The sequence below is a fragment of the Lentzea nigeriaca genome (genome assembly GCF_016907955.1).
In the GTDB taxonomy this organism is placed as follows: Bacteria; Actinomycetota; Actinomycetes; order Mycobacteriales; family Pseudonocardiaceae; genus Lentzea; species Lentzea nigeriaca.
Map to the genome: position 1 here is coordinate 57672 of NZ_JAFBCX010000021.1, position 56989 is coordinate 114660.

At 69.6% G+C, this 56989-nt stretch carries 54 protein-coding genes (2 of these 54 only partly in view); 36 read left to right on the forward strand and 18 right to left on the reverse strand.

Features of this window, described 5'->3' with window-relative positions:
* On the forward strand, window positions 1-2176 hold the 3' portion of the coding sequence (locus JOD27_RS39720) for an AAA domain-containing protein (RefSeq protein ID WP_204767527.1). It extends 584 nt beyond the left edge of the window; only the last 2176 of its 2760 coding nucleotides appear in the window; its start codon lies beyond the left edge, outside the window; the stop codon is at window positions 2174-2176.
* A 6-nt stretch (window positions 2177-2182) separates the two neighbouring features.
* Here the strand turns inward: JOD27_RS39720 and JOD27_RS39725 are convergent, their stop codons facing one another.
* From JOD27_RS39725 to JOD27_RS39735, 3 genes are read right to left on the reverse strand one after another with little or no spacing between them, the layout of a single operon-like run.
* On the reverse strand, window positions 2183-3667 hold the full coding sequence (locus tag JOD27_RS39725; protein WP_204767528.1) for an alpha/beta hydrolase: 1485 nt from the start codon (window positions 3665-3667) through the stop codon (window positions 2183-2185).
* Between the two features lie 36 nt (window positions 3668-3703).
* Window positions 3704-3856, reverse strand: coding sequence for a hypothetical protein (locus JOD27_RS39730; protein ID WP_204767529.1), 153 nt, complete (start codon window positions 3854-3856; stop codon window positions 3704-3706).
* A complete protein-coding gene (locus JOD27_RS39735; protein WP_204767530.1) occupies window positions 3853-3966 on the reverse strand; it encodes an alpha/beta hydrolase in 114 nt (37 codons plus the stop codon). Before JOD27_RS39735 ends, JOD27_RS39730 begins: the two co-directional genes overlap by 4 nt.
* 618 nt (window positions 3967-4584) lie before the next feature.
* Between JOD27_RS39735 and JOD27_RS39740 the strand changes: the two genes are divergently transcribed.
* From JOD27_RS39740 to JOD27_RS39770, 7 genes are all read left to right on the forward strand, one after another.
* A complete protein-coding gene (locus JOD27_RS39740; protein WP_204767589.1) occupies window positions 4585-5568 on the forward strand; it encodes a ribose-phosphate diphosphokinase in 984 nt (327 codons plus the stop codon).
* 42 nt (window positions 5569-5610) lie between these two features.
* The gene (locus JOD27_RS39745; RefSeq protein ID WP_204767531.1) at window positions 5611-6363 is read left to right on the forward strand and encodes a DUF427 domain-containing protein; all 753 of its coding nucleotides are present in this window, start codon (window positions 5611-5613) and stop codon (window positions 6361-6363) included.
* Between the two features lie 62 nt (window positions 6364-6425).
* The gene (locus tag JOD27_RS39750; protein WP_204767532.1) at window positions 6426-7052 is read left to right on the forward strand and encodes a TetR/AcrR family transcriptional regulator; all 627 of its coding nucleotides are present in this window, start codon (window positions 6426-6428) and stop codon (window positions 7050-7052) included.
* Entirely contained in the window at window positions 7049-8599 is a 1551-nt protein-coding gene (locus JOD27_RS39755) for an MDR family MFS transporter (RefSeq protein ID WP_204767533.1), read from the forward strand. The genes JOD27_RS39750 and JOD27_RS39755 overlap by 4 nt, the downstream gene beginning before the upstream one ends.
* Before the next feature lie 96 nt (window positions 8600-8695).
* Window positions 8696-9910 carry a serine hydrolase domain-containing protein gene (locus tag JOD27_RS39760; protein ID WP_204767534.1) on the forward strand — a complete coding sequence of 405 codons (1215 nt, stop codon included), beginning with the start codon at window positions 8696-8698 and terminating at the stop codon, window positions 9908-9910.
* Window positions 9907-10770, forward strand: a complete 864-nt coding sequence (locus JOD27_RS39765; protein ID WP_204767535.1) for a sensor histidine kinase — start codon at window positions 9907-9909, stop codon at window positions 10768-10770. Before JOD27_RS39760 ends, JOD27_RS39765 begins: the two co-directional genes overlap by 4 nt.
* Entirely contained in the window at window positions 10767-11405 is a 639-nt protein-coding gene (locus tag JOD27_RS39770) for a response regulator (protein ID WP_204767536.1), read from the forward strand. The genes JOD27_RS39765 and JOD27_RS39770 overlap by 4 nt, the downstream gene beginning before the upstream one ends.
* Here the strand turns inward: JOD27_RS39770 and JOD27_RS39775 are convergent.
* Both JOD27_RS39775 and JOD27_RS39780 read right to left on the reverse strand, forming a co-directional pair.
* Window positions 11402-12847, reverse strand: coding sequence for an aldehyde dehydrogenase family protein (locus JOD27_RS39775; protein ID WP_204767537.1), 1446 nt, complete (start codon window positions 12845-12847; stop codon window positions 11402-11404). The two genes, JOD27_RS39770 and JOD27_RS39775, sit on opposite strands and share 4 nt — an antisense overlap.
* Before the next feature lie 18 nt (window positions 12848-12865).
* Window positions 12866-13639, reverse strand: a complete 774-nt coding sequence (locus JOD27_RS39780; RefSeq protein WP_204767538.1) for an IclR family transcriptional regulator — start codon at window positions 13637-13639, stop codon at window positions 12866-12868.
* Window positions 13640-13727: 88 nt separating this feature from the next.
* Between JOD27_RS39780 and JOD27_RS39785 the strand changes: the two genes are divergently transcribed.
* The 5 genes from JOD27_RS39785 to JOD27_RS39805 are packed head-to-tail and all read left to right on the forward strand — an operon-like array spanning window position 13728 to window position 16293.
* The gene (locus tag JOD27_RS39785; RefSeq protein ID WP_307830597.1) at window positions 13728-14465 is read left to right on the forward strand and encodes an aminoglycoside phosphotransferase family protein; all 738 of its coding nucleotides are present in this window, start codon (window positions 13728-13730) and stop codon (window positions 14463-14465) included.
* 22 nt (window positions 14466-14487) lie between these two features.
* Window positions 14488-14640 carry a hypothetical protein gene (locus JOD27_RS39790; protein ID WP_204767540.1) on the forward strand — a complete coding sequence of 51 codons (153 nt, stop codon included), beginning with the start codon at window positions 14488-14490 and terminating at the stop codon, window positions 14638-14640.
* A 16-nt stretch (window positions 14641-14656) separates the two neighbouring features.
* Window positions 14657-14833, forward strand: a complete 177-nt coding sequence (locus JOD27_RS39795; protein WP_204767541.1) for a hypothetical protein — start codon at window positions 14657-14659, stop codon at window positions 14831-14833.
* 22 nt (window positions 14834-14855) lie between these two features.
* Window positions 14856-15851, forward strand: coding sequence for a YdcF family protein (locus tag JOD27_RS39800; RefSeq protein WP_307830598.1), 996 nt, complete (start codon window positions 14856-14858; stop codon window positions 15849-15851).
* A gap of 7 nt (window positions 15852-15858) precedes the next feature.
* On the forward strand, window positions 15859-16293 hold the full coding sequence (locus JOD27_RS39805; protein ID WP_307830604.1) for an HIT family protein: 435 nt from the start codon (window positions 15859-15861) through the stop codon (window positions 16291-16293).
* Between the two features lie 3 nt (window positions 16294-16296).
* Here JOD27_RS39805 and JOD27_RS39810 read toward each other — a convergent pair whose 3' ends face one another.
* The 3 genes from JOD27_RS39810 to JOD27_RS39820 all read right to left on the reverse strand — a co-directional run bounded on the left by JOD27_RS39810 (window position 16297) and on the right by JOD27_RS39820 (window position 18242).
* Window positions 16297-16974 carry a glycosyltransferase family 2 protein gene (locus JOD27_RS39810; protein WP_204767542.1) on the reverse strand — a complete coding sequence of 226 codons (678 nt, stop codon included), beginning with the start codon at window positions 16972-16974 and terminating at the stop codon, window positions 16297-16299.
* Between the two features lie 8 nt (window positions 16975-16982).
* A complete protein-coding gene (locus JOD27_RS39815) occupies window positions 16983-17432 on the reverse strand; it encodes a hypothetical protein (RefSeq protein WP_204767543.1) in 450 nt (149 codons plus the stop codon).
* A 111-nt stretch (window positions 17433-17543) separates the two neighbouring features.
* Window positions 17544-18242, reverse strand: a complete 699-nt coding sequence (locus JOD27_RS39820; RefSeq protein ID WP_204767544.1) for an NPP1 family protein — start codon at window positions 18240-18242, stop codon at window positions 17544-17546.
* Between the two features lie 256 nt (window positions 18243-18498).
* Here JOD27_RS39820 and JOD27_RS39825 point away from each other — a divergent pair, with 256 nt between their 5' ends.
* Both JOD27_RS39825 and JOD27_RS39830 read left to right on the forward strand, forming a co-directional pair.
* Window positions 18499-18933 carry a helix-turn-helix transcriptional regulator gene (locus tag JOD27_RS39825; RefSeq protein ID WP_307830599.1) on the forward strand — a complete coding sequence of 145 codons (435 nt, stop codon included), beginning with the start codon at window positions 18499-18501 and terminating at the stop codon, window positions 18931-18933.
* Window positions 18934-18943: 10 nt separating this feature from the next.
* Window positions 18944-19366 carry a VOC family protein gene (locus JOD27_RS39830; protein ID WP_204767545.1) on the forward strand — a complete coding sequence of 141 codons (423 nt, stop codon included), beginning with the start codon at window positions 18944-18946 and terminating at the stop codon, window positions 19364-19366.
* On the opposite strand, the gene JOD27_RS39835 is transcribed toward JOD27_RS39830, so the two are convergent.
* On the reverse strand, window positions 19353-20012 hold the full coding sequence (locus tag JOD27_RS39835) for a DUF998 domain-containing protein (RefSeq protein WP_204767546.1): 660 nt from the start codon (window positions 20010-20012) through the stop codon (window positions 19353-19355). The two genes, JOD27_RS39830 and JOD27_RS39835, sit on opposite strands and share 14 nt — an antisense overlap.
* On the opposite strand from JOD27_RS39835, the gene JOD27_RS39840 reads away from it, so the two are divergent.
* On the forward strand, window positions 20004-20774 hold the full coding sequence (locus JOD27_RS39840) for an alpha/beta fold hydrolase (protein WP_204767547.1): 771 nt from the start codon (window positions 20004-20006) through the stop codon (window positions 20772-20774). The genes JOD27_RS39835 and JOD27_RS39840 overlap by 9 nt on opposite strands.
* Here the strand turns inward: JOD27_RS39840 and JOD27_RS39845 are convergent.
* The 3 genes from JOD27_RS39845 to JOD27_RS39855 form a co-directional block, all read right to left on the reverse strand.
* On the reverse strand, window positions 20758-21306 hold the full coding sequence (locus tag JOD27_RS39845; protein WP_204767548.1) for a DUF2076 domain-containing protein: 549 nt from the start codon (window positions 21304-21306) through the stop codon (window positions 20758-20760). The genes JOD27_RS39840 and JOD27_RS39845 overlap by 17 nt on opposite strands.
* A gap of 167 nt (window positions 21307-21473) precedes the next feature.
* Window positions 21474-22913: an endo-1,4-beta-xylanase gene (locus JOD27_RS39850; RefSeq protein WP_204767549.1), complete on the reverse strand. Its 1440-nt coding sequence runs from the start codon at window positions 22911-22913 to the stop codon at window positions 21474-21476.
* A gap of 215 nt (window positions 22914-23128) precedes the next feature.
* A complete protein-coding gene (locus JOD27_RS39855) occupies window positions 23129-23869 on the reverse strand; it encodes a FadR/GntR family transcriptional regulator (protein WP_204767550.1) in 741 nt (246 codons plus the stop codon).
* 264 nt (window positions 23870-24133) lie between these two features.
* Here JOD27_RS39855 and JOD27_RS39860 point away from each other — a divergent pair, with 264 nt between their 5' ends.
* Both JOD27_RS39860 and JOD27_RS39865 read left to right on the forward strand, forming a co-directional pair.
* The gene (locus JOD27_RS39860; protein ID WP_239571136.1) at window positions 24134-25510 is read left to right on the forward strand and encodes an RICIN domain-containing protein; all 1377 of its coding nucleotides are present in this window, start codon (window positions 24134-24136) and stop codon (window positions 25508-25510) included.
* Window positions 25511-25544: 34 nt separating this feature from the next.
* Complete coding sequence (locus tag JOD27_RS39865; protein WP_204767552.1) at window positions 25545-26570, forward strand: LacI family DNA-binding transcriptional regulator; 1026 nt, start codon at window positions 25545-25547, stop codon at window positions 26568-26570.
* A gap of 3 nt (window positions 26571-26573) precedes the next feature.
* Here the strand turns inward: JOD27_RS39865 and JOD27_RS39870 are convergent, their stop codons facing one another.
* Complete coding sequence (locus JOD27_RS39870) at window positions 26574-27575, reverse strand: LacI family DNA-binding transcriptional regulator (protein WP_204767553.1); 1002 nt, start codon at window positions 27573-27575, stop codon at window positions 26574-26576.
* A 203-nt stretch (window positions 27576-27778) separates the two neighbouring features.
* Here JOD27_RS39870 and JOD27_RS39875 point away from each other — a divergent pair, with 203 nt between their 5' ends.
* Entirely contained in the window at window positions 27779-28441 is a 663-nt protein-coding gene (locus tag JOD27_RS39875; protein WP_204767554.1) for a lytic polysaccharide monooxygenase auxiliary activity family 9 protein, read from the forward strand.
* Window positions 28442-28501: 60 nt separating this feature from the next.
* On the opposite strand, the gene JOD27_RS39880 is transcribed toward JOD27_RS39875, so the two are convergent.
* Complete coding sequence (locus JOD27_RS39880; RefSeq protein ID WP_204767555.1) at window positions 28502-29422, reverse strand: extracellular catalytic domain type 1 short-chain-length polyhydroxyalkanoate depolymerase; 921 nt, start codon at window positions 29420-29422, stop codon at window positions 28502-28504.
* 133 nt (window positions 29423-29555) lie between these two features.
* On the opposite strand from JOD27_RS39880, the gene JOD27_RS39885 reads away from it, so the two are divergent.
* From JOD27_RS39885 to JOD27_RS39905, 5 genes are all read left to right on the forward strand, one after another.
* On the forward strand, window positions 29556-30392 hold the full coding sequence (locus JOD27_RS39885) for a PaaX family transcriptional regulator (protein WP_204767556.1): 837 nt from the start codon (window positions 29556-29558) through the stop codon (window positions 30390-30392).
* Window positions 30393-30457: 65 nt separating this feature from the next.
* A complete protein-coding gene (locus JOD27_RS39890) occupies window positions 30458-31819 on the forward strand; it encodes an alpha/beta hydrolase (protein ID WP_204767557.1) in 1362 nt (453 codons plus the stop codon).
* A gap of 153 nt (window positions 31820-31972) precedes the next feature.
* A complete protein-coding gene (locus JOD27_RS39895) occupies window positions 31973-32665 on the forward strand; it encodes a GH12 family glycosyl hydrolase domain-containing protein (protein WP_204767558.1) in 693 nt (230 codons plus the stop codon).
* A gap of 412 nt (window positions 32666-33077) precedes the next feature.
* Complete coding sequence (trpC, locus tag JOD27_RS39900; RefSeq protein ID WP_204767559.1) at window positions 33078-33866, forward strand: indole-3-glycerol phosphate synthase TrpC; 789 nt, start codon at window positions 33078-33080, stop codon at window positions 33864-33866.
* Window positions 33867-33896: 30 nt separating this feature from the next.
* The gene (locus tag JOD27_RS39905) at window positions 33897-34130 is read left to right on the forward strand and encodes a hypothetical protein (RefSeq protein WP_204767560.1); all 234 of its coding nucleotides are present in this window, start codon (window positions 33897-33899) and stop codon (window positions 34128-34130) included.
* Here JOD27_RS39905 and JOD27_RS39910 read toward each other — a convergent pair.
* Window positions 34123-35085, reverse strand: a complete 963-nt coding sequence (locus JOD27_RS39910) for an acetylxylan esterase (protein WP_204767561.1) — start codon at window positions 35083-35085, stop codon at window positions 34123-34125. The genes JOD27_RS39905 and JOD27_RS39910 overlap by 8 nt on opposite strands.
* A 109-nt stretch (window positions 35086-35194) precedes the next feature.
* Window positions 35195-38014 (reverse strand): glycoside hydrolase family 3 protein, encoded by a 2820-nt coding sequence (locus JOD27_RS39915; protein WP_204767562.1) that lies wholly within the window; start codon window positions 38012-38014, stop codon window positions 35195-35197.
* A 160-nt stretch (window positions 38015-38174) separates the two neighbouring features.
* On the opposite strand from JOD27_RS39915, the gene JOD27_RS39920 reads away from it, so the two are divergent.
* The 9 genes from JOD27_RS39920 to JOD27_RS39960 are packed head-to-tail and all read left to right on the forward strand — an operon-like array spanning window position 38175 to window position 52404.
* Window positions 38175-39857: an ABC transporter substrate-binding protein gene (locus JOD27_RS39920; RefSeq protein WP_204767563.1), complete on the forward strand. Its 1683-nt coding sequence runs from the start codon at window positions 38175-38177 to the stop codon at window positions 39855-39857.
* Window positions 39854-40801 carry an ABC transporter permease gene (locus tag JOD27_RS39925; protein ID WP_307830600.1) on the forward strand — a complete coding sequence of 316 codons (948 nt, stop codon included), beginning with the start codon at window positions 39854-39856 and terminating at the stop codon, window positions 40799-40801. The genes JOD27_RS39920 and JOD27_RS39925 overlap by 4 nt, the downstream gene beginning before the upstream one ends.
* Window positions 40798-41775 carry a carbohydrate ABC transporter permease gene (locus tag JOD27_RS39930; protein ID WP_204767564.1) on the forward strand — a complete coding sequence of 326 codons (978 nt, stop codon included), beginning with the start codon at window positions 40798-40800 and terminating at the stop codon, window positions 41773-41775. Before JOD27_RS39925 ends, JOD27_RS39930 begins: the two co-directional genes overlap by 4 nt.
* Before the next feature lie 6 nt (window positions 41776-41781).
* Window positions 41782-42807, forward strand: a complete 1026-nt coding sequence (locus JOD27_RS39935; RefSeq protein ID WP_204767565.1) for a LacI family DNA-binding transcriptional regulator — start codon at window positions 41782-41784, stop codon at window positions 42805-42807.
* A 50-nt stretch (window positions 42808-42857) separates the two neighbouring features.
* Window positions 42858-44894, forward strand: a complete 2037-nt coding sequence (locus tag JOD27_RS39940) for a glycoside hydrolase family 31 protein (protein ID WP_204767566.1) — start codon at window positions 42858-42860, stop codon at window positions 44892-44894.
* Complete coding sequence (locus JOD27_RS39945; protein ID WP_307830602.1) at window positions 44891-46876, forward strand: beta-galactosidase; 1986 nt, start codon at window positions 44891-44893, stop codon at window positions 46874-46876. Before JOD27_RS39940 ends, JOD27_RS39945 begins: the two co-directional genes overlap by 4 nt.
* The gene (locus tag JOD27_RS39950) at window positions 46873-48918 is read left to right on the forward strand and encodes a glycoside hydrolase family 36 protein (protein ID WP_204767567.1); all 2046 of its coding nucleotides are present in this window, start codon (window positions 46873-46875) and stop codon (window positions 48916-48918) included. The genes JOD27_RS39945 and JOD27_RS39950 overlap by 4 nt, the downstream gene beginning before the upstream one ends.
* Complete coding sequence (locus JOD27_RS47015; protein ID WP_204767568.1) at window positions 48915-50387, forward strand: glycoside hydrolase family 43 protein; 1473 nt, start codon at window positions 48915-48917, stop codon at window positions 50385-50387. Before JOD27_RS39950 ends, JOD27_RS47015 begins: the two co-directional genes overlap by 4 nt.
* A gap of 16 nt (window positions 50388-50403) precedes the next feature.
* Window positions 50404-52404, forward strand: a complete 2001-nt coding sequence (locus JOD27_RS39960; RefSeq protein WP_204767569.1) for a cellulase family glycosylhydrolase — start codon at window positions 50404-50406, stop codon at window positions 52402-52404.
* Here the strand turns inward: JOD27_RS39960 and JOD27_RS47020 are convergent.
* The gene (locus JOD27_RS47020; protein ID WP_204767570.1) at window positions 52394-53071 is read right to left on the reverse strand and encodes a winged helix-turn-helix transcriptional regulator; all 678 of its coding nucleotides are present in this window, start codon (window positions 53069-53071) and stop codon (window positions 52394-52396) included. The genes JOD27_RS39960 and JOD27_RS47020 overlap by 11 nt on opposite strands.
* Before the next feature lie 4 nt (window positions 53072-53075).
* On the reverse strand, window positions 53076-53765 hold the full coding sequence (locus JOD27_RS39970; protein ID WP_204767571.1) for an alpha/beta fold hydrolase: 690 nt from the start codon (window positions 53763-53765) through the stop codon (window positions 53076-53078).
* A gap of 98 nt (window positions 53766-53863) precedes the next feature.
* On the opposite strand from JOD27_RS39970, the gene JOD27_RS39975 reads away from it, so the two are divergent.
* The 3 genes from JOD27_RS39975 to JOD27_RS39985 all read left to right on the forward strand — a co-directional run.
* On the forward strand, window positions 53864-54295 hold the full coding sequence (locus JOD27_RS39975; RefSeq protein WP_204767572.1) for an organic hydroperoxide resistance protein: 432 nt from the start codon (window positions 53864-53866) through the stop codon (window positions 54293-54295).
* A 120-nt stretch (window positions 54296-54415) separates the two neighbouring features.
* On the forward strand, window positions 54416-55291 hold the full coding sequence (locus tag JOD27_RS39980; RefSeq protein WP_204767573.1) for an SDR family NAD(P)-dependent oxidoreductase: 876 nt from the start codon (window positions 54416-54418) through the stop codon (window positions 55289-55291).
* A gap of 56 nt (window positions 55292-55347) precedes the next feature.
* On the forward strand, window positions 55348-56989 hold the 5' portion of the coding sequence (locus JOD27_RS39985) for a bifunctional cytochrome P450/NADPH--P450 reductase (protein ID WP_204767574.1). 1508 nt of this gene lie beyond the right edge of the window; only the first 1642 of its 3150 coding nucleotides appear in the window; the start codon lies at window positions 55348-55350; its stop codon lies off the right edge, out of view.

Consider the following 56989-nt stretch of genomic DNA (forward strand, 5'->3'; position numbering starts at 1 on the left):
CGCCGGCGAGCCCGTCGTGACCACCGAGCAGGGCTCGGCGCTCTTCGAGTGGTCGACCGCGACGGGGCTCGAGGACACCGCGCTGGCCGCGCTCTACGGGTGGGGCGAGCGCGTGGACGGCCGGGACGTCCCGATCAGTTCGGTGCTGCCGCTCAGCCACAGCCAGGAGCGCGCGGTCGAGAACGCCCGCCGCGAGCGGATCACCGTGGTCGGCGGGCCGCCGGGTGCGGGCAAGACGCACACCCTCGCCGCGCTGGCGCTGGACGCCGTGGCGGCTGGCAGGTCGGTGTTGCTCGCCAGTCGCACGCGCAACGCCGCCGACGTGCTCGGTGCGGCACTGCGGCGCGCGGGTGGGCCGGTGCCCGCGTTGTTCGGCGACTCCGAGCTGCGGCAGGAGATGGCGCGCGAGCTGAGTGACGGGCTGTCGGCCAGGAGTTACCCGGAGCATCTCGACGAGCTCGACCGGGCCCGGCGCACCGCGGCCGCGGCGGTCGGGCGGATCGAGCGCGCGGTCGCGTCGACGCTCGACGACGAGCGGCTGGCCGCCGAGGCCCGGCTGCATCAGGCGTTGATGCCCACGTACCGGTCGCTCGCCCCCGAGGCGTTCCAGGCCGGTGTCGATTTCGCGCGGCTGCAAGGACTTCTGCGACCCCGCACCGGATTCCTCAGTGGACTGCGGACGGGCTGGGCGGTGCGGAAGGCGCGCAGGCTGGCCGGCGCGGGTGCGGGGTCGGTGGAGGATCTCGGCGCCGCGATCGCCGCGGCGGAGCAGACCGCGGCCGCGGTGCGGATCGGTGCGAGCGGCGGGTCGACGTTCCGCGAGCTGCGGCCGTTGCTGGTGGCCGAGGACGCGACGAGCCGCGCGGCCACCGCCGCCTGGCTCAAGGAGTTCGCGGTCAGTCGGCGCGGATCACCGGAGCGCAGGGCCGTGGCGGCGCTCGCGAAGGCGCTGCGGTCCGGCCGGGCGGCGCGGCGCAGGGGGCTGGCCGAGATCGACAGCGCGGATCTCGTCGAGGCGCTGCCGTTGTGGGTCGGGACGCTGTCCGATGTGGAGGACATCCTGCCGCCGGTGCCTGGCATGTTCGACCTGGTGATCATCGACGAGGCGAGCCACGTCGACCAGCCGCTGGCGGCACCGGCGTTGCTGCGCGGGCGATCCGCGGTGATCGGCGGCGATCCCCGGCAGCTGCGGCACGTGTCGTTCGTCAGCGACCAGGCGGTGCAGGCCGCGGTCGACGCGGAGGGCACGCAGGACCTGCGCGACCGGCTCGACGTACCGAAGATGAGTCTCTTCGACGCGGCCGCCGCGACCGCGGGCGTGCACTGGCTCGACGAGCACCACCGCTGCGCACCGCACCTGATCGGCTTCGCCGCGACGAAGTTCTACGACGGCAAGATCGCGTTGCTCACCACGCACCCGGCGATCGCGGACGTCGACTGCATCGACACCGAGCTCGTCACGGGTGAGCGCACCGCGAAGGGCGTCAACCAGGCCGAGGTCGACGCTGTGCTGGCACACGTCCGCAAACGGGTTGCCGCGGGCGTCCGGTCGATCGGCGTCGTGAGCCCGTTTCGCGCGCAGGCCGACGCGTTGGAGGCGGCACTGCTGGGCGAGCTGACGCTGGACGAGATCACGAGCGGTGGCGTCCGCGTCGGCACCGTGCACGGCGTGCAGGGCAGCGAGTTCGACGAGGTGGTGATCAGCCTCGCGGCCGACGGGAAACCGGGCGGGTGGCGGTTCGTGAACGACCGCAACCTGCTCGCGGTGCTGACCACGCGCGCCCGGCGGAAGGTCCATGTGATCACGTCGGCCGCCGCGCCGCCTGGGTTGATCGGGGAGTACCTGAGGCACGCGGACGTGCCGCCGACCGAGACCGCCGGTGTCTCACCGACGGACGAGTGGACGGCCGCCCTCGCGCGCGAGCTGACGACCGCCGGACTGACCGTGCGGACGGGATATCCGGTGGGGCAGTGGCGGGTGGATCTCGTTGTGGGGGAGAAGGACGACGCGGTGGCGGTGGAGACGCGCCCGCACCCCGAAGGGCCACGGGCGCATCTCGCTCGCTGGCGTGCGCTCACCCACGCGGGGTGGCGGGTGCACGACGCGTTCGGCAGCCGGTTCGACCACGACCCCGCACGGGCGGCGGTGGAGTTGGCTCAGGAACTTCGCCGCTGACGTGCGCTACCGGCGGACCGGCTGGTACAGCGGTTCGGCCGCCGCCTCCGCCGTGGGCAGGAACGGGTTCGGGTTGGCCGGGCACACGGTTCCGACCGGCGGCAGCGTGCCGTTGAGCAGGTACGCGTTGGTGTAGTCGGACGCACACTTGCTCAGCCCGTACGCCGTGTGGCCCCACCCGGCGTAGGCCAGCAGGCGGCTGCCCGCGATCTGCCGGTTCACGGCCTGGGCGCCGCGGAAGTCCGTGACACCGTCGAAGTGGTTGCCCACCACCAGAACCGGCGCGTTGGTGCGGGTGCGCCACGGGCCGGTGAAGCGGTCGTGGTTGACGGGCCAGTTCGCGCACGCCGCGTTGCCCCACCACCAGGCGGGGCCGAACTCCGAACCCGCTGCGGCGTAACGGGCCGTCGCCCGGTAGGCCTCGAAGGCGCGCGGGAACTCGATGTCCGCGCACACGTTGCCGTTGTAGGCGTCGAAGCTGTTGTCGTAGTCCGGTTCCGCCGCAACGGAAAGCGACGACGACGCGTCGGACAGCTGGTCGAACAGCCCGGCGGTCGCGGGCCAGTCGCGCGGGTTGTACATCGCGCCGATCGCGGCGTTGATCACCGCGTCGTAGGTGTACACCTGGTCGCCCAGTTGGATCGGCTTGGCGCGCACCGAGGTCAGCAGCGCGTTCCAGCGCTTCTCGGAGTTCGGGCCGAAGACGCACTTCGCCTCGTCGCAGGTGCGGAGGAACTCGCGGAACTCCTCCTTCGTCGCGATCCGGTCCGACTCGACCTGACGACCGCTCGACCACAGCTCCGGGTTCAGCACGCCGTCGACCACCAGCGCGCGGATGTTGTTCGGGAACAGGTTCGCGTAGGTCGCGCCGAGGAACGAGCCGTACGAGAAGCCCATGTACGAGATCTTGCGGTCACCGACGGCGCGGCGCAGCAGGTCCATGTCCCGCGCCACGTCCGCGGTGCTCATGTGCCGCGCGATCGTCTGGTCGTCGCGGCACTCCGGGCCGAGCGAGCGGTACCTGTCGAAGTACGGCCGCTCCTGCGCCTCCTGGTACGGGAAACCCGGCACGCCGTCGAAGAACTTGGCGAGGTCCTCCTCGCTGGCGAAGCAGTGCAGGGGATCGGAACGGCTGATGCCGCGCGGGTCGAAGCCGACGACGTCGAACCGGCCCTGCAGGTTGGCGGAGATCGTCTCGCCCCTCCGCAGCGCGAAGTCCACGCCGGAGCCGCCAGGTCCGCCGGGGTTGAGGAACAGCGACCCGATCCGGTGCGCCTGGTCGGTCGCGGGTTTGCGGGCCAGCGCGACGGACGTGGTCGCGCCGCGCGGGTTGTCGTAGTCCAGCGGCACCTTCACCGAGGCGCACTCGAAACCGGGGTGTTCCGGTCCGCACGCCTTCCAGTCGATCCGCGGCACCCCGGCGTCGGCCAGCGCGACGGGCGTGCCGGTGAGCACGAGCGCGGCGGCCGCGGCGAGCACGGTGATACGCATCGGCAAGCTCCCCTCTTGTCCGCAGAGGGGCCATTCCTACCGGCTCGTCGCGGCACCCGTCGACCGACGAAAGTCGTGATCGCCCAACTGATACGCGCGGTCGGGAAATGGGTTCGGGTTCGCCGGGAACACCGTGCCGGCTGTGGGCAACGTGCCGTCGAGCAGGTAGGCGTGGAGGTGGTCGATCACGCATTGGCTGCGCCGAGCAGGTGCGTGTTCGGCAGCTGCCGGGCCACGGCTTGCGCACCGCGCAAGTTCGTGGAGCCGTCGAAGTGGTTGCCCACCACCAGAACCGGCACGAAGGTGACGGCACGCCGCGGCCCCGACCCGAGGCGCCGTGCCTTGTCGGTGGCGGGTTTGCGCGACGGACGCGGTCGGGCCGCGCGGGTGGTCGTGGTCGAGCGGGACGTGACCGTCGCGCACTCGAAGCCGGGGTGTTACGGCCCGCACGGGCCCCACTCGACCTGCGGCACCGAGGCTTGGGCGACCGGTGCGGGAATGACCACGAGTGCCACGACGGCTCCGAGCACGGTGAGACGCAGGGGCCATCCATGTCGGCGGTCAATCCGGTCGTCGATGTATTTGACGAACACCCAGCCGGTCGGCGATCTGGTCGTGGATGGGGGTGCTCATCACGATCGGGCTCGGTGGTGGCGCCGGCGTTGTCGGGCCGGGAGCGTCCTGGTCTTCAGGCATGCGACGAGGGTAGGCATCGTCCTTGACCCATCAGGCACGGCGATCAAGAAATCACACTCGACATACCCCATGAGGTGAATCCACGTCATCCGATCCATACCGAGCGTGTGCGCGGAGTTGCCCTGCCACGTGGAATCTCACCCGCCGGACGTGCCGTTTGCGTGATCTCGTCGTGATGCTGAACCATCGGGTTCATCGCCGGACGGACGTGGAGCGTGACGATGGTCAGCGGCAAGCCGGGCATCGCCAAGCGGCAGCTCATCCTGCTGAGCGGCAGGGCTCACCCCGAGCTCGCGCAGGCCGTGGCCGGGCACCTCGGCGTCGCGATCACCCCGCAGGCCGCCTACGACTTCGCGAACGGGGAGATCTTCGTCCGGTTCGAGGAGTCGGTGCGCGGCGCCGACGCGTTCGTCATGCAGAGCCACAGCGCGCCCATCAACGACTGGCTGGTGGAGCAGCTGCTCATGGTCGACGCCCTCAAGCGCGCGTCGGCCAAGCGGATCACGGCGGTCGTGCCCTCGTACCCGTACGCGCGTCAGGACCGCAAGTACGCCGGACGTGAGCCGGTTTCGGCTCGGCTGGTCGCGGACATGTTCAGGACCGCGGGTGCGGAGCGGATCGTCACCGTCGACCTGCACACCGCGCAGGCGCAGGGCTTCTTCGACGGACCCGTCGACCACCTGCACGCCATGTGGCTGCTGACCGACCACGTTCGCGCGAAGTACCAGGGCGAGGACCTGGCGATCGTCTCGCCGGACGCCGGTCGCACCAGGCTCGCCGAGAAGTGGGCAGACCTGCTCGGCGGGTGCCCGATCGCGTTCATCCACAAGACGCGTGATCCGTTGCGCCCCAACGAGGTCATGGCCAACCGTGTCGTCGGTGACGTCGAGGGACGCACGTGCGTCGTGGTCGACGACATGATCGACACGGCGATGACGAGCACGGGCGCGGCCCGGCAGCTGCTGGAGCAGGGCGCGAAGGACGTCGTCCTCGTGGCCACCCACGGTGTGCTGTCCGGCGACGCGTACGAACGTCTCGTCGCCAGCAAGGCACGCGAGGTGATCCTCACGGACACCCTGCCGATCCCGCACGAGAAGCGGTTCCCCGGCCTGACCGTGCTGAGCATCGCGCCGTTGCTGGCTCGCGCGATCCAGGAGGTCTTCGAGGACGGCTCGGTGACGAGTCTGTTCGACGGAAACGCGTGATCTCCAGGAAGCCTGCGCGGCCGTCCCGTGTTGGTATGGGACATGGGCAACGAACAGCGTGGACGGGTGCGGGTAGAGCACTCGGCGAAGCGGGTCCGTGCGTACTTCGGTGGCGAGCTGGTCGTGGACACGGTCTCGCCGCGCCTGGTCTGGGAGATCCCGTACTACCCGGCCTACTACCTGCCGCTTTCCTCCGTCCGCGTCGAGCTGAAGCCGACGGGGGAGACCAAGCACTCGCCGAGCAGGGGTGACGGTGTCGTCCACGACGTCGTGACCAGCGGCGGAACGGCTGAGGGTGCGGCGCTGACGTACCCGGACTCGCCGATCGAGGAGCTGCGGGACCTCGTCCGGTTCGAGTTCGCGGCGATGGACGAGTGGCTCGAGGAGGACGAGCCGATCTACGTCCACCCGCGCGACCCGTACACGCGCGTCGACGTGCTGGGCAGCTCGCGGCACGTCCGGGTGGCGCTGGACGGGGTGACGCTGGCGGCGTCGTCGCAGCCGCGGATCCTGTTCGAGACCGGGCTGCCGCCGCGCTACTACCTGCCGCTGAGCGACGTCCGGCTCGACCTGCTCAGGCCGTCGGACACGCAGACGCACTGCCCGTACAAGGGGACCGCGGGCTACTGGTCGGTCGAGGTCGGCGGGAAGGTCCACGAGGACCTGGTGTGGATCTACCGGACGCCGCTGCCGGAGAGCCAGAAGGTCGCGGGGCTCGCCTGCTTCTACAGCGAGCGAGTCGATCTCTTCATTGACGGTGAGTTGCAGGACAAGCCGAAAACGCCCTGGTCGTAGGAGTCGCGCTTCGCACTCTGCAAAGTTGCACTCACTGCAAAACTATCCTGTACTCTTGCCTGGTGAGCCAACCGGGGGAGAGCCTTCGCGACCGCAAGAAGCGCCGCACGCGTGCGGCGCTGGAGCGGGCGACCGTGCGTCTCGCCGCCGAGCGGGGCTACGACCACGTCACCGTTGAGGAGATCGCCGCCGAGGCCGACGTCTCGGTGCGCACGTTCTTCAACTACTTCGCGAGCAAGGACGAGGCGCTGATCGGCGCGGACCCCGAGGCGGGTCCGCGCATGGCCGAGCGCATCCTCGCCGCGCCGGACGACGTCACGCCGTTCCAGGCGTACCGCGACTCCATCCTCGCGGAGATCACCGACGAGCTGAACAACGCGCGGGACCTGTGGCTGCTGCGCAAGGACGTCCTGATGCAGCGGCCTGATCTGCTGGTGCGCGCGTTCGCCAACAGCGCGGAGTACGAGCAGCTGCTCGCGAGCGCGGTGGGGCAGCGGGCGGGACTGCCTGAGTCCCACCTGTACCCGCGCCTGCTGGTCGCCGCCGGAAGCGCCGCGTTCCGTTGTGCGGTGACGCGCTGGGCGCTCGACGACAGCGTGGCGCTGGGTGACGTGGTCGGTGATGCGCTCGACCTGTTCGGCACCGGGCTGGCTCACGTGCCGCATCACCACGAAGGGGGAACCTCATGAGCACCGAAACCGATGCTCCGGCACCGGTCCACAGCAGACGTGACGTCGTCCAGGCCATGTCGGGCCTGATGCTGGGCATGTTCGTCGCGATCCTGGCGGGCACCGTCGTGTCGAACGCGTTGCCACGCATCGTCGCCGAGCTCAAGGGCTCGCAGTCGATCTTCGCGTGGATCGTCACCACCGAGCTGCTCGCGATGACGGCGACGGTGCCGCTGTGGGGCAAGCTCGCCGACCTCTACAGCCGCAAGCTGCTGATCCAGGCCTCGCTCGGTCTGTACGTGGCGGGGTCGCTGATCGCGGGCTTCTCCCAGAACGTCGAGATGCTGATCGTCAGCCGCGTGGTGCAGGGCCTGGGCGCCGGTGGTGTCACGGCGCTCGCGACGATCGTGATGGCCGCGATGATCCCGCCGCGTGAGCTCGGGCGGTACTCCGGCCTGTTCGGTGCCGTGTTCGGCGTCGGCACCGTCGCCGGCCCGCTGATCGGCGGCGTGCTGGTCGACACGTCGTGGCTCGGCTGGCGCTGGTGCTTCTTCGTCGGCGTGCCGTTCGCGCTCGCCGCGATCTGGCTGCTGCAGCGCACCCTGCACCTGCCGGTCGTGCGCAAGGAGGACACGAAGATCGACTACCTGGGCGCGTTCCTGATCGTGTCCGGTGTGTCCACGCTGCTGATCTGGTCGTCGCTCGCCGGTCAGAAGTTCGACTGGTGGTCGGGCTGGACCGCGGGCCTGGTGGCGCTGGGCGTCCTGCTGCTGGTCGCGGCCGTCCGGGTCGAGGCCACCGCGCACGACCCCGTCGTGCCGCTGTCGATCTTCCGCAACCGCACGGTGTCGCTGACGACCGTCGCGAGCGCCCTGGTCGGTGTCGCGATGTTCGGCGGCACGGTGTTCCTCTCGCAGTACTTCCAGCTGTCGCTCGGCAAGACGCCTACCCAGGCCGGTCTGCTGGGCCTGCCGCTGATCCTCGGCCTGCTGATCTCGTCGACCGTCGCGGGTCAGCTGATCACGAAGTACGGCAGGTGGAAGGCGTTCCTGGTCGCCGGTGGCGCGACCATGGTCGCCGGCATGCTGCTGCTGTCCACGATCACCGCTGCGACCACCGTGGTCATGGTGTCCGTGCACATGTTCGTGCTCGGTGTCGGCGTGGGTCTGATGATGCAGAACCTGGTGCTGGCGGCGCAGAACGACGTGCCGGCCCGCGACCTCGGCGCCACGACGTCGACGCTGACGTTCTTCCGCTCGCTGGGCGGTGCGATCGGTGTGTCGGCGCTGGGCGCGGTGCTCGCGAACAAGGTCTCGTCGCTCGCGGCCGAGAAGTTCGGGCCCATGGGCGGTTCCGATGGTGCGCAGGTGCCGGACATCTCGGTGCTGCCGCCCGAGATCAAGGCCGTGATCGCGGACATCTACGCCACCGCGACCGCGGAGATCTTCCTGGTGGGTGCGCCGTTCGCGGTGCTGGCGCTGCTCGCGGTGCTGTTCATCAGGGAGAAGCCGCTCAAGGAGCAGAGCGGTGACGACCGGCTGGCGGCGGAGCTGGCCGCGGGTCACTGATCGCCGGTTCGCTCGGGCGGACCCCTGACTTTCGTCGGGGGTCCGCTCTGTCTTTCGGGTCGGGTTTTCGTCGTCCGCGCTTCCTACCTTTCGTTCATGAACATCATCGTGGGGGCGGCGCTCGCGCTGTTCGTTTCCTCTTTCACCGCGGAGGCTTCGCATCCGGGAGTGGCGGTGGCGATCACCAAGGGGGACCAGGTGGTCGCGGTCCAGGGCTACGGGCACGACTCGGCGGGCGCGCCGATCACCGAGAACTCGAAGATGGCGATCGCCTCGGTCAGCAAGTCGTTCACGGCGCTGGCTGTGCGGCAGCTCGCCGACCCCGGGAAGATCGACCTGGACGCTCCGGTGTTCGGGTCGAAGATCACGCCGCGGCAGTTGCTCGACCACACGTCGGGCATCAGCGACCGCACGTTGCCGGAGAAGAGCCTGCCGCAGCCGAACACGCCGGAGGAGGCGGTGGAGCGGGCTCGCGAGGTCCTGAGCACCGCCGAGCCCGGCGGTGAACGCCGGTACACCAACACGAACTACCACCTGGCCGCGCGGCTGGTCGAGCTCGCGTCCGGCGAGAAGTTCAACGACTACCTGCGAGCGCACATCTTCGAGCCGTTGGGCATGCGGGACACCGTCGCGATCAACGTGACACCGCGCGATCTGCCGCCGGACTACCGGCGCGGCTATGGCTACGCCTACGGGTTCTCGGTTCCTTTGAACGAGCCGGATCGGTTCGTGGGCGGTTCGGACGGTGTGATCACGACGGCCGCGGACATGGCGAAGTGGTTGGCGGCACAGCAGAAGCCGGCACCGAAGGACGGCATGGGCTGGGAGACCGACTCGCAGGGACGGTTGCGGCACAGCGGGATCTGGTTCACCAGCACGGCCGGGCAGCTGCTGACGCAGTCCGGGTACGGCATCGCGGTGATGTCCAACAGCGGTGTCGGGCTCGGCAACGAGGGCACCTACGCGCTGGAGAACGGCATCGCGGACGTGCTGGAGGGCAGGACGCCCGCCGAGCCCTCGTCGCCGCGGTTGATCATCGACCTCGTGCTCGCGGCGCTGACGCTGCTGTCGCTGGGGCTCGGGGTCCGGGCGTTGCGGCGGCCGCGGAAGCTGCACAAGGCGTGGCAGGTGCTCAGGTTCGTGCCGCTGGGTGTGCTGCTGTCGCTGCCGGCGCTGACCGGGTTGATCTACGGCGGTGGGCGCGACATCACGTTCCACCAACTGGCGGTCTATTCGCTGCCGCTTGTGGTGTGGTTGGGCGTGTCCAGCGTGATGAACATCAGTGTGGCGGTGGTGAGGTGGCGGCGATGAGGATCGTGGCGCTGGCGGCGTGCGTCGCCGCCGCCGTCACGGTGTCGTTCTTCATGCGCGAGAACGTTCCACCGTGGACTGTCGCGGTGTGTGTCGTGCTGTTCGTGGCGGCCTTCCTGCTCGGCCGCCGGATGGGGCCCGGCTGGCCCGTGATCCTCTTCGCCGCCGGGGGACTGCTGGACCTCGTCACGTTCGTCGTGGTGGGACTGGCGGTGGCGCTGCCGTGGGTGCTCGGCCGGGTCGCGCACCAGCAGGCAGCGCTGGCCGCGGCCTCCGTCGAGGCCGCTCACCTGCGGGAACGCACGCGGATCGCGCACGAGGTCCACGACACGCTGGGCCACGAGCTCAGCCTGCTGGCCCTGCAGGCGGGTGCGTTGGAGATGACGCTGCCCGCCGAACACCAGGCGGCCGCCGCCCAGCTCCGGGTGACGGCCGCCGGAGCCACGGAACGGCTGGCGGATCTGGTGTTCCTGCTGCGCGACGGTGATCCGCCGTCGGTGGTGGAGCTGCAGGACCTCGTGGACCGTGCCGTTTCGGCCGGGTTGCGGGTCGAGTTCACAGTGGACGGCCCTGTTCCGTCCACTGTGGAGCCGACCGTGCGTCGGGTGGTGCAGGAGGCGTTGACGAACGCCGCCAAGCACGCGCCGAAGTCCGTGGTGGTCCTGAAGGTGACGACGGACGAGGCGACCACGGTGGTGGAGGCGACCAACGAGGCGGGACTGCGGCGCGGGCCCGGCAGCCGGCTGGGGTTGATCGCGCTGCGGGAACGGGTGCGGCTCGCGGGAGGTACGCTGCGGGTCAGCCGTGGTGACGGCAGGTTCGAGCTGGTAGCGGTGGTGCCGCACGCGGGGGAGTCGTGATTCGGGTTCTGCTCGCCGATGACGAGGCGATGGTGCGCGCGGGTGTGCGCGCCATCCTCGGTTCGGATCAGGGCATCGAGGTGGTGGCCGAGGCGTCGGACGGCCGCGAGGCGATCGACCTGGCGCTGAAGCACCGTCCCGACGTCGTGCTGATGGACATCCGGATGCCTCGGCTCGACGGCCTGGAGGCTCTGAACGAGCTGGTGCGCCTCGGGTTCGGCGTGGCGATGCTGACGACGTTCAACGACGACGGCTACCTCGAACGGGCCCTGGACGGCGGCGCGCGCGGATTCCTGCTGAAGTCGGGAGATCCGCGTGAGCTGATCGCGGGCGTGCACGCGCTGGCGTCCGGAGGTGCTTACCTGGCACCGAAAGTGGCGGCCCGGATGATCACGCGGTTTCGCGGCGGCCGGGTCGGCGAGGCCCGTTCCCGCGTGGAGTCGCTGACCGCGCGGGAACGCGACGTGCTGGCGTTGCTCGGCGAAGGCCTGTCGAACGCGCAGATCGCGCGGCGGCTCGACCTCGTCGAGGGCACGGTGAAGGGGCACGTGAGCGCCATCCTGACCCGGCTCGGGGCGGAGAACCGGGTGCAGGCGGCGATCGTGGCGCACGAAGCGGGGTTGAAGTTGTCCTAGATCGGGAAGTGGCCGTGCTCGCTGGAGACGGTGACCCATCGGGTCGAGGAGAAGGCCTCGATGCCCCACCGCCCACCGAACCTGCCGTAGCCGCTGGCCTTCACGCCACCGAACGGTGCCTGCGGCTCGTCGTCCACGGTCTGGTTGCCGACGTGCACGATGCCGGTGCGGATCCGGCGTGCCAGAGCGAAGCCACGCCGCGAGTCCTCGGTGAGGATGCCCGCGGTCAGGCCGTGCTCGGTGCCGTTGGCGATGGCGACGGCCTCGTCGTCGTCCGCGACGGTGGTCACCACCACGGCCGGCCCGAAGATCTCCTCGTTGAAGATCCGCATGGCCGGGGTCACGCCGTCCAGCACCGTCGCGCTCCCGTCCCCGCCCGCTCGGACGCGGGCGCCCTCGCCGACCGCCTCGGCGACCAGCGCGGCGACGCGTTCGGCGGCGCGCGGCGTGATCACCGGGCCGATCACGGTGCCGGGGTCGGTCGGGTCGCCGTGGGGGAGCGAGGCGACCTTGGCGGCGAACTTCGCGGTGAACTCCTCCGCCACCGACTGGTGCACCAGGATCCGGTCGGCCGACATGCAGATCTGACCGGCGTTGAAGAAGGAGCTGAACGTCGCCGCCTCGACCGCGTGATCCAGGTCGGCGTCGTCGAGCACCAGCAACGAGTTCTTGCCGCCGAGCTCCAGGACGGCGGGCTTGAGGTGTTGCGCCGCCAGGGTTCCGACGATCCGCCCGACCTCGGTCGACCCGGTGAAGTTCACCGCCTGCACGCGCGGGTCGGTGATCAGCGCCTCCGCCACCACGGCGGCGTCGGACGGCGCGTTCGTCACGACGTTGAGCACGCCCGCCGGCAGTCCGGCCTCGTGCAGCACCTCGGCGATGAACAGCCCGGCCGCGATCGGGGCTTCCTCGCTGGGCTTGAGCACCACGGTGTTGCCCGCGGCGATCGGCGCCGCGACCGCCCGTGTGCTGAGGATGATCGGCGCGTTCCACGGCGCGAACGCCGCCACCACCCCGAGCGGCTCCCTGACCGCGAGCGACAGCTGTCCCGGCGTCTCCGTGGTCAGCACCTCGCCCACGGGCTGGGTGACCGCCGCGGCGGCCTCCCGCAGGATGTTGGCGGCCAGCATGACGTTGAACCCGGCCCAGCCCGCGACGCCTCCGACCTCCTGGCCCATCAGGGCGATGGCCTCCGGCGTGCGGCTCTCCAGTTCGTCGGCGGCTCGCAGCAGAATCCGCCGCCGTACCGACGGCGACGTAGCGGACCACTCCGCGAACGCTTCCTGCGCTGCGTCGACGGCACGCTCGACGTCCGCGGACCCACCCGCGGCGACGACGGCGTACACCTCACCCGTGTAGGGGTTGAGGTCATCAGTGGTGCGGCCGTCCAGCGCGGGAACGCTGTCGCCGCCGATGAGTAACTGACGCTTCTCGCTTGCCACGGTTGAAGATTCAATCGCTCAGCCGAGGTCACCGCCAGGTTCCATTTCCGGAGGATGGAAACCCGGTTCCAACGTCCGCCCGATCCCGCGCGCCGCCACCTGCAACGCCGCCACGAGCCGCGCCCGCACGTTGCGCAGGTCGGGCACCACGATCCCGAGCGCCGCCACGACGTGCCCGTCCACCTCCACCGGCACCGCCACGCTGCACGCGCCGAGCGTCATCTCCTCGAACGTCTGCGCGTACCCGTCCCGCCTGATCCGGTGCAGCTGCGCCCGCATCCGTCCCGGCTCCGTCACCGTGTAGGCCGTGATCCGCGTCAGGTGGTGTTGCAGGACCTCCTCCTGCACCTCCGCGGGGGCGTGCGCGAGCAGCACCTTGCCGACACCGGTGGAGTGCAACGGCAACCTGCTGCCCGTCGAGCTGACGATCGGCACCGACGCGTGCCCCGACACCCGGTCCAGGTAGAGGACCTCGGTGCCCTCGCGCACGGCCAGGTGCACCACCGCGCGGGTGGCGGCGTGCAGGTCGTGCAGGAACGGTTCCGCCACCCGGCTGAGGTCGACCTCGCCCGCCGCCAGCAGCCCGAGGCGCCAGATCCTGCTGCCGATGACGTACTCGCCGGATTCCAGCCTGCGGACCGCGCCCCAGGCGACCAGCTCGGCCAGGAGGCGGTGGACGGTGCTGACCGGGAGGCCGCTTCGGCGTGCGATGCCGCTCAGGGTCTGGCGGCGGTGGCGGGCGTCGAACGTGCCGAGCAGGGAGAGCAGCTTGGAGGAGACGGTGGCGGCCATTCGCGAATTCTGCACTGGTGGGGACGGGTGCGCGTGCGCAGGCGAAAGTCGTTTCGGGCGCGCGCGAACCGCTGGTGACACTGGCCGGGTGACGTACCTGGGTGAGGGTTGGGACAGCCGGGCCGAGCTGGTCGACGGCCACTGGGTCGACCGGCGGCCACGCCGTCCGGAGGTCGGGCCGCAGCTGGTGCGCGAGTCAGTGGTGATGCCGTGGCTCGCGCCGCGGTTGCCGTTGCCCGTCCCGGTGCCGGTCGTGGTCTCGGACGAGCCTCTGGTCGTGCGGCACGAGCTGGTGCCCGGCGAGGAACTGGCGTCGCTCAACGCCGCCCAGGGCCGCCAGCTGGGTGAGTTCCTGCTCGCCCTGCACGCGACACCGGTGGCGGAGGCGGAGGAACGCGGTGTCGGCCGGATGACGTTGCCGGTCGAGCGGTTCCGTGCCGAGGTGGAGGTTCCGGGTGGCGAGGAGTTCCTGGCCAAGCTCGACGGGTTGCCGGCGGACACGCTCGTGCACGGCGACCTCGGGCCGGACCACGTGCTCGGCCGCGACGGCGTGCTGACCGGCGTGATCGACTTCGGTGACCTGCACATCGGGGACGCGGCACTGGACCTGGCGTGGGCGTTGAACTCCACGCCGCCGGAGTTCGCGGACGCGGTCGCGCTCGCCTACGGCGTCACCGAGGAGCTGCGGGCGCGGGCGTTGCTCTGGCACCAGCTCGGACCGTGGCACGAAGTGCTGTACGGCAACGACATCGGCGACCCGGTGGTGGCGGCCGAGGGGCTCGCGGGAGTGCGTGACCGGCTGCGGATCGGGGTATCCGCAGGCTGAGAGCTACCGTGAGGAGGAGCAGATGCCCTGGGTTCGTCGGCACCGCCGCAACGCCCCGTACAGCTGGTTCCGCACCACCACGGTCCGCAGCCACTACCGCAGGCCGCCCGGTGGGGTGTGGATCCCCGTTCTCGTCGCGATCGCGGTGATCGTGCTGCTCATCGCCCTGTTCTGAGGGTAGGGTCGGGGTCATGGGGCAGTTGGGTGAGTTGTTCCCGGGACGCAAACTCCGCAGCGAGGCGACGGACTCCGGTACCGGTGAGGACTACGAGGAGACCGGTCCGCTCGACCTCACCACGGGAGCCGTGCGGCTGAGGCCGCGCCCGAAACCCGCTGCTCCGCAACCCGATTCCGGCAACACCGAGTGATCATCGGTACTACTCTTGGCCGGTGCTCGCCGGCCTGCTGTTCCTCATCCCCGCCGCGTTCTTCGTCTACGGGATGGTGCGCGACCGCCGCAGGCTGAGCAACGCGATCTGGCTCGGCATCACGCTCGTGATGCTGCTGCTCCTGCTCGCCGAGGCAGGCCGGGACAACCCGGTGATCAGCCTGCCGCTGCTGCTCGCGTTCATGCTCGCGGTGGTGGGGCTTCTGCTGCTGCCGCTGGCGTTGCTCGCGAACGGCCTCGTCATGGTCCGCCGCGAGGGCCGGTCGCTCGGCAACCTGCTGTCATTGCTGGCGGGACTCGCCCTGATCGGTGAGATGATCTACTTCGCGTGGGGCATCAGCCAGGCCGACGACTGGATCCGCGGCAGCGCGATCGGGTTGTTCCTGGTGTCGGCCTACATCGCGTTCCTGTTCGTGAGCCTGTTGCTGTACTCGGTGATCTACGGTCGCACCGGGCAGCGCAGCGGCTTCGACGGCATCGTGGTGCTCGGCGCGGGCCTGATCGGCTCGCGGGTGCCGCCGCTGCTCGCCTCGCGCCTCGACCGCGCGCTGCGGCTGTACCGGCGCGACCGGGAGGCCGGGCGGTCGCCGGTGATCGTCGTGTCGGGTGGGCAGGGTGCCGATGAGGACGTCTCCGAGGCGTTCGCGATGCGCCAGTACCTGCTCGAGCGCGGGGTGCCCGACGACGACGTGGTCTTGGAGGACCAGGCGACCACGACCGAGGAGAACCTCCGCTACAGCAAGGAGTTGCTGGCCGACCGGGGCCTGCGCGGCAGGGTGGTCGCGGTCACGAACAACTACCACGTGTTCCGCACCGCCGTGCTGTCGCGCAACCAGGGACTGCGGCTGCAGGTCATCGGCGCGCCGACGGCCTGGTACTTCGTGCCGAGCGCGTTCCTGCGGGAGTTCGTGGCGCTGCTGGTCCACAACCCCGTCGTGCACGGGCTGGCGTGCGCGGTGCTGATGGCGGGCGGGCTGGCGCTGACTCAGATCAGCTGACTTGGGGGTGCATGTGCAGGAGGACTCCGTTTTCTGCGCCATCGTCGCGGGAGAGGCCGAGGCGAGTGTCGTCTTCGAGGACGACGTGGTGGTGGCGTTCATGGACCTCGGTGCCGTGACGCCCGGCCATGTTCTGGTCGTGCCACGCGTGCACGCCGTGGGCCTGGAAGATCTGGACGAGGACACGGGCGCGCACGTCTGGCGGATGGGCCATCGCATCGGTCGTGCTCTGCGGCGCTCCGGCCTGCGGTGCGAGGGGGTCAACGTGTTCCTCGCCGACGGTGAGGCCGCGTTCCAGGAGATCTTCCACTTCCACCTGCACGTGTTCCCGCGCTTCCAGGGCGACAGCTTCCGCATCGACGCGGACTGGGCCACCCGCGCCCGCCATCTGCTGGACTCCGAAGCCGGACGCGTGCGCATGGGCCTGGCCGAGATCAGCTGACGCTCAGGTCGTCTCGCCCGGCTTGCGTTCCCACGCGGACCGGCCCCACTTCGCGATGAACGACTTCTTGTCCACTCCGGACTGTTCGCGCAGCACCGGGTTCTCGGCCGTGGAAGCGTTGGGGTGCAGGTGTTCCACGGTGACGCCGCCGACGAGGACCGTGCCGCCGATGGCCTGCGCCTGCCACTCCAGGTCGTCGTCGCCGTACCACCAGCGGAACCGCTCGTCGGCGCGCAGTCCAGCCTGACCGCTCAGCACGAACGCGTAACCGGTCAGCCGGTTGTTCCTCGGCTCGATCGGGCCCTGCACCGTGTTGTGCCAGTCCGAGCCGCGGCCGAACTGGTCGGGGTAGGCGATCACGGCGCCGGTGCGGTCCATCGCCTCGACCATCGTGTCCAGGAAACCCGGTGGCAGCACCAGGTCGTCGTTCAGCACCGCGACCGCGTACTTCTCGCCGGCGGCCTGCTCGTGGGCCCAGTCGAGGCCGATGTTCCACAGCCTGCTGAGGTTCGGCGGTTGTTCGGAGTCCCGAACCACGGTCGCGTCGACGTCCGCGACCGGTGGGGTGCTGGCGTTGTCGACCACCAGCACCCGCTCGGGCGGCAGACCGAGGGTGGCGATGGTCTGCCGCAGCTCGGCCGGGCGGTTGTGGGTGGGGATGACCGCGAACGTCAGCGTCATGATCGTCATCATGGCACGCGGGTGAACCTCATGATCCAGTTCGTCTCCCAGGTCTCGCCGCCGTCGTAGGAGAACTGTTGCTGCCACACGGGTTCGTCGCCCGCCGTCCAGTCGAACCGCAGCTTCACCTCGTGGCCGCCGACCACGTCGTCGCCGAAGAACACGCCGTGCCCGTCGGTGAACCGGCCCTCGAGCGGCGGGTCGAGGTGGCCGGGGGCGCGGGTGGAGGCCCACCAGATGCGCCACACCTGCCGCAGCGGGTCGTACTGCCGCAGCGTCATGCCCTCCCAGTCGCCGGCGTGCAGGCTGTCGACGTTCCCCATGCCGCCCAGGATCGGCCGGCACTCGGCGTCCGCGTCGAACTCTGCCCACTCGGTGCCGCGGCCGGGGATGTCGGCGATCTTGCGGTTGGCCACGCGCCAGCGGCCGTGGAAGAAGTCGAAGTCGTTTGCACTCATGGGAGGGACGCTAGAACGGCGTCACTGACAACCGATGTCAGTGATCGCGGTGTGCCCTGAGGTCGTGAGTGGTTTCCGCTGTCCGCACAACGGAAACCAGTCACGACGGTCTCAGGGCTGGAACGCGATACCGGACGGCTTGGCCCTCGACAGCTCAGTCGGCCACCTGCTGTCCTGCAGCGGGAAGTTGGCGTTGCCCCACGAGGAGCCGTTCAGCTTGTCCCGCAGGGCCGGGGCGAGGTTCTCCCAGCTGAGCAGCGCGGGCTCGTCCCAGCCGCCGTCTCCCCACGCCTCCGGCCGTTCGTCGGCCCCGGCGAAACGCATGACGTGCGTGCTGGCGCCGTCCTTGTGGTAGACGACCCTCGGACGGACGCCGGTCTTCGCCGGGACGTTGTTCCACGACCTGGTCTCGTACTGTCCGTGCCTCGACACGGACACGAAGCCGGGGGTCGACTGCCCCTGCGGCACCCACACCACGACACCTTCCCAGTCGTGGCGGTGCGATGTGGCGGTGCAGCCGTCGCAGCTCATGTCCTTTTCGAAGTACAGGGCGTAGGAAATCGCGCACCAGCCGTTGTTGCACTTGGCGCGCGAGTAGGTGTTGGCCTTGCCGAGGTGGTTGTCCCGGCATTCACCGGTCACCGGACCGGTGTCGTGCAGGCCGCCGTTGAGCTGGCCGCTGCTGTCGATGGCGGCGACGGGCAGACAGCCGTCGCCGTCGTAGTCGAACAACGGCTGGAAGGTCCGCTGGAACGACGTGGCGTTCGCGGGCAGCGGGGTCAGCACGGCGGCTGAAGCGCTGTTCGTCATTCCCACGACCAAAGCCACGGCGGCGGTTCCGGTGAAAAGGGATTTGGCCAGACGAAGGGGCATTCTCGTGTTCTCCAGGTTTTACTGGCAGGGTCGGTCGGAGGTTATCCGTCGAAAGTGTTTCGGGACATCCATCCGCAGCCGTCGAATTCCCAGTCGAGACGGATGAGACGCGAATTCCTCCAGTCTTCCCCGAGGTTTTGCTGGACGGTGAACGTGCCTCGCGGGTACAGGGCGGTGCCGTAATCTGTGCGGTGTGACCGCCAAAGACCCGCGCCTGCAGGAGCTCGTCCTGCTCCGCAAGGTCCGTGACCGGATCGACCGCGAGTACCGGCAGCCGCTCGACGTCGCGGCGCTGGCGCGCGGGGTGCACCTGTCCGCGGGCCATCTCAGCCGTGCGTTCAAGACGGCGTTCGGCGAGTCGCCGTACAGCTACCTGATGACCCGCCGCATCGAGCGCGCGATGACGCTGCTGCGGCGTGGCGACATGTCCGTCACCGAGGTCTGCTTCGAGGTCGGCTGCACGTCGCTCGGCACGTTCAGCACCCGCTTCTCCGAGCTCGTCGGCATGTCACCGAGCCAGTACAGGAAGGAAGCCGCAGAGGACGGCCAGGGCATCCCGAACTGCCTCGCCAAGGCCGTGATGCGTCCGATCAGGAATCGAGAAGCGGCGGCCGGGTCGGCCGATTAGGTTGACGCCCATGTCAGTCATCATCGCCGCGGCGTTCCTGCCCGCAGACGACCCCGAGAAGTCCCTCGGCTTCTTCCGCGACGGCCTCGGCTTCGAGGTCCGTCAGGACGTCGGCCAGGGCACCATGCGCTGGATCACCGTCGGTCCGCCCGACCAGCCGGAGACCGGAATCGTGCTGCACCCGCCCGCCGCCGACCCCGGTGTGAGCGACGAGGAGCGCCGCACGATCGCCGTTCTGATGGCCAAGGGCGTCTACACGGCCATCTCGCTCGCCTCCAAGGACCTGGAGGGCGCCTTCGATCGCTTGAGGGCGTGGGTCGAGAAGGAGGGCGCGGGCGAGGTGCTGCAGGAGCCGGAGGACCAGCCCTGGGGTGTGCGGGACTGCTCGTTCCGCGACCCGGCGGGCAACCTGGTGCGCATCAACCAGCTGTGACAACGTGCCGCGGGACTCGTGCCGCGAGCAGGAGTCCCGCCGCGATGGTCAGCAGCTGCACGCGTTGCACGAGCCCGGCACCCGGCTGGTTCGCCAGGACGACGGACAGCGCGCCGGTCGTGAGGAGCAGGCCGACCACCCATGCGTTTCGCAGTCGCACGGCGGCGAGCAGGGCGCTGACGAACGTCAGCGCGCTGGTGACCTGGTGCAGCCGGTGCCCGAGTGACACCGCGCCGGTGTTCTCGCGGTAGTGGCACAGCGCGTCGACGCTCGCCGCGCAGTCGAGCGACAGCGCGGTGTCGGCGAGGGTCGCCGCAGCGAAGGCGATCAGGAGCAGAGCGGGCAGGCTGCGGTTGGTGAGGAGGGCTCGCAGCAGGGCCAGCGGCCTGCCAGTGGCGGGCAACCTCGCGACGCCCGCACGACCTCGCAGCTCGCGGGCGGCGAACAGCAGACACACGGCGGCCAGCGCGTCGGTGGTGCGGAAGAGCCATCGGAACGGCTGGTCGTCCGCCAGCAGCTCGCTCACGTAGCTGTCCACCATGGACAGTCCGGTCGGGAGCACGAGTTCGAGGAGCCAGCACGAGTACAGCAGGGCCGCGGCGATCAGCCACGTCCTGCTTGCGGCATGCTGGTTCTCGTGATCCATGTTCGCGGCTCCGATGTGCACGTCGTCGACGACGGACCGGCGGACGCGCCGCCGGTCGTGCTCACCTCGGGTCTGGCGGGCGGGCTCGCCGACTGGGATCCGCTGGTCCGGCTGCTCGTGCCGGCACAACGGGTGCTGAGGTTCGACCGGCCGGGCAACGGCACGAGCACGCCGTCACCCGAAACGCCGTCCGTGCGGCGCGACGTGGCTGTGCTGGACGCGGTGCTGGACGTCGCGGGAGCCCCGGCCGTGCTGGTCGGGCACTCGCTCGCGGGCCTGCACGTGGAAGCCTACGCGCGGCTGCGGCCGTCGCGGGTGCGTGGTGCCGTGCTCGTGGACCCGAGTCTCGTGCCGCCGGGGATCGGCCGGCCGTTCGACGTCGGCGCGGTGCTCGCGACCGCCGTCCTCCGGCTCGGTCTCGCGGAGCTGGCGGCGCGGTGCGCCGGTCCGCTGCTCCGGCTGGCGGGCAGGCCACCGGCCGGTCCCGGCGCGGTGGCGGAGCTCGCCGGGTACGCCGACCTGGTCGCCGAGGTGGACGCGTTGCGGGCGGCGCACCCGCTTCCCGACGTGCCGTGGTGGGTGCTCACGGCGGGAGGAACGCTGGGAGGCCCGAGTTCCGCCCGCCGCATCCTCGCCGCGCACGGGGCGATGGCAGCGCTCGCTCGACGCGGCGTGCACCGGATCGTGCCGGACTCGACGCATCTGCTGCAGCTCGATCGTCCCGCCGCGGTGGCGGAGGCCGTGCTCAGAACAGGTCGGTGAAGCCGAAGCCGTCGTCCTCGCCATCCGAGGCCTGCTGGGCGTGCGACTGGTCGTTGCTGAACAGTTGGCTCGCGCCGGCGACCAGCAGCGCGCCACCGGCGACACCCGCGGCCGCCGCGCCGGCCGTCTTGAGGAAACTGCCACCGCCGCCCTGCTGGGGCCCGGCCTGCCCGAACATGCCCCCCGACCTGAACCCGCCCTGTGCTTCCTGGGGCTGTCCGTAACCGGGGGTGGAGCTGAAGGCAGGGTTAGGCGCGTAGCCCGGCTGCTGTGCGTAGCCGGGCTGGGTGAAGCCCGGCTGGGTGAAGGCGGGATTCGGCTGAGCCGTCTCCATCGCGGCGATCTTCGCCTGGGCCTGCCGCAACGCGTCCTCCTGCACGAGAACGGCCTGCACGAGCAGGTAGACCGAGTTCGGCTGGGACGCGATCTGCTGGGCGATCAGCTCGGCGGCCTGCGGGTCCTGCGGCACGGCCGGTGCCTGCCGCAGCCTGTTCGCCAGTCCGAGGATCAGTTCGCGGTCTTGGTGGTCCATGGTGATCTCCTTCCGTCACCACCAAGTTCACCGTCTGCGGCTCTCCGGCAACACCGGTGACCCGGCCCGAACAGTCCGCCGACCGGCTGACAGTGGCCAGCCGGTCGGCGGATCCGCTACCGCCGCTGGAGCGGAGAACGCTGCCGGCTCGATGTCCACGTGAACCGTTAGGGCAGGGGAGCGGTGAAGGATTTCAGGCCGGTCCACTGCTGGTTGGTGCCGCCGTTGCAGGACCAGGTGATCACCCTGGTGCCGTTGGCGGTCGCGCCGCCGTTGACGTCCAGGCACAGTCCTGATTGGACGTTCGTGATGGTGCCGTTGCTGTTGACGTTCCACTTCTGGGTGTTGCCGCCCGTGCAGTTCGCGATGACCGTGGCCGCGCCGGAGCCACTGGGACCGTCCAGGCAGCGCTTGGAGGCGTCGGTGTAGACCGAGATCTCACCGGACGCCGAGCGCGTCCACTGCTGGTTCGCCCCGCTGTGGCAGTCCCAGATCTGCAGCTGGGTGCCCGGAGTGGTCGAGGAGTTCGGCACGTCCAGGCATCGTCCCGCGGCGACGGCACGCAGCGTTCCATTGCCGCCACCACCGCCGTTGCCGTTCAGCGCGTCGAGCACTGCGGTGTACGCCTGCTTCTTGCCGTAGTTGCCGTCGAACAACAACGGCGTGTCGCCGGACCGCCACGAGTACTTGTCCGTGACGCCCCAGACCGTGATGCCGGTGCAGCGCGCGACCGCCAGGCAGGCCTGCGTCACCGCCCGGTACGTCGCGGCCTGGCCGGAACCGGAGCCGCCGACGTCGAGCTCCGTGATCTGCACGTCGACGCCGAGATCGGCGAAACGCTGCAGGTTCGCCTGGTAGCTGCTGAGGTTCGCTCCGGAGCCGAGGTGACTTTGGAAGCCGACGCAGTCGATGGGCACGCCGCGGGCTTTGAAGTCGCGCACCATGTTGTAGATGCCCGTGCTCTTGGCGTTGACGCCGTCGGTGTTGTAGTCGTTGTAACAGAGTTTGGCGTTCGGATCGGCGGCGCGGGCGGTGCGGAACGCCTCCTCGATGTAGCCGTCGCCGAGCCGCTGCTGGACGAACCACTGGCGCCGGGTGCCGTTCTCCTCGAACGCCTCGTTCACCACGTCCCACGAGTGGATCTGGCCCTTCCAGTGACCGGCCACCTGGTTGATGTGGTTGGAGATCGCCGAGCGCAGGTCGGTGCCGTTCAGACCGCTCACCCAGCCGGGAATCTGCTGGTACCACACGAAGGTGTGGCCGCGGATCGCCATCCCGCGGCTGCGCGCCTGGCTGACGATCCGGTCGGCGGGGCCGAAGTTGAACTGGTTGCGACTGGGCTCGACGGTGTCCCATTTCATCTCGTTTTCCGGCGTGACGCTGTTGAACTCCGTGGTCCACGTGTTCACGTACGCCGATTCGCCGAGGTGGCTCTGGGCTATGGCGGCTCCGAAGTACCGGCCGCTCTGCGCGGCCGCGGCACCGAGCGTGCTCGCCGCCGCGGTGGCCGGGGACGGTGCCAGTGCTGTCGCCGCCGTGAGTCCGGCGGCGGTCAGGACGGCCAGCGCCGATCTGCTCCGCCGTCGCAGGGATGGACTCCTGAACATCGCAACCCTCATTTCGTGAAGGTGGGTTCATTCGAGTTCTCCGGCGCGGGGTGCGCCGGCCGTGCGTCATCGCCCGGTGCGCCGACGGCGGATGCGGCACCCGGTTGGTCCTCAGTGGACAGTCAGGATCGTCGGCCGAGCTTCAGTGTGATTCATCGCACCGAAGGGCCGATCAGGTTGTAGCACACATTTTGAGAAGCGGTCCAGGACAGCGGTCAGCCGAAGACGCGGCGCTGGATCTCCCGCCGGTAGTCCTCGAGGGTCCTGTCGACGTGCACGGCGGCTGCCGCGGCTGCCGCGTCCTGGTCGCCGTCGCGGATGGCCCGGTAGATCGCGGCGTGCTCCTCCACAGCCTCGGCCGTGTGGTCGCCGACGGCGCCGTTCAGGCCGATGATGTTGGACTGGCGCTGCAGGCGGCGGGCTTCACGCACGGCCGCGACGAGGAACTGGTTGTGCGAGGCGGCCGCGATGGCCAGGTGGAAGTCGTCGTCGCCCTGGTCGAACAGCGCTGCCTGCCCGGTGACGTGCCCTTCCTTGCACAGCTCCGCGGCGACCTCGATGGCGCGCAGCTCGGCGGGGGTCGCGCGGGTCGCGGCGTGCCTGGCGGCCGCGGTCTCCTGGACCCGGCGGAACTCGAAGAGCATGTAGACGTGGTCGAGGTCGGTGGGCAGGAAGAATCCACCCCACCGGGAAGAGCCCAGCATGCCCTCGTCGTCGGCCACGTAGAGCCCGCGGCCCTTGTGCGCGCGCACCCGGCCCAGTGCCGAGAGGATCTTCACCGCTTCGCGGACCACTGTCCGGCTGGTGCCCATGCGGCCCGCCAGCTCGTTCTCGGTGGGCATGCGGTCGCCGGGGCGCAGTTCGAGCTCGGCGATGAGCTGCAGGATCCGCTCGGCGACGAGCTCGTAGCCCGGCCGGTAGGAGGCGGGCGGCGCGTACGCGGCTTCGGCATCCACCGAGACGGCTCCTTCATGAGTACGACTTTTTCGTCCGTCGAACCAGAATACATGCGCGTCGAACGAGCAGGACAAGCCATCGAACGAGGAATCGAACCAGGTCAGAAAGGCGATCAGCACGCTGAACCAGAGAGCAGATGAGCATGCTCATCTTCTTGACGCCTGCTCCGCCTGGCTGCTCTGATGAACCGCCGGGAGTGACACACTGTAGTGGAGCCGCCGATGAGTCGTCGATGGAAAGCGCTTACCGCTTTACTGGCCACGATGTTGTTCGGTTCGACACTCGTCGTGGCGACCCCGGCCCAGGCCTCCACCGCGCAGTTCCGCGGCGTGAACTGGGCCGACCAGCGGGACAACTTCGTCAACGGCGTGCTGTACCCGTCGGGGCTCAGCGCGACGGACACGTACTCCTCGGCGGCAACCGTCGCGGACAGGGTGGTCGGTCAGCTGTACTCGATCACCGGCGCCAACACGGTGCGGCTCCCGATCAACGAGCCGACCGTCGCGAGCTACTGGGCCACGTACACCGGCGCGATCGACACCGCGCTGACCAAGGGCAACGTGATCCTCGCGTACTGGGCCCACACCGGTGGCAGGCCGCCGAACGTCACGGCGTTCAACCAGATGTGGGACAAGGTCGTCGCGAAGTACGGCGGAAACCCGAACGCCTACTTCGAGGTCATCAACGAGCCGCACGGCTACAGCACGACCGACCTCAACAACATGTACAACGGCTGGCTCGCCAGGTACTCAGGCGTGCCGCGCGGCCGGGTGATCCTCGACGGTGCCGGCCTCGCCCAGAACGTCGCCGCCGTCGGCAACGACAGCAGGCTGAACGGCACGCTGCTCGCGGTGCACGACTACTCGTTCTTCGCGGGCTACGAGAGCGAAACCCAGTGGGCGGACCACATCGCGAGCTACATCGGCGGCTACGGCAGCCGTACGATCGCCACCGAGTGGGGCGGCGCGATGGGGCCGGGCACCAAGAACGGCGTGTACTTCGACGCCATCGACTACAGCATCCCGAGCGGGTCGTACATGGCCGACTACGTCCGCGGCGTGAGCGAGAAGCTGCGCAGCCTCGGGATGGGCAGCGTGTACTGGCCGGGACTGCGTGACGGCGACTGGTACAGCATGACCACCAGGAGCGGGACCACGCTGTCGCTGACGAACCCCTCCGGCCTGCAGCGGGTGCGCTACGCCTGGGGACTGGGCGACGGCGGCAGCACCGCGGTCGAGATCCGCAACATCGGCACCGGCTGGTACGTCGACGGCCTCGGCAGGACGACCGACTCCACGGCAGGCCAGGGAACCGGCGGCACGAGCGTCAGCCAGCGGTGGACCGTCGAGGACACGGGCGCCTACGTGCGGTTGAAGAACGTGGCCACCGGCCTGTACCTCGACGGCCTCGGCAGCACGTCCAACGGCACCGACGCGGGCCAGCGCGGCAGCAGCACGGCCACGAGCCAGCAGTGGACCGTCGTGACCGGCAAGAGCCGCGGCAACGACGTGCGCATCCGCAACCGCGCCACCGGCCTCTACCTGGACGGCATGGGCCGCACGTCCCGCTCGGCGACCCTCGGTCAGTGGAGCGACAGCAACAGCGTCAACCAGCAGTGGCGGATCGTCGCCGCGGGCTGACCCCGGAACCCGCAGGATCGAAAGCAGGTGCGGATTGGTCACCATCGCGGAGGTGGCCCGGCACGCCGGAGTCGCTCCCAGCACGGTGTTCTACGTGTTGACGGGCAAGCGCCCGATCTCGTCCGAGACGACGACGAGGGTGCACGACAGCATGATCGAGCTGGGCTACCGGCTGCCGGCCGGCGCCCGAACGGTCCGCCGCGATCGGGCCGATGTCGTCGCCCTCGTGCTCCCACCGGGTGAGGTGCACCTGCCGCCGGTCACTCGGCTCGTCGGCTCGGTCGCGGTCGCCGCGCGCGGACACCGGATGGACGTGCTGCTGGTGACGCCGGGCAGGGACGCGGCAGGGCTGCGCAGGGCGGCGAGCAGCACCAGGGTGAACGGGTTCCTGGTGCTGGAAGGCGAAGGCGCCGGTGAACGGGTGCGCGTGCTGCGCGAGCTCGGGCGCTCGTCCGTCCTCATCGGACGTTCGGAGAAGGACCTGATGTGCGTGGACCTGGACTTCGAGGCGGCGGGCGCGCGGTGCGTGGACCACCTCGCGGACCTCGGGCACCGCGGCATCGGCTTCCTCGGTGCGTCGAGGGCGGGCGTCACGCAGCGGACCTTCGCGGGGTTCGGCACGGCGGCCATGCGCCGGGGCGTGGTGGGCACCGCGCTGCCGGTCGCGGCAGACCCCGGCTCGGTGGCCAGCGCGGTCGGCGTGCTGCGGGCGTACCCGGAGATGACGGCTCTGGTGGTGCACAACGAGGTCCCGCTCGGCAGGGTGATCGACTGCCTGCGCGCGCGGCACCTGAGGGTGCCGCAGGACATCGCGGTCGTGGCCGTCTGCCCGGACGAGCCGGTCGAACGGACGGCGCCGCCGTTGACGTCGGTGGAGCTGTCCGCCGAGGACTTGGGCAGCCGAGCGGTCGACCTGCTGGTGGCGGTGACCGGGGGTGCCAGGCCCCCTGCGTTGACGCTGGTGCCTCCGCGGCTCGTGCGACGGGCGAGTTGCTCGCTTCCCGTGCCGCGGCCGGCCGGGCGTGGGAAAGTCCACAGTGGACCGCCCCAGTGGAACTGACGCTCAGTGCGCCGCGGTGCTGCCGCGATCGGTGAGCCGCGGCTGGAGCAGGCGCACCTCGGGTGCGTGTTCCTGGGTGAGGCGCGCCATCACCATCTCGACGGCGATCGTCCCGAGCTCCTGCGCGGGAACGGCGATGGAGGTCAGCGGGACGGGGAGGTTCTCCGCGACGTCGTCGGGGCACAGCGTGATCACCGACAGGTCGCCCGGCACGTCCAGCGACCGGCGCCGGAGCTCGAGCAGCAACGTGCCGAGGATCGCCTCGTTGTGCACGACCAGGCCGGTGGTGCCGCGTCCGGGCGCCAGCACCTCGTCGAGGCACGCCGCCACCGAGTCGTAGCCCGGCTCGCAGGGGTGCACCGAGGCCTGCAGGCTCCGCTTCGTGGTCTCGCCGCGGAACCCGGCCAGCAGCCGTGCGGCGTAGCTGGTGCCGCGTTCGTAGACGGCGGGCGGTGAGCCGATCAACGCGATCGAATGGTGGCCGAGATCGGCCAGGTGGCCTGCCATCTGCCGGCCCGCGGTGGCGAAGTCGAGGTCGACGCAGCTGAGTCCCTCGTGGTCGTCGGGCATGCCGAGCAGGACCACCGGCGCGTCGACCGTGCGCAGTTCGGGGATGCGCGGGTCGTCGCTCTCCACGTCCATCACGATGACCGCGTCGGTCATGGACCTGGCGGTGACCCGGTGGGCCTCGCCGGGGCCGGCCTCCTTCGTCAGCAGCAGCACGTCGTAGTCGTGTTCCCGCGCGGACGCGACGATGGAGGCGACGAACTGCATGATGACCGGCATGTTCACGCCGGATCGCAGCGGCACGACGAGGCCGAGCACCTGCGACCGGTTCGAGGCGAGTGCTCGCGCGCCGGCGTTCGGGTGGTAGCCGAGCGTGACGATGCTCTGCTCGACGCGGCGTTTGGTCTCCTCCGAGATGGTCCGTTTGCCGCTGAGGACGTACGACACCGTGCTCATCGACACCCCGGCGTGGCGGGCGACCTCCTTGATCGTGATCATGCCCGCCCCTCTGGTCGCGTCGGCTGGTGGCGATCATCGTAATCCGAAGCGGGCGGGCCGGAGGTGGTCATTCTGCCGACCATCACGCGGGTGATCACTCAATGTTTCGTTGAAGTTTCGGAGAGTTACCTGTAGTCTTATTGTTCTGGGAGCGCTCCCATTCCGCCGCTGCTGCTCGCTCATCGGAGAATGGAGGCTCATTCATGCGTGTCCGCAGCACCTCCTGGTCTGCCACCAGACGGCGGGGCGCCATCGCGTTGATCGTCAGTTTGTTGGTGAGCGTGTTCGTCTGGGCTCCTCCGGCCTCGGCGCACGGCACGATCGTCGGCCCTGCCACCCGTGCCTACCAGTGCTGGCAAACGTGGGGCAGCCACCACCTGGATCCGGCCATGCAAACCCAGGACCCCATGTGCTACCAGGCGTTCCAGGCCAACGCCGACACCATGTGGAACTGGATGAGCGCACTGCGGGACGGACTTCGCGGCAACTTCCAGGGTTCCACGCCGGACGGGCAGCTCTGCAGCAACGCCTTGTCGCGCAACAACTCCCTGAACACCCCCGGCAAGTGGAAGACCACCAGCGTCGGCAGCAACTTCTCGATGCACCTGTACGACCAGGCCAGCCACGGTGCCGACTACTTCAAGGTCTACATCAGCAAGAACGGGTACGACCCGACCACGCAGCGACTCGGTTGGGGCAACCTCGACTACATCATGCAGACCGGCAGGTACGCCCCGGCCAAGGACATCACGTTCAACGTCCAGACCTCCGGCGGCTACCGAGGGCACCACATCGTGTTCACGATCTGGCAGGCCTCGCATTCCGACCAGACCTACATGTGGTGCAGTGACGTGAACTTCGGCTAGGGAACGCGAAAAACCGGCCCGGCGCGGGAACGCGCCGGGCCGGACCCTTTCCGTGCCACGTCAGCGGGTGGTGATCCCGAAGAACTCCAGGGCGACGGCGGCCATGCCGGACGACGGCAGGCTGTGCCCGGCGCCCTGGATGCTGTACGCCTCGACCTTGTCGGAGAACTTGCGGCGGTTCCAGCCGGGCTTCGGGGTGTCGGTGGACGTCGGTGTCTGGCTCAGGCCGAACACGTTGGTCCACTGCTCGATCTCCTCCTGCAGCAACGAGTACGGCACGAGGTTGTCGGCGGTGCCGTGCCAGAGCTGCATCCGCGGGCGCGGGCCGGTGTAGCCGGGGTAGGCCGCCCTGACCGCGTCGCCCCACTGCTGCGGGGTGCGGTTCATGCTGCCGCCCGTGCACTTGCTGCGGCCGGGCGGGTAGTCGGCGGCGTTCGCGAAGCAGTTGAACGGCACGCCCATGAACGCGGCGCCCGCCTTGAACACGTCCGGGTACAGGGCGAGCATCTCGTTCGTCATCATGCCGCCGGACGACGAGCCGGTGGCGAAGACCCGGTTCGGGTCGCCGCCGTAGCGCTGCTGCGTGTAGGTCACCATCGACACGATCGAGACAGGGTCGCTGCCGCCGCCGCGGCGTTTCGCGGCGTCGGACCACGTGTCGAAGCACTTCCCGAAGCCGGCTTCCTGTTGCGCGCTCGGGTAGATGACGATGAACCCGTACTTGTTGGCGAGCGAGGCGAACTCGCTGCCCGAGTAGAAGCCGGGGCCGGAGCCGCCGCAGCCGTGCATGGCGACGACGATGGCGGGTTTGGCCGGGCGGGTGTCCGGCACGTAGACGTGCATGCGCATCCGGCCCGGGTTGTCGCCGAAATTGGTCACTTCGACCAGGGATGCGGCTGACGCCTGGGGTGCGAGCACAACGCCGACGATGGAGAGCAGGGCGCTGACGAGTGCGATGAGGGGTGTTCTGCGTGTGGTCATCGATGACCTCCGGTCAGGGTTTCCGGATCACTCCGAAGGTATTCAGATCGATGACGGCCGTCAAGATTTTGACGAATGACGGTGGTGAGGCATTCGACGAATAATGGGGAGAGGCCGGAGAGAGGGCGTGCGCATGTCGGCAGCGTTGACTCCACCGGACGGCGGTGTCGCCGGATCCGCCGTGCGGCCGGAAACCGCGGTACTCGCCCTGTTCGGCGACCACGTGCTCGATCGGGGCGTCGCCGTGTCGACGGTGGGCGTCGTCGGTGTGCTCGGGCGGCTCGGCATCGGCGAGCACGCCACCAGGACGGCGCTGGGCCGGATGGGCCGTCGAGGCCTGCTCCGCACGGTGCGTCGCGGCCGCCAGGCGTTTCTCGGGTTGACCGAGCACGGGACGGCGGTGCTGCGCGACGGGCAGCGCAAGCTCGACGGTGACGTCGTCGACCGGCACTGGGACGGCCGGTGGACGCTGCTCACGTTCTCGGTCCCGGAGAGCAGGCGCGCGGACCGGCACGCGCTGCGTACCCGCCTGGAGTGGTTCGGGTTCGGGCCGTTGCGCAGCGGGCTGTGGGTCTCGACCTCGGCCGCGGACGTGTCGGCGACGCTGGCGGAGCTCGATCTGCTGGACCGCGCCGAGGTGTTCCGCGCGGAGGCGTTCATGTGGACCGATCCCGCGCGGATCGCCGCCGAGGCCTGGGATCTGAAGGGGATCGCGGCGGGGTACGAGGACTTCCTGCGCCGGTGGGAGGAAGGCGCGTTCGGGCATCTCGACGACCTGTCCCGGCGGGTGCTGCTCGGCGCGGAGTGGCTGCTGCTGATCCGCCGCGATCCGGTGCTGCCGTCCGTGCTGCTGCCCGAGGGATGGCCGGGAACGCGTGCCGCCGCCGTGTTCCGGACGCTGCGCCGCGGGTGGGAGCGGCAGGCGGGCGAGCTGGCGGAGAACGCACTCGAATCCATTGTGGACGAATGAGATGCACGCGCTCGTGATCTTCTGAAAAGGTTGCGGCTGTGCGATTGATAACGCGAACATTGGCGATGTCGGCGGCTGTCCTGGTGTCGGTGCTCAGCGGGGGCACGGCGTACGCCGAACCCGCGCCGCCCATCTCGTGGGTGCGGTGCCCGGACAACCCGGAGGGCGAGTGCGGGAGGCTGAGCGTTCCGCTGGACTGGAAGAGGCCGGGAGGTCAGCGCATCGATCTCGCGGTGGCGCGCCACGCAGCCACCGATCCCGCGCGACGACTCGGCGTGCTGATGGTGGACCCCGGCGGCCCAGGGGGTTCCGCGGCGGACTTCGCGCTGTCCCGGCTGTTCAGTCCTGAGCTGCGGGCCAGGTTCGACATCGTGGGCATCGACTCGCGCGGCACCGGGAAGAGCCTGGCGATCCGCTGCGCCGATCTCGTCGCCGAACAACCGCCGACCTATCCCGCCGACAAGGCGGGGTTCACCGCATTGCTGCGGTTCAACCAGGGCGCGGTCGAGAAGTGCCGCGCACGCAGTGGGCCGATCTTCGACCACGCCGACAGCGCCGTCGTCGCGCAGGACATGGACGCCGTCCGGCGGGCGCTGGGGGAGCGGAAGATCAGCTATCTCGGCCTGTCCTACGGCACCGTGTTCGGTCAGGCGTACGCCGAGAAGTTCGGCCACCGGCTCCGCGCGATGGTCCTCGACAGCGTTGTCGACCACAGCGCGGACCTGAAGCGGTTCATGGGGGATCGGGCGGCGGCCGCGGATGACTCGTTCGTCGAGTTCGTCCGGTGGTGCGATCGCACGGACTCGTGCGTCCTGCATGGAAAGGACGTCTACGCGGCCTGGGAGGCTGCCCTCGTCCGCGCCGACGGTGAACCGCTCGGCAGGCAGCGGTTGATCGACTCGATGTACGGGGCGCTGCGGGGACCGGACTGGGCTTATGCGGCGGAGCTCGTCGCCGGCACGGAGACCCGGTCGTCCGCCGCCCGGTCCTTCGAGCCGAACTACGAGTCGGTCCGGCTGGCGACCGTCTGCCAGGACTTCTCCCTGCGCATCAAGGACTTCCGGCAGTACGCACGACTGCGCGCCGAGGAGCTCCGCCGGTCACCGATCATGCGCGGCAGCCTGATCGGTCACGACGAGGCCGCCGCGTGCGCCGGTGTCGCCCGGCCGCCGTCGAACCCGCCGCACCGCCTGGACCTGCGGCACGCACCGAAGATCATGGTGCTCAGCGCGCGGCACGACCCCACCACCCCGTACGACTGGGCGGTCAACATCCACCGGCAGGCGCCCCGCAACACCGCGCTGATGACCTACGAGGGATGGGGCCACGTCGCCTATCCGCGCAGCGAGTGCACCCGCGGCGGCGTCGACGCCTATCTGCTCGACCTGACGGTTCCGGCGAGGAGCTGCCCGGCCGTCGAATCGTGACGAAATCGCCGGAGCGGATGCTTTCGCGGCGAATGCAGTCGAATATTTCCGGCCGATGCATTCGACTTGTTCGATGTTAGGTTCGGGCCCACGAACCGCTTCGACGCCGGGCGGCGCGGATTTCCGTTCAATGATGTGCGGAAGGGAAGCTCGATGAACAAGCTCATGCGTGCGCTGATTCTCGCGATGGCGGCCGTCCTCACGGTGTCGCTGGGGACCAGCACGGCGCTCGCCGCGGCCTGGAGTTCTTCCGACCGGTGGGGCACCTGGTCCAACGGCGGCTACACGGTGCGCAACAACGTGTGGGGCAACGGCTCCGGCCCCCAGACGATCTGGGCCAACTCCTACAGCAACTGGGGCGTCTGGTCGGACCAGCCCAACACGGGCGGGGTGAAGTCCTACCCGCATTCCGAGAAGATGGTGAATCGCAGGCTCAGCTCGCTCGGAAGCCTGTCGAGCGGTTTCAACGTCTCCTACCCGAACGCCGGTTCCTACACCACCGCCTACGACATCTGGTGCGACAACAACCGGTACGAAATCATGCTGTGGATGAACAAGGTCGGTCAGGTCGGCCCGATCGGTTCCTGGCAGGCGTCGGCCACGGTGGGCGGGCACAGCTGGAACGTCTACCGCGGTTCGAACGGCTCGAACGAGGTGTTCTCGTTCGTCCGCACGTCCAACACCGGTGCCGGCTCCGTCGACGTCAAGGCGGTGCTGAACTGGATCCGCAGCCGCGGCTGGTTCGGCGACGTCACGGTGGGCGCTGTGCAGTTCGGCTACGAGATCACGTCGTCCAGCGGCGGCCTGAACTTCGTGACCAACAGCTACTCCGTCTCGGGCGGCTGACGACCCGCGTTTCGGCCACGAGCAACCGATGAACGGCGCATTCGTCCACCTGAACTGAGGTGAACAAATGCGCCGTTCATCGCGAGTTGCCCAGGGGGGAGGGTCCCGGCAAAGTCGGCAGGTGACCGCCGGACCTGCACTGATGGCGTTTGCAAGTACTACCAACTCAAGATCAACCTGCGTCTTTCTACTACCAACCGGCCCGCAGGGCGCCGTACGGCCGCGCCAGCGACCAGGCCGATTCGCAGGACGTCGAACCAGTTGGTTGCAGTAAGCGGCGATTTGATCAAGAGTTGGTGGTACTTGCAGGCGCCTTGCCAGGCAGGACTACTTTGCCGGAGCCCTGTCAGGGGGGGCTTTGGCGGGTGCGGCAGTGTGGGTGTGGGAAACCTATGAGGTGAGGAGTGTGACCGTGAGCGTGCTGGACGGGATCCTGGCAGGAGTCCGGGAGGATCTGGCCCACAGGCAGAGCGCGGTGCCGTTCGCCGAGCTGAAGGCACGCGTGTCGGACGCGCCGCCCGCACTGGACCCGCTGCCGGGCTTCCGCGCACCGGGCGTGTCGATCATCGCCGAGGTCAAGCGGAAGAGCCCGAGCAAGGGTGAGCTCGCCACCATCGCGGACCCGGCGGCGCTGGCAGCCGAGTACGCGGCGGGTGGTGCGGCGGCGATCAGCGTGCTGACCGAGCAGCGCCGGTTCGGCGGGTCGCTCGACGACCTGGCGGCGGTGCGCGCCGAGGTGGACGTTCCGGTGCTGCGCAAGGACTTCATCGTCACGCCGTACCAGCTGTGGGAGGCGCGGGCGTGGGGTGCCGACCTCGCGCTGCTGATGGTGGTCTCGCTGCCGGGTGGGCTGCTGGAGGACCTGCACGGGCTCGCCCTCGAACTCGGCCTCACCCCGCTCGTCGAAACGCACACCGAGGAGGAGATCGCGCGGGCCGCCGACCTGGGAGCCGAGGTCGTCGGGATCAACGCGCGCGACCTGACCACGCTCGAGGTCGACCGGGCGGTCTTCCGGAAGCTGGCTCCGCACCTGCCGGAGGCGGCCGTCAAGATCGCGGAGTCCGGGGTCACCGGACCCGAGGACGTCGCCGAGTACCACGCTTGGGGCGCGGACGTCGTGCTGGTGGGGGAGGCCCTGGTCCGCTCAGGTGATCCGCGGTCGTCGATCGGCGAGTTCATCAGTCAGGCCGGTCGGGCCTAGGCCCTGGTACCGGAGGGATCCAGCCGGGTAGTGGGCAGCCCCGGTCACCTGGGCACCGACTCGCCGTTGTGGCTGCTGACCTCCTCACCGCACAGCGGCACGACGTTCGCGATCGTCGGCGACGTCGGTGTGGCGATCATGATGCCGGCGGCCGATCGCGCCGGGGCCGTCGTGTTCGCGTTGGTGTGCTCGCGGTTCTTCCGGCGAGGTCCGCTGGAGTTCCTGCTGCACAAGGCGACGACCCCGGCGAACCGGATCAGCTGACGCGCTCGCGCAGCCACTCCAGCTGGGTGACCGAGTTGGAGCCGTGCCCACCGCCGTGGTCGGCGAACGGCCACACGGTCATGGTCCGGTCGTCGCCCGCGTAGTGGTTGAAGGCAGCGTACACAGTGGACGGTGGGCAGATCGGATCCATCAGGCCCACGCTGAACAACGCCGGCGCGGTGGCCCGTTGCGCGAAGTGGACTCCGTCGAAGTACGACAGCGTGGTGAAGGCCGGTTCCACGTTGTGCCTGCTGTGCCAGCGCAGGTACTCCGCGAGCTCCTGGTACGGGCCTTCACCGCTGATCTCCGCCGCCCGCCGGTAGTGGCAGAGGAACGGCACGTCCGGCATGGCCGCCGCGACCCGGGTCAGGCCCGCGACGGCGATCGTCAGGCCGCCGCCCTGGCTGCCGCCCGCGACGATCACCCGGTCCCGGTCGAGGCCGGGCAGGTCAACGACCGCGTCCACGGCGCGGACGCAGTCGGTGATGAGCCGCCGGTAGTAGTAGTTCTCCGGCGAGTCGATGCCGCGGGTCATGAAACCCTTGGCCCACTGCGGTCCGCCGGCGTCCCGGTCGGGGGTGTCGTGGCCCTGGCCGCGGCTGTCGACGACGAGTTGGGCGTACCCGGCGGCCGACCAGAGCAGGTGGTCGGTGGGCAGACCGCGGCCGCCACTGTAGCCGATGAACGTGACGACGACGGGCAACGGACCCCGGACGCCACGCGGCCGCAGCAGCCACGCCGCGACCGGTTCACCGTTCCAGCCGGGGAAGCGGACGTCGTCCACCTCGACGGTGCGCAGCAGGTACCGGTCGGTGACCGGGTCGGCCTTCACGGCGCCGCCGAGGGCGCGTGCCTGGGCGAGCGTGCGGTCCCAGAACTCGTCGAAGTCCTGTGGTGCCCGCAGATCGGGGCGGTAGCCGACGAGGTCGTCGAGGGGGCCGTCGGTCAAGGGCATCGGGACTCCTGGAAGGGAAAAGGGGGGTGGCCCGTCCCCCGCCAGTGACGGGCCACCTGTCTGTGGTGAGGGTGGTGGCCCGCCACCGCCGGAAGGCGGGCCACCGGCCTCAACCGGCCGAGGAGAACCGGAAGGCGCTCAGCCGGAGATCGCCGTGCAGGATCACCCGCAGGTCGTGGACTCCCGCGACCTGCGACGTCAGGCCGGTTGACGCGGTCGTCCACGTGTAGCGGTCGCCGGTGACCGGAACATCGATCTCGGCCAGCAGTTCCTCGCCGGCCCAGAACTCCACCCGTGCGTCGGAATCGCCGTTCTCCCGGGCCAGGTCGGCTTCGACGCGGACCGCACCGGACAGGTCGACCGACCGGAACCGCAGCGTCGCCTGGGCATCGGCCGGCGTGACGGCGTCACCGGTCGTGCGGGTGGCGTCGACCAGCGTCACGCCCTCGTAGTCGTCGAAGTCGACGGCGAGCACGCGGTGGTCGACGGCGGCTCGGGGAGCAGGGGCCGGTCCCGCCACCGTGAGCGGCGCGGTGAGCACCACGTTGTCGGCGGAACGGGCGACGAGCACCTCGTAGTCGCCGGGATCGACGGTGAACGCACCGGTTCCGACGTCCCAGTGCGCGAGCTGCTCGGTGGCCAGCCGGAACGTGAGCGCGCGGCTCTCACCAGGCTCCAGCCAGACCTTGCGGAAGTCGGCGAGCCGCAACCTGGGCGCCTCGTAGCGCGCGCCGAGCGCCCGAACGTAGATCTGCACGACCTCGCTGCCCGCACGGGATCCGGTGTTCGTCACCGTCACCGAGAGGTCCACCGCGCTGTTCGCCGTGGCGGTGGACGAGGACAGCAGCAGCTCGCCGTAGGAGAACTCGGTGTACGACAGGCCATGCCCGAACGGGTAGAGCGGCGCGGCCCGGTGGTACTGGTAGGTCCAGCCCGCCTTGATGATGTCGTAGTCGAGCGGGTGCGGCAGTTCGTCGTCGCCGCGGTACCAGGTCTGCGGCAGCCGTCCGGAGGGGTCCGCGTCGCCCAGCAGGACGGAGGCCAGCGCGGTGCCTGTTTCCTGCCCGCCGTGGGAAGTCCACACCACGGCGGGCAGGTGCTCGTCGGCCCAGTCCAGGGCGTAGGGGTAGCTGCTCATGACGACCAGCGCGGTCTCGGGGCGGGCGGCGGCGACCGCGCGCAGCAGCGCGTCCTGGGACTCCGCCAGCGCGATACCCGCGCGGTCCTCGGTCTCGCGGCCGTGGATGAGCGGGTGGTTGCCGAGCACGACCACCGCGACATCGGCGGACCGCGCGAGCTCCACCGCCTCCGCGGTGCCGTCGTGCAACAGCTCGCGGTGCCAGCGTTCGGCATCCTCGGCGTTCTCGGCGGTGACGCTCACCCGGCCGTCGACGGGATCGACGACGGCGTACAGGCCCGTGAGAACGTTCTGCAGCAGGAAAGAATCGTCCGCCGGCACGAGCCGGAACGTCTCGGTCACGTCCCAGCTCTTGATCAGCTCCTGCTCGGCCGCCAACGACCCGTCGTCGCGCTTGAGGTTCAGGTAGCGCTTGTTCTCGACGGACCGCAGCGTGAGCACGCCGCCGCCCCAGTCGATGACGTCGAACGCGGTCTTGCCCAGCAGCTCGCCGCTGGTGCGCGAGTGCAACGCGATGCGGTCCACGCCCTCCGACACGACGACGTCACCGAGAGCGGCTTCGAGTCCACCGGCGATCGTGACCTGGTACGGCAGGGTGCCGCTGTACCAGTCCTCGCACAGCACGTCGGCCAGCGGCCCGATGACGGCGACCCGCCGGTCGCGCGGCAGCGGTAGCAAACCGTTGTTGCGCAACAACACCGTCGACTCGATCGCCGCGCGCTCGGCGAGGGCGCGGTGCTCGGCGCAGTTGATGACCTCCGGGCCGATGGCGGCGTACGGGTCGAGGCCCGGGTCGAACTCGCCGAGGCGGAAACGCACCTCCAGCTGCCTGCGCACCGCGAGGTCCACATCGGACTGATCGATCAGCCCGCGCTCCAGCGCCGCGCGCAGCCGGCCGACCGGGGTGGCGCTGTCCTGGCCGTGGTCGGTGAAGCTGTCGATGCCCGCCTTGAGCGCGGCCGCGTGGGACTCGGTGTGGTCGTCGAAGTAGTGCTCGGGATCGACCAAATTGGACGGTGCCTCGGCGTCGCTGACGACGAACAGCTCGTGGCCGGTCGGCTCCGCCCAGCGGCGCAGTTCGGTCTCGATGAGCGGGCTCACGTGACACGGGCGTCCGTTGACCAGGTTGTAGCCGGCCATGGCGCCGGTCGCGGCGCCGGAGGCGATCACGGGACGGAAGGCCGCGAGGTCGTACTCCTGCAGCACGCGCGGGCGAACTCCGGAGGAGGTGACGCAGCGGTCGTCCTCGTTGTTGTACGCCAGGAAGTGCTTGAGCACGGGGGCCGCGCGCAGGAACCGGGGGTGGTCGCCGGTGAGGCCGCGGCAGAACGCCTCCCCGATCCGCGCGGTGTGCAGCGGGTCCTCGGAGTAGCCCTCCTCGTTGCGGCCCCAGCGCGGGTCGCGCAGCAGGTTCAGCACCGGCGCCCAGGCCTGCAGGCTGTTCGTGCCCGTGCCGATCGCGGTCGGGCGGTGGTAGTGGAACGCCCGCAGCTCGGTGGAGGTGGCCTCGGCGACGCGGCGCACGAGCTCTTCGTCCCACGTCGCTCCCAGGCCGACGGCCTGCGGGAACACGGTCGCCTCCCCGAGCCAGGCGACGCCGTGCAGCGCCTCCGACCCGGTGCGGAACTCGGCGAGCCCCAGCCGTGGCACGGCCGGTGAGTACTGGTGCAGCATCGCCAGCCGTTCGTCGGTCGTCAGGCGCCCGATCAGGTCGTCGATGCGCTTCCGCAACGGCAGCGCCGCGTCACGGAACGGCAGCGTCTCGGTGGTGGGCGCGGACTCGGAAACCACGTGGTAACCCCTCAGGTCGGAGCTAGCGGCGAAGCGTTTCGACGTTGGCACGGCCAGGTTTCCGCTGTCAACGGTCTTGTTTCGAGAGAGCTGCGTCACTAACCTGCCGGACATCTGTTTAAGCGCTTCGACACTTCGACGACGAAGGATCGGTTCCGCCATGGGCATCGAGTTGAACCGCAGGAACTTTCTGAGCGCCGCAGTCTCCGCAGCGGGACTCGTCGCGATGGGGCCGCTGCTGTCGGCCTGCGGCGGGGGCGGTCCATCGCGGGCCGGCGTGAACTCCGAGTCGGCCCTCAAGGCGGTGCTGCCGACCTACGTGCCGAACACGTCGATCAAGCCGGACATCCCCTCGATCGCGGGTGGCCCCGACGTGCTGACGGATCCCGGCTTCCTCGGCTACCCGACGAACAGGGTGGCCACCGTGTCCGGCGTGCCCGGCAAGGGCGGGAAGTACTCCGCGGTCACGCCGCTGTGGGGAACGATTCCTCCGGCCGACAACAGCTTCTACCAGGCCATGAACAAGGCCCTGGGCGTCGAGCTCGAGATGAAGCCCGCGGACGGCAACAACTACAACACGATCATCCCGACGATGACCGCGGCGAAGAAGCTGCCCGACTGGATCAACCTGCCGGGCTGGTGGAATCCCCAGTTCAACACCGGCGGCCTGGTCGGCAACCAGCTCGCCGACCTGACGCCCTACCTGTCCGGCGACAACGTCAAGAAGTACCCCAACCTCGCGGCCATCCCCACCGCCGCGTGGCGGGCCGGTGCGTGGGGCGACAAGCTGTACGGTATTCCCTCGTTCTCCACCGGGTTCAAGGTCGCCGGCGTCGTCTTCTACCGCCGGGACGTCCTCGAGGCCAAGGGCATCACCGCCGACCAGGTGAAGTCCGCCGACGACCTGATGAAGCTCGGCAAGGAGCTGACCGACGCGAAGGCCGGCGTCTGGGCGTTCGACGACGTGTACCGCTACATCTACACCTCCTTCGGCGCACCGCTGAAGTGGAAGGTGGACAACGGCAAGCTGATCCACGTCTTCGAGACGTCGGAGTTCCTGGACGCCGCCGACTGGCATCGCAAGCTCGCGCTCGCCGGGTACGTGCACCCCGACGCGCTCGCGGGTGACAACGCCGGCAGCAACACCCGGTTCTACGCCGGCAAGACGTTGATCGGCGGCGGTGGCCAGGGCGCGTGGAACCTCGCCGACCTCCAGTCGGGCCAGGCCGCGAACCCGAACTACCGGCGCGGTGCGTTCAACTTCTTCGCCGCCGACGGCAAGAGCACGCCTCGTGTCGACATGGGGCAGTCGACCGACATCGTCAGCTACCTCAACATCAACCTGAAGCCGGAGCAGATCGAGGAGTGCCTGGCGGTCGCGAACTACCTGGCCGCGCCGTTCGGTTCCGCCGAGTACACGATGGTCAACTTCGGTGTCGAAGGCACCCACTTCACGATGAAGGACGGTGTGCCGACGCCGACCGAGGCGGGCATGAAGGAGGTCCAGGCGAAGACCTACCCGTTCCTCGCCGCGCCGCCTTCTGTCGTCAACAACCCCACCGGGGACATCGTCACCAAGGACCTCACCGCCTGGCAGGCCGCCAACCTGAAGGCGCTGGCCAAGCCGGTCTTCTGGGGCATGAACGTCAGCATGCCGCAGGCGCAGGCCACGGCCGAGGCCGCGCAGCCCGTCGAGGACACGCTCAAGGACGTCATCCACGGCAAGAAGTCGATCCAGGACCTGAAGGACGCCGTCGCGAACTGGAAGAGCAGTGGTGGCGGTGACCGGCTGATCCAGTGGATGAACGACAACGTCCTGCAGAAGTTCGGTACGGGACAGTGACCAGCATCCGAGCAGACCGCGCGGGGCGACCGGCGAGGCTGAGCTGGCGGATCAGGCTGAGGCGCGACCGGTCGCTGATCCTGATGACGCTGCCCGCCGTCGTCCTCCTGCTGGTCTTCAACTACGTGCCGTTGTTCGGGCTCGCCACCGCGTTCCAGGAGTACGACCCGCTGGCCGGGGTGTGGCAGAGCACCTGGGCGGGCCTCTACCAGTTCGAGCGGCTGCTGAGCGACTCGCTGTTCTGGGGAGCGCTGAAGAACACGCTCTGGCTGAGCTTCGTCCAGCTGATCCTGTTCTTCCCGGTGCCGATCGCACTGGCGTTGCTGCTCAACACGGTGCTGTCCGAGCGGATCCGCAACTTCATCCAGTCCGTCGTGTACCTGCCGCACTTCTTCTCGTGGGTGCTGGCGGTCACGATCTTCCAGCAGATGCTCGGCGGCGCGGGCGCTCTCAACCAGTTCCTGCGCGGCAACGACATCGGCACCTGGGACATCATGACCAACCCGGACACCTTCGCGCTGCTGGTCACCTCCCAGGTGATCTGGAAGGAAGCCGGGTGGGGGATCATCGTGTTCCTGGCGGCGCTCGCCGCCATCAACACCGACCTGTACGAGGCGGCCGCGGCGGACGGAGCCGGCCGGTGGCGGCGGCTGTGGCACATCACGCTGCCGGGCCTGCGTTCGGTCATCGTGCTGATGCTGGTGCTGCGCCTGGGCAACGCGCTGAGCGTCGGTTTCGAGCAGTTCCTCATCCAGCGCAACGCCGTCGGTCACGACACGGCAGAGGTGCTGGACACCTTCTCGTTCTACTACGGCATCGCCACCGGCGACTACAGCTACGGCGCGGCGGCCGGTCTGTTCAAGAGCGTCATCTCGTTGTTGCTCATCTGGGGTGCGAACAAGCTGGCGCACGCCTTCGGCGAAGACGGGTTGTACCGGAAATGACACTCGCAATCGAACGCGCCAGTGGCGACGCGGCCGCCAAACCTCTTGCGGCGCAAGCGGTTCGCAAGAAGCGAAAGTACGAGCGACCGGTCTGGGAGGAACCGCCCACGGCAGTGGGCCAGGCCGCGAAGGGCATCACCCTGGGCGGGGTGCTGCTGGTCATGCTGGTGCCGTTGTGGATCATCGTGGTGACCAGCCTGTCCACCCAGGCCGCGGTCAACCGCGCCGGCGGACTCGTCATCTGGCCGACCGACATCACGTTCGAGGCCTATCGGGTGATGCTCTCCGACGCGACGGTGCGCACCGCGTTGCTGGTGAGCCTGGGGATCACGGCGGTCGGCACGTTGGTGTCGATGGCGGTCTCGGTCATGTGCGCCTACGGCCTGTCGCGGTCGCGGTCGCTCGGACACCGTTTCATCCTGATGCTGCTGATCGTCACCATGTTCGTCAACGGTGGCCTCATCCCGACCTTCCTGGTCGTCACCGGGCTGGGCGGCTACGACCAGTGGTGGGCGCTGATCCTGCCGAGCGCGGTGTCGGTGTTCAACATCCTGATCCTGCGCTCGTTCTACTCGAGCACGTCGCTCGACCTGATCGAGGCGGCGCGGATCGACGGTGCGGGGGACTGGCGGATCCTGTGGTCCATCGTGCTGCCGACCTCGCGCGCCGTGACCGCGGTGATGGCGCTGTTCTACGGCGTCGGCTACTGGAACTCGTTCTTCAACGTCATGTTGTACATGCCGACCGACAGCGAGAAGTGGCCGTTGCAGTACGTGTTGCTCACCTATGTCAACCGGGGCAACGGAATGCCGGGCTCGGTCAACAACGGCTTCGGTGACCAGTTCTCCCAGACGGCGCCGCTGGCGCTGCAGATGGCCGTGGTCGTGCTGACTCTCGTGCCGTTGCTCGTGGTTTATCCGTTCGTGCAGAAGCACTTCCGCACGGGTGTCCTGACCGGCGCTATCAAGGGCTGAGAATTCATGGTGACCATCGCCGATGTGGCCAGGCACGCGGGCGTGTCGTCCAGCACCGTCAGTTACGTGCTGAGCGGCAAGCGCGCGATCTCGGAGGAGACCAAGCGCCGGGTGGAGAGCTCCGTGCGGGAGCTCGGCTACCACCCCAACGCCGGTGCGCGGGCCCTGGCCGCACGGCGATCGCACATCATCGCCCTGATGGTGCCGCTGCGCACCGACGTGTACGTCCCGGTGATGATGGAGATCGCCGTCTCGGTCACCATGGCAGCCCGGCGGCACGGCTACGACGTTCTGCTGATCACCAACGACGAGGGTCCTGACGGCGTGCGCAGGATCGGGGCCAGCGGCCTGGCCGACGGCGTGATCCTCATGGACATCGAGCTGGAGGACGAACGCATCCCGGTGCTGCAGTCCCAGGGCACGCAGGCCGCGCTCATCGGTCTGCCGGACGATCCGGGCGGACTGTCCTGTGTGGACCACGACTTCGCGGCGGCCGGCGCGCTCTGCGCGGACCACCTGGCCGACCTCGGTCACCGCGAGATCGCGTTCATCGGCTACGGCTCTGGCGTCTACACCCGGCACGCGGGCTACGCCGAACGCACGCTCTCCGGTTTCGGGCAACGGGCTGCACAGCGCGGCCTGCGGTACGTGCACCGGCCGTGCGACGGCACTTACGAGAGCACGGCGGGAACGCTCGCCCGCATTCTCGCCGACCGGCCGGAGACCACCGGGTTCGTGGTGCAGAACGAAGGCGCCATCGGTCCGCTGCTCACGTTGCTGCGCACCAGTGGGCGGACCGTTCCCGAGGACGCGTCGGTCATCGCGCTGTGCCAGGCGCAGCTCGCCGAGCAGTTCGCGCCGAGGCTCACCTCGGTGACGGGGTCCGCGCAGGACCTCGGCCGGGTCGCGGTCGAGCAGATCATGCGCCGGATCGCGGCGGCGGGCCGCGGTGAGCGCCCGCAGGACGAACAGGTCCTGCTCACCCCGGTTCTGACCGTGCGGGACAGCACGGGACCGGTCTCCGCCTCCTGACTTCCGCAAGCTCCCATCACCACCGCAGAGAAACCGCGAGGAGCGGCAGCATGCCCACGTACTTCCGAGACCTCGGCAACGCACTCGAATGGCGTGCCAAGGGCGAGACCCTGCGCGTCGAGCCGTGGGGCCCGGACGCCGTCCGGGTCAGAGCGACACCGGGCGGGCCGTTGCTCGAGGATCTGCCGGGTGCGTTGCTCGACGTGCCACCGGGCGGCGGAGCCGCCGAGATCAAGATCGCCGAGCACCACGCGACGCTGGTCAACGGCAAGCTGACCGTCCGGATCGACGCGCACACCGAGGGGCAGCTGACGCCGGAACTCGGCGCGTCCGCTGGCAGTCTGACGTTCCTGCGCACCGAGGACGGCACCGAGCTGCTGGCCGAGCAGCCCGCGCACTTCTGGTGGCCGGGCTCGCGCCTCGCGACCGCGACGGGCAACGGCCACCACCGGCTCGAGCAGCGTTTCCGGGCCTACGAAGGGGAACGGCTCTACGGCCTGGGCCAGCACACGCACGGCATGCTGAACCAGAAGGGCGCGGTCATCGACCTCGTCCAGCGCAACGCCGAGGTCACCATCCCGCTGCTGATCTCCGACCGCGGCTACGGCCTGCTGTGGAACTCGCCGGCCATCGGCCGGGTGGAGCTGGCCGAGACCGGCACGCGCTGGGTCGCCGACAGCGCCCGCCAGATCGACTACTGGTTCACCGCTGGTGAACCCGCCGACGTGCTGCGCGGTTACGCCGACGCGACCGGGCACGCGCCGGAGCTTCCCGAGTGGGCGTCGGGTTTCTGGCAGTGCAAGCTGCGCTACCGCACCCAGGAGGAACTTCTGGAGGTCGCGCGCGAGTACCGGCGGCGCGGGCTGCCGTTGTCCGTGATCGTCTGCGACTTCTTCCACTGGACGCACCTCGGCGAGTGGAAGTTCGACCCCGCCGAGTGGCCCGACCCGGCCGCCATGGTGCGTGAGCTCGACGAGATGGGCGTCAAGCTGATGGTCTCGGTCTGGCCGTCGGTGAGTCCGGCCAGCGAGAACTACCACGCCATGCTCGATCAGGGTTTCTTCATCGGCACCGAGTTCGGGCCGATGGCACACGCCGACTGGCCGGACAAGGGGCTCGGCGCCTACTCCGCCCAGGTCGCCTTCTACGACGCCACCAACCCCGAGGCGCGCGAGTACGTCTGGGAGCGCATCCGGCGCGGGTACCACGAGCTCGGGATCAAGGTGTTCTGGCTGGACGCCGGTGAACCCGAGCTCAAGCCCGGTCACCAGTACAACCTGCGCTACCACGCCGGTCCCGGTCTGGAGATCGGCAACCTCTACCCGCGGGAGAACGCCCGCACCGTCCACGACGGACTGCGCGCCGTGGGGGAGACCGAGATCATCTCGCTCAACCGGTCGTCGTGGGCGGGCGCGCAGCGGTACGGCGCCGCGCTGTGGTCCGGTGACATCGCCACCGACTTCTCGTCGTTGCGCACCCAGATCAAGGCCGGCCTGAACGTGATGATGTCCGGAATTCCCTGGTGGACAACGGACATCGGTGGTTTCCACGGCGGCGACCCCGACGACCCCGCCTACCGCGAGGTTCTCGTGCGCTGGTTCCAGTACGGCACTTTCTGTCCGTTGTTCCGCCTGCACGGCTTCCGCGGCGACGAGCAGGTGCTGGAGCCCGCCATGACCGGTCTGGCCAATGAGGTCTGGTCCTACGGCGACGAGGCCTACGAGATCCTCGCCGAGCACATCCGCCTGCGGGAACGCCTGCGGCCCTACGTGATGGAGCAGATGCGCACGGCCTCCGAGACCGGTGTACCGCCGATGCGGCCGGTGTTCCTGGAGTTCCCCGGCGATTCCGCGGCGTGGCAGGTCGAGGACGCCTTCCTGCTCGGTCCTGACCTGCTCGTCGCTCCGATCACCGAGGCGGGTGCCCGCGAACGCGAGGTGTACCTGCCCTCCGGTGCACAGTGGACGGACGCGTGGACCGGAGAGGAACACGAGGGCGGGCGGACGGTCACCGTCGCGGCCCCGATCGAACGCATCCCGCTGTTCCTCCGTGACGGCGCGAGCCTGCCCGTCCGGGAGGACGCGTGATCACGAAACGGTTGGGCGGACTCGCTTTCGGCGGCGACTACAACCCCGAGCAGTGGGACGAGCAGGTGTGGAAGGAGGACGACGAGCTGATGCGTCAGGCCGGGGTCAACCTGGCCACGGTCGGCGTGTTCTCCTGGGCGTTGCTGGAACCGGAAGAAGGCCGCTACGACTTCGCGTGGCTCGATAGCCACCTGGATCGCCTGCACGCCAACGGTGTGCACGTCGACCTGGCGACGCCGACCGCGTCGCCACCGCCGTGGTTCACGCTCGCTCACCCGGACGCCATGCCCGTCACCCCGCACGGCACCAGGCTGGTGCACGGCAGCCGCGACACCTACTGCATCAGCGCTCCCGCTTACCGTGCCGCGGCCCGGCGCATCGCCTCCGCGCTCGCGGAACGCTACGGCGACCACCCGGCGGTGGCGTTGTGGCACGTGCACAACGAGTATGTGACGTTGTGCTGGTGCGACCACACCGCCGCCGCGTTCCGGGTCTGGCTGCGGGCGCGGTACGGCTCGCTGGACGCGCTCAACTCCTCGTGGGGAACGGCGTTCTGGAGCCAGCGGTACGGCAGCTGGGAGCAGATCCTGCCTCCGCGCGCCACCCAGTGGCACCGCAACCCCGGTCTCACGCTGGACTTCAGCCGGTTCTGCTCCGACGAGGTGATCGCCGCCTACCGCGAGCAGCGGGACGCGATCCGTGCGCACAGCGACCGGCCGGTGACCACGAACATGATGCTGCCCGGCTACCAGAACATCGACCTCTGGGCGATGGGCCGCGCGGTCGACCTGGTCTCCGTCGACTTCTACCCCTCCACACCAGGTCTGGACGCGGCCGCGGAGGCCGCCTTCACCGCCGACCGCGCCCGTTCGTTCGCCGGCGGCAAGCCGTGGCTGCTGATGGAACAGGGCACCAACACCGTCTACCACCAGGGCCGGACGCTGGCGAGGGAGCCCGGCGAGATCCTGCGGCAGTCCCTGGGCCACATCGCGCGCGGTTCCGAAGGGGCGTTGTTCTTCCAGTGGCGCCAGTCCAAGGCGGGCGCCGAGCAGTGGCACTCGGCGATGGTCCCGCACGCCGGCCCGGACAGCCGCATCTTCGGTGAGGTGACCCAGACCGGTGCGGCTGTCGGTCGGCTCGCCGAACTGGCGGGATCGACCGTCAGCACGGCACAGGTGGCCGTGCTGCACGACTCCGACGCGTGGTGGGCGTCGAACTCGGACGGCCTGCCCTCGCCCGAGCTCGACTACCACTCCGCCCTGAGCGGCGCCCACCGCGCGTTGTGGGACGCCGGCGTGGTCGTGGACTTCGCACATCCGGAAGAGGACCTGAGCCGCTTCCGGCTCGTGCTCGCCCCGGCGCTGTTCCTGCTCTCCGACACCGGCGCGGACAACCTGCGCCGCTATGTCGCCGCCGGTGGCACGTTGCTCTTCCAGCACTTCGGCGGGGTCGTCGACGACCGCGTGCATGCCCGGCTCGGTGGTTATCCGGCCGCACCGCTGCGGGAGGCGCTGGGCATCAGGGTCGAGGAGCACCGGCCACTGCCGCCCGACGAGCGGATCACCCTCTCCGACGGCTCGCACGGCACGGTCTGGAGCGAGTCGGTGCGGGCGCAGGGTGCCGAGACGGTCGCCACCTACACCCACGGCATGCTCGCCGGTTCGCCCGCGCTCACCCGGCACGACTTCGGCGAGGGCCACGGCTGGTACCTGTCCACCCGGCTCGATGACGCCGACTACCGCGCACTGGTCGCCCGGTTGCTGGATTCCGCCGGCGTCGAACCGGTGCTGCCGGGACTTCCGCCCGGCGTCGAAGCGGTCACGCGCCAGGCCGAGGACGGGCGGCGCTGGCACTTCGTGCTCAACCACCTCGACGAACCCGTGTCGCTGCCGTCGGCCGCGCACGACCTGCTGACCGGTGGGCCGGTGCGGGAAGTGCCGGCCGGTGGGTGTGTCGTGCTGCGAGAGGAAAGGTCGCTGTGACAACGATTCGATGGGGTCACGAGGGCCTCACCTGGGAGTTCGACGTCACCGACGGCAAGGTCCGCCGCCGCGGCTCGTCGTTGCCGCTGGTGGAGGTCACCGCCGCGAACCACGGCCGCCACTGGTCCAGCAACCGCCTCGTCGACACGGTGATCGGCGCGGGGCTGCGGTACCGGACGCACCGGGAACTGTCCGAAAAGGACTTTCAGGTGCTCGTCATCGAGCTGCACGACGAGGACAGCGGCCTGACCGCCGAGGTGACCTACCGGTCGCCCGACGGCGTTCCCGTGGTGCGCGGCGAGGTCGTCGTGCGCAACGAGGGGAGTGCTCCGCTGCGGCTGGAGTCGGTCACGTCCCTCGTGACGGGCGGTCTCCCGGCAGGTGCCGACGTGCTGTGGGCGGAGAACGACTGGAACGCCGAATGCCGATGGCGGCGTCAGCCGGTGCGCCTCTCGTCGCCGGACCGGAACGGACGGCTCGCCGACTACCGGCACAAGAGCGCGTTCACCGTCGCGGGCCGAGGAGTGTGGTCCAGTTGCGGCCACCTGCCGATGGGCGGTCTCACGGACAGTGCGACGGGTGAGTCGTGGGTGTGGCAGATCGAGCACAACGGCGGTGGCTGGAGCTGGGAGTGCGGTGAGCTCGACGGCACGGGCTACGTGGCGCTGTCCGGGCCGGTGGACCTCCAGCACGGCTGGAACCGCGTGCTGGCACCGGGTGAGGAGTTCCGCACCGTGCCCGTCGCGCTGGCCTTCAGCGCGGAGGGCGGGCCGGACGGCGCGTTCGCGGCGCTGACCCGCTACCGCCGCGCCACCCGCAGGCCGCACCCCGACCACGAGGGCCTGCCGGTCATCTTCAACGACTACATGAACTGCCTGATGGGTGATCCCACCACGGCGAAGCTGCTGCCGTTGATCGATGCCGCGGCGGACGCGGGCGCCGAGTACTTCGTCATCGACGCCGGCTGGTACGCCGAGGAGGGCGAGAGCTGGTGGGGCACCGTCGGTGCGTGGCAGCCGTCCCGCAGCCGTTTTCCCGGCGGTCTGCCAGACGTGCTGACGCGCATCCGGGAGCGCGGCATGGTTCCCGGTCTGTGGCTGGAGCCCGAGGTCATCGGCGTCGACAGCCCGCTCGCGCGGAGTCTGCCGGACGAGGCGTTCTTCCGCCGTGACGGCGTGCGGGTCTCCGACTGCGGGCGGCACCAGCTGGACCTGCGCCACCCGGCGGCCCGCGCCCACCTGGACGAGGTGGTGGACCGCCTGGTCGGGGACTGGGGTGTCGGCTACCTGAAGCTGGACTACAACATCAACCCCGGTTCCGGCACCAGCACCGGTTCGGAGAGTCCTGCCGACGGACTGCTCGGCCACAACCGCGCCCACCTCGACTGGCTCGACGGCGTGCTGGACCGCTACCCGGACCTGGTCGTGGAGAACTGCGCCTCCGGCGGCATGCGCATCGACCACGCGTCGCTGTCGCGGCTGCAGCTGCAGTCGACCAGCGACCAGCAGAACCTGGACCGCTATGTGCCCATCGCGGCCTCCTCGCCGACCGCGATCACGCCGGAGCAGGGCGCGGTCTGGTCCTACCCGCTACCGGAGCACTCGCTCGACGAGGTCGCCGTCACGATGGCGAACGCGTTGCTCGGCCGGATCCACCTGTCCGGGAACATCCCAGATCTAGCACCGGAAGCACGCGCTCTCGTGCACGAGGCCGTCGCGGTGTACAAGTCCATCCGCGCGGACCTGCCGCGGGCGGTGCCGTTCTGGCCACTGGGTCTGCCCGGCTGGGAGGACCCGTGGATCGCGCTGGCCCTGTGCACCTCGTCCACGACCTACCTCACCGTCTGGCGCCGTCCCGGTGGTGAGGACACCGTGGTGGTGCGGTTGCCGCATCTGTCCGATGTGGACCTCCAGGTGCTCTACCCGGCGGACAGCGCCGCGACCGCCTGGTGGCGCATGGACACCGCGGAACTCACGGTGACGCTTCCCGCCGCGCCTTCCGCCGTGGTGTACCGACTCACGACCAGAGGAGCTGACCGGTGACGACCCCGGTGATCCCAGGAATGCACCCCGACCCGAGCGTGTGCCGGGTCGGGGAGGACTACTACCTCGTGTGTTCCAGCTTCGAGTACTTCCCGGGCATCCCGGTGTTCCACAGCAGGGACCTGGTGCACTGGACGCAGATCGGCAACGCGCTGGACCGGACGAGCCAGCTGCGGCTGACCGCGGAAACCCCGTCGTCGGCCGGGATCTACGCGCCGACGCTGCGCCACCGCGACGGCCGGTTCTGGCTGATCGTCACGAGCGTGAGCCACGGCGGTGGCAACATGGTCTTCACCGCCACCGACCCCGCCGGCCCGTGGTCCGACCCGGTGATGCTGCCGGAGGTCGGCGGCATCGACCCGGACCTCGCCTGGGACGACGACGGCAACTGCTGGTGCACCGTCGCCGGGGTGTCGCAGTACCGCATCGACCCGGCCACCGGTGAGAGCTTCGGTGAGCCGCAACGACTCTGGTCCGGCACACCGGGTGCCAAGGCCCCGGAGGCACCGCACCTGTACCGGATCGGCGACCACTGGTACCTGCTGATCGCCGAGGGCGGCACCGAACGCGGTCACGGCGTGTCGATCGCGCGTGGTTCGTCGCCCAATGGCCCGTTCGAACCGTGTCCGGCCAACCCGATCCTGTCCCACCGCGGCACCGACGAACCGGTGCAGAACACCGGCCACGCGGATCTGGTGCAGGGCCCCGACGGTTCGTGGTGGATGGTGCTGCTCGGCGTGCGGCCCGGCGGCGGGACACCCGGCTGGCACGTGCTCGGCAGGGAGACCTTCCTGGCACCGGTGAGCTGGGTCGACGGCTGGCCGGTGGTCGGTCAGGTCGGATCGACGCCGCCGTGGCCGTTGGACCCGGCCGCGGTTGAGCCGGGCAGGGACGACTTCGACCACAGCGAGCTGCGGCCGCTCTGGGTGTCCCCGCGCGACCGTCCGGAAGCGCACTACACGACCAAGGACCGTGCGGGGTGGCTCACCCTGCACGGTCGCGGCGCCGATCTGGACGATCCCGGCGTCGTGTTCGCGGGCCGGCGCCAGCAGCACCTGTCGTGCCGCGCCCGGACGTTGATCGACCCCGCCGATGGCAGTGGTGGCCTCGCGGTGCGGTTCGACGAGGAACACCACTACGAGATCGAGGCGACGTCGGGAGAGGTGCGGGTCCTCGCCCGCATCGGTCCATTGCGGACAGTGGTGGCGTCACGGCCGGCACCCTCCGGGCCGCTGGTGCTCGGCGTTCAGATCGACGAGGCCAGGGAACTGCGCGACGCGCGTTCCGGCCCGGACACCGTTTCCCTTGGCGTCGAGGAACCGGACGGCACGTTCACCGTGCTCGCCGCTCTCGACGGCCGGTACCTCTCGACCGAGGTCGCCGGCGGCTTCACCGGCCGGGTCATCGGCATGTACGCCGCGACCGGCACCGTCCACTTCGACTGGTTCGACTACGAACCGCTCGGCTGAGATTGTGGGGCGCTTCATGTACAGATCACTCGGTGCGGTCGTGGCCGCGGCCGCGATGTTCGCCGGAAGCCTGACAGCGGTGACCGAGGCCGTCGCGGCGGAGGCCGGCTGCAAGGTCACCTACACCGTGAGCGGGCAGTGGGAGGGTGGCTTCAAGGCCGACGTCGCCGTCACCAACCTCGGTGCGGGCGTCGACGGGTGGAAGCTGACCTGGGACTGGCCGTCCGGCCAGCAGGCAGGCGCCGCCTGGAACGCGCGGATCACCGAGTCCGACGACCAGGTCACCGCCACGAACACCGGTCACAACGCGAAGATCGCGTCGAACGCGACGGTGAAGTTCGGCTTCGCGGGCACCTGGTCGCAGGCCAACACGGCACCGCTGGCCTTCTCGCTCAACGGTGTCACGTGCGTCCACGGCGGCCCGAGCCGCACCGCGATGGAGCACACCGCGGCGATGCAGCCGGGCTGGAACCTCGGCAACACGCTCGACTCGACGGGCCCCGACGAGACGTCGTGGGGCAACCCGCGGGTCACGGAAGCCTTGCTGGACAACGTGAAGGCGCAGGGCTTCAAGAGCGTCCGCGTCCCGGTCACGTGGAGCGCGCACCTGGCGGCGGACGGCACGATCGAGGCCGAGTACCTCGCGCGGGTCAAGGAGGTCGTGCGCTGGGCGTTGGCCCGTGACCTGTACGTCATGCTCAACATCCACCACGACTCATGGCAGTGGATGTCGAAGATGCCGACCGAGCACGACAGCGTGCTCGGCAAGTTCAACAGGATGTGGACGCAGCTGGCGGGCGCGTTCACCGAGTTCGGGCCCAAGCTGACGTTCGAGAGCTGGAACGAGCCGCAGTTCGCAGGGAGCACGGGCAAGGCCCAGGAGATCGCGCTCAACGCCGAGCTGAACGCGTCGTTCCACGAGATCGTGCGCCGATCGGGCGGCAACAACGCCACCCGCCTGCTCGTCCTGCCGACCCTGCACACCTCGTCCGAGCAGGAGTACGTCGACCCGCTGGTGGAGCAGATCCGCGGGTGGAACGACCCCAACCTGATCGCGACCGTGCACTCCTACGGCTACTGGCCGTTCAGCGCGAACGTCGCGGGTGGCATCCGCTACGACGCCACCGCCCAGAAGTACGACACCGACTCGTTCGACCGCGTGTACAACAGCTTCGTCGCGCGGGGCATCCCGGTGATCCTGGGCGAGTACGGCCTGCTCGGCTTCGACCGGCACACCGGCACGATCGAGCAGGGCGAGAAGCTGAAGTTCTTCGAGTACGTCGGCTACTACGCCCGCACCAAGAAGATCACGACCATGCTGTGGGACAACGGTCAGCACTTCGACCGCACGATGTTCCAGTGGAAGGACCCCGAGCTCTTCGCGCACATCAAGTCGAGCTGGACGACCCGCTCCGCCACGGCCGACACCGACCAGGTGTTCACCGCGAAGCCGAGCCCGATCACCGCCAGGACGATCAAGCTCAACCTCAACGGCACGTCGTTCTCCGGTCTGTACAACGGAAACATCGCCCTGACCCGCGGCCGTGACTACACGATCGACGGCGACCAGCTCACCCTGACCGCCTCGGCGCTGACCAGGCTGAGCGGCACGCGGACCTACGGAGTCAACGCGGTGCTGACAGCCCGCTTCTCCCAGGGTGTGCCGTGGCGGTTCTACGTCATCACCTACGACGCGCCGGTGCTGTCCAACGTCACCGGCACGACGGACAAGTTCAAGATCCCGACGAACTTCCGCGGCGACCAGCTCGCCACGATGGAGGCGAAGTACGACGACGGCACGTTCGCCGGTCCGCACGACTGGACGTCCTTCAAGGAGTACGACGTGGCGTTCGCGCCCGACTACACCGACCGCCTGACCGAGTTGAAGGCGGCGTTCTTCGCCAACGTCAAGGACGGTCAGCGGGTGACGCTCACGTTCCACTACTGGAGCGGCACCAAGGTCAACTACTACCTCACCAAGTCGGGCAGCGCGGTCACCGGCAGCGTCAGTCCGTAATGTCACGTGATCGCGGGGCGGGCAGCCGGAAGAGTCCGGCCAGCCGGCGCAGCGCCCCGCGGTCACCCGACGCCGACGCGGCGCCGGTCTTGACCGCCTCGGCGAAGCTCAGGCCTCGGCTGGTCACGTCGAGAAACGCCGCTTCGCTGATCGTGACGGTGGCGTCGGGGTGCTGCGCAGGACCGTGCAGCACCTCGACGGTGCCGTCGTCGACACGGGCGTGGAAGACCTCGTCGTCGATGCGGAACTCGTACACCGCACGCAGTCCTGCCGCGGCTTCGGCGTCGAAGCAGGCCTTCAGGCCGAGCACCGCCCAGCCCGCGTGGAACGTGTCGGTCTCGCGGGGTTCACCCATCGCCCACTTGAGACCCCAGCGCGCCAGTCCCAGGATCGGCGGGCCGAGCTCCTCCCCGGCCTCGGTGAGGGCGTACGCGGGCGTGCGCGCGGGCGGCGGGAGCGTGATCTTGCGGGCCAGCCCCTCCCTTTCCAGGTGCTTCAGCCTGGCGGCGAGCAGTCCGGTGCCGAGCCCGCGCAGGCCCGCCTGGAGGTCGCTGAACCGCTTGGGACCGGTCAGCAGCTCGCGGATCAGCAGCAGTGTCCAGCGCTCGCCGACGAGGTCGAGGGTGCGCGCCGTGGCGCAGTACTGGTTGTACGTTCGCTGTTCCACTTCTTCACCCTAAACTCCGCGCTTCTCGTTCTTGAACGACCGCCAGGAGCAGGCGGGCGAGCGGTTCCGGGTCGGTGAGCATGACGTCGTGCGGGCCGTCCAGCGTGAGCGTCCGATATCCGACGGCCTCGCCGAAGCTCTCGAACGGATAGGTCTGCGGTCGGCAGCAGATGGCGGTTCCACCGATCCGGTCGACGCCACCGCCCAGGCGGGTCTGCTCGGTGAACGTGCGCAACGGCTGGGGGAGAAGGCGTGCGGCCAGCCAGTCCCCGTCGCCGGTGATGCCGAACGCCGCCGGTGGTGGGGCCGGGACTCGCCATCCGTCCCCACGCGTCTCGGCGGCCGCGCGGACGGCCTGCCCGAACGAGTCGGGGGCCAGTCCGAGCAGACTGGCGCCGTCGGGCCCGGCCCAGCCGTCGACGAGGACGACGTGGCCGACCGCATCGGGCCGCACGTCGGCTGCCTGCCGGACGACCAGGCCCGCGTAGCTGTGCCCCACCAGCACGACCTCGCCGTCGCGGACCTCGTCGACAGCGGCGACGACGGCCTCCGCGTCGTCGTGGAGACCGCGGTCGGAGCGGGTGTTGAGGTCGGGTGTGAGCGTGCGCACGCCGGCGGCGTGCAGCAGCGGCACCACGCGGTCCCAGGCCCACGCGCCGTGCCAGGCGCCGTGAACGAGCACGAACGTGATCATCGATTGCCTCCCCTGGTTCGTGCACAACCTTAGGCGTTGACTTCCTGATTTTGAAGTGCCAAGTTCTATTTCAGGTAACCGACTGAGGGGAGTTCAGGATGACGAAGGCGCTCTACACGGCCCAGGCGCACGTCGCCGGAGGCAGGAACGGCCGTGGGCGCACGTCCGACGGACAGCTCGACCTGGAGCTGCGGCAACCGAAGGAGATGGGCGGGGACGGTCAGGGCACCAACCCCGAGCAGCTCTTCGCCGTCGGGTACGCCGCCTGTTTCGGCACCACGATCGCCCTGCTCGGGCGGCGGGGGAAGCTGCAGGCGGACGACGTGGAGGTCGACTCTTCGGTCTCGCTCGTCCCGATCGACGGCGGACGCTTCCAGCTCGGCGTCGAGTTGCGGGTCGCACTGCCGTCGCTCGACGGTGAGCAGGCGGTCGACCTGGTCAGGACGGCGCACCAGGTCTGCCCCTACTCCAACGCCACGCACGGCAACGTCGACGTGGCTCTGGTGGTGAACGGCCGAGCTGTGTCCTGAGTGGACGACGCTGGCCGCTGCGGTTCCCTCTGTGGCCGCGGCGGCCAGTTCCAGGCCAGGCGCGCGCCAATAGCTTCGTGACTACGAGATGAACAGCCGTCACGAAGGGGCAGCACCGACATGAGCTACGACTTCCGGGACAAGGTCATCGCCGTCACGGGAGGCGCGGGCGGCATCGGCAGCGCCATGTGTCACCGGTTCGCCTCCGCCGGGGCGAGGTGCGTCGTCGTCGACATCGACGAGGCCCGCGCGAAGAAGGTCGCGGACGAGCTGCCTGGCGGCGGCCACCTCGGCGTGAGCTGCGACCTGCTGGACTGGGAGCAGATCGAGCAGCTCTTCGAGCAGATCGGCCAGGAGTACGGCCGGCTCGACGTGCTCGTCAACAACGTCGGCATGACGAGCACCGAGCGCTTCGACGAGCGGGACATCCCCAGCATCGAGCGGGAGATCGCGCTCAACATGACGTCGCCGCTCGTCACCACGCGGCTCGCGATTCCGCTGCTGTGGAAGTCCCGCGACCCGCGAGTGATCAGCACGGTGTCGCTCGCCGGCATCTTCCCGCAGGGCGAGACGCCGGTGTACTGCGCGTCGAAGTTCGGCCTGCGCGGCGCGATGCTGTCGATCGGGCTCGACCTGCGGGAGAAGGGCATCTTGGCCGGGTCGGTGCTGCCGTCCGCGACCGACACGCCGATGCTGCGGCGAGAGGCCGTCGAGGGCGGCAACTCGATGCAGTTCCAGGAGCCGCCGCAGCAGCCGTCCGATGTCGTGGCGGCCGTGGTCAGCATGCTCGACAAGCCGCGGCTGGAGGCGTACGCCCGGCCGCGCGAGTCCTTCAACGCGCGGCTCGCGATGCTGGTCCCGAACCTGCTGCCGAAGATCCTTCCGTTCTTCCGCAAGCGCGGTGACGCCGGCATGGTCCGCTACCTCGAGGATCTGGAGCGCCGCGACCTCGCCCGCCGCACCGGCGGCAACTGGGAGCTCGTGCACGAGCGCTGACCCCCGTCGCAGCTCCACGAACCAGAACCACCACAGCGCGAAAGGCACCACCTGCGATGACGCACGTCCCCGCCATCGAACCGATTCCCGAGCGCCCGTCCTGGCCGTTGCTCGGCCACGCCCTCGACGTCCCCAGCGGTGTCGACGGTCTGCTGCACGTCATGGCTGAGGCCAAGGAGCTCGGACCGCTGTTCAAGCTGCGCGTGTTCGACCGCGAGATCAACTTCGTCTCCGGGCTCGACCTCGTCACCGAGCTGTCGGACGAGACCCGGTTCCGCAAGAACCTGCACCCCGATCTGGTGCTGCTGCGCGACATCGGCGGCGACGGGCTCTTCACCGCCTACAACGACGAACCGAACTGGCAGAAGGCCCACGACGTCCTGATGCCCGCCTTCTCGCTGGGCGCCATGCGCGGCTACCACTCGACGATGCTCGACGTGGCCAGGACGTTGATCGAGAAGTGGGACAACGCCGCGGACGCCGTCGACGTCGCCGAGGACATGACCCGGCTGACGTTCGACACGATCGGCCTGTGCGGGTTCGGCTACGACTTCGAGTCGTTCGCGCGCACCGAGCCGCACCCGTTCGTGACGGCGCTGACGCGGGCGCTCGACTTCGCCCAGGCCAAAGGCGAGGCGTTGCCTTGGAGCGGGCTGTTCCAGTGGGGCAAGGCCGAGCAGTTCCGCGAGGATCTGGCCTGCATGCAGGATCTCGTGGACGACGTCATCCGCCGCCGCCGCGCCTCCGGTGACACCGGCACCGACGACTTGCTCGGCCGGATGCTGCACACCCACGACGAGCGGACCGGTGAGCCGCTGGACGACGTGAACATCCGCCACCAGGCGATCACGTTCATCATCGCCGGTCACGAGACGACCAGTGGTGCGCTGTCGTTCGCGCTGCATTACCTGACCAAGCACCCGGAGGCACTGGCACGGGCACAGTCCGAAGTGGACGCTCTGTGGGGCGACGCCGAACCAGAGCCGGAGTTTGGCGACATCGGCAAGCTGACCTACCTCCGGCAGGTGCTCAACGAGAGCCTGCGCCTGTGGCCGACCGCTCCGGTGTACGGCGTCGAACCGGTGGAGGACACCGTCATCGGGGGCAAGTACGCGGTGCGCAAGGGCGAGGGTCTGCTCGTGCTGATCCCGCAGCTGCACCGTGACCCGGCCTGGGGCGACAACGTCGAGCTGTTCGACCCGGAGCGGTTCGCACCGGAACGCGAGCAGACCCGGCCGGTGCACCTGTTCAAGCCGTTCGGCAGCGGTGAACGCGCCTGCATCGGCCGCCAGTTCGCGCTGCACGAGGCCACGCTGGTGCTCGCGCTGCTGGTGCACCGCTATCGGTTCATCGACCACACCAACTACCAGCTCAAGATCAAGCAGTCGCTGACCCTCAAGCCGGACGGCTTCTCGCTGCGCCTGGCCCGCCGCACCGGCGGCGAGCGGCGCCATCCCGCCACCGTGAGCACCGGCCACACCACGGTCGGAGCCACCACAGTCAGCCGTGCAGCAGGTACCGCGCTGGCCTTGCTGCACGGCTCCAACCTCGGCACCTGCGCGGGCATCGCCGCGGACCTCGCCGCCGACGGCGACGAGCGCGGGTTCGCCACGACGGTGGCGCCGTTGAACGACCTGGCGGGCAAGCTCACCGCGGACGGCGGACCGGTGGTGATCGTGGCCGCCTCGTACAACGGCC

Bases quoted from the DNA above. Each gene is read 5' to 3' on its own strand.
- JOD27_RS39725 (WP_204767528.1), bottom strand. From the start codon at position 3,667: ATGCGTATCACCGTGCTCGCCGCGGCCGCCGCGCTCGTGCTCACCGGC.
- JOD27_RS39740 (WP_204767589.1), top strand. From the start codon at position 4,585: ATGGTCAGCGGCAAGCCGGGCATCGCCAAGCGGCAGCTCATCCTGCTG.
- JOD27_RS39745 (WP_204767531.1), top strand. From the start codon at position 5,611: ATGGGCAACGAACAGCGTGGACGGGTGCGGGTAGAGCACTCGGCGAAG.
- JOD27_RS39755 (WP_204767533.1), top strand. From the start codon at position 7,049: ATGAGCACCGAAACCGATGCTCCGGCACCGGTCCACAGCAGACGTGAC.
- JOD27_RS39760 (WP_204767534.1), top strand. From the start codon at position 8,696: ATGAACATCATCGTGGGGGCGGCGCTCGCGCTGTTCGTTTCCTCTTTC.
- JOD27_RS39765 (WP_204767535.1), top strand. From the start codon at position 9,907: ATGAGGATCGTGGCGCTGGCGGCGTGCGTCGCCGCCGCCGTCACGGTG.
- JOD27_RS39780 (WP_204767538.1), bottom strand. From the start codon at position 13,639: ATGGCCGCCACCGTCTCCTCCAAGCTGCTCTCCCTGCTCGGCACGTTC.
- JOD27_RS39790 (WP_204767540.1), top strand. From the start codon at position 14,488: ATGCCCTGGGTTCGTCGGCACCGCCGCAACGCCCCGTACAGCTGGTTC.
- JOD27_RS39795 (WP_204767541.1), top strand. From the start codon at position 14,657: ATGGGGCAGTTGGGTGAGTTGTTCCCGGGACGCAAACTCCGCAGCGAG.
- JOD27_RS39810 (WP_204767542.1), bottom strand. From the start codon at position 16,974: ATGACGCTGACGTTCGCGGTCATCCCCACCCACAACCGCCCGGCCGAG.
- JOD27_RS39815 (WP_204767543.1), bottom strand. From the start codon at position 17,432: ATGAGTGCAAACGACTTCGACTTCTTCCACGGCCGCTGGCGCGTGGCC.
- JOD27_RS39820 (WP_204767544.1), bottom strand. From the start codon at position 18,242: ATGACGAACAGCGCTTCAGCCGCCGTGCTGACCCCGCTGCCCGCGAAC.
- JOD27_RS39830 (WP_204767545.1), top strand. From the start codon at position 18,944: ATGTCAGTCATCATCGCCGCGGCGTTCCTGCCCGCAGACGACCCCGAG.
- JOD27_RS39835 (WP_204767546.1), bottom strand. From the start codon at position 20,012: ATGGATCACGAGAACCAGCATGCCGCAAGCAGGACGTGGCTGATCGCC.
- JOD27_RS39845 (WP_204767548.1), bottom strand. From the start codon at position 21,306: ATGGACCACCAAGACCGCGAACTGATCCTCGGACTGGCGAACAGGCTG.
- JOD27_RS39850 (WP_204767549.1), bottom strand. From the start codon at position 22,913: ATGTTCAGGAGTCCATCCCTGCGACGGCGGAGCAGATCGGCGCTGGCC.
- JOD27_RS39860 (WP_239571136.1), top strand. From the start codon at position 24,134: ATGTTGTTCGGTTCGACACTCGTCGTGGCGACCCCGGCCCAGGCCTCC.
- JOD27_RS39870 (WP_204767553.1), bottom strand. From the start codon at position 27,575: ATGATCACGATCAAGGAGGTCGCCCGCCACGCCGGGGTGTCGATGAGC.
- JOD27_RS39875 (WP_204767554.1), top strand. From the start codon at position 27,779: ATGCGTGTCCGCAGCACCTCCTGGTCTGCCACCAGACGGCGGGGCGCC.
- JOD27_RS39880 (WP_204767555.1), bottom strand. From the start codon at position 29,422: ATGACCACACGCAGAACACCCCTCATCGCACTCGTCAGCGCCCTGCTC.
- JOD27_RS39885 (WP_204767556.1), top strand. From the start codon at position 29,556: ATGTCGGCAGCGTTGACTCCACCGGACGGCGGTGTCGCCGGATCCGCC.
- JOD27_RS39890 (WP_204767557.1), top strand. From the start codon at position 30,458: ATGTCGGCGGCTGTCCTGGTGTCGGTGCTCAGCGGGGGCACGGCGTAC.
- JOD27_RS39895 (WP_204767558.1), top strand. From the start codon at position 31,973: ATGAACAAGCTCATGCGTGCGCTGATTCTCGCGATGGCGGCCGTCCTC.
- JOD27_RS39910 (WP_204767561.1), bottom strand. From the start codon at position 35,085: ATGCCCTTGACCGACGGCCCCCTCGACGACCTCGTCGGCTACCGCCCC.
- JOD27_RS39920 (WP_204767563.1), top strand. From the start codon at position 38,175: ATGGGCATCGAGTTGAACCGCAGGAACTTTCTGAGCGCCGCAGTCTCC.
- JOD27_RS39930 (WP_204767564.1), top strand. From the start codon at position 40,798: ATGACACTCGCAATCGAACGCGCCAGTGGCGACGCGGCCGCCAAACCT.
- JOD27_RS39935 (WP_204767565.1), top strand. From the start codon at position 41,782: ATGGTGACCATCGCCGATGTGGCCAGGCACGCGGGCGTGTCGTCCAGC.
- JOD27_RS39940 (WP_204767566.1), top strand. From the start codon at position 42,858: ATGCCCACGTACTTCCGAGACCTCGGCAACGCACTCGAATGGCGTGCC.
- JOD27_RS39960 (WP_204767569.1), top strand. From the start codon at position 50,404: ATGTACAGATCACTCGGTGCGGTCGTGGCCGCGGCCGCGATGTTCGCC.
- JOD27_RS39970 (WP_204767571.1), bottom strand. From the start codon at position 53,765: ATGATCACGTTCGTGCTCGTTCACGGCGCCTGGCACGGCGCGTGGGCC.
- JOD27_RS39975 (WP_204767572.1), top strand. From the start codon at position 53,864: ATGACGAAGGCGCTCTACACGGCCCAGGCGCACGTCGCCGGAGGCAGG.
- JOD27_RS39980 (WP_204767573.1), top strand. From the start codon at position 54,416: ATGAGCTACGACTTCCGGGACAAGGTCATCGCCGTCACGGGAGGCGCG.